Here is a 55,177-nt window from a genome sequence, read left to right as displayed (position 1 = left end):
GAACTTCAACCCGCAGCAGATGAGCGCCTTCATCCTGCAGAAGCTGAAGCGCGACGCCGAGGCCTACCTGGGCGAGAAGGTCGTCGACGCGGTCATCACCGTCCCGGCGTACTTCAACGACTCCGAGCGTCAGGCCACCAAGGAGGCCGGTGAGATCGCGGGCCTCAACGTCCTGCGCATCGTCAACGAGCCGACCGCGGCCGCCCTGGCGTACGGCCTGGACAAGGACGACCAGACGATCCTCGTCTTCGACCTCGGTGGCGGCACCTTCGACGTGTCCCTCCTGGAGATCGGCGACGGCGTCGTCGAGGTGAAGGCCACCAACGGTGACAACCACCTCGGTGGTGACGACTGGGACCAGCGCGTCGTCGACTACCTGGTGACGCAGTTCCAGAACGGTCACGGCGTGGACCTGGCCAAGGACAAGATGGCTCTCCAGCGTCTCCGCGAGGCCGCGGAGAAGGCGAAGATCGAGCTCTCGTCCTCGACCGAGACCTCCATCAACCTGCCGTACATCACGGCCTCCGCCGAGGGCCCGCTGCACCTGGACGAGAAGCTCACCCGAGCCCAGTTCCAGCAGCTGACCTCGGACCTGCTCGACCGCTGCAAGGTGCCGTTCCACAACGTCATCAAGGACGCGGGCATCAACCTCTCCGAGATCGACCACGTCGTTCTCGTCGGTGGCTCGACCCGTATGCCGGCCGTCGCCGAGCTCGTCAAGGAGCTGACCGGTGGCCAGGACGCCAACAAGGGCGTCAACCCGGACGAGGTCGTCGCCATCGGCGCCGCCCTCCAGGCCGGTGTCCTCAAGGGTGAGGTCAAGGACGTCCTGCTCCTCGACGTGACCCCGCTGTCCCTCGGCATCGAGACCAAGGGAGGGATCATGACCAAGCTCATCGAGCGCAACACCACGATCCCGACCAAGCGGTCCGAGATCTTCACGACGGCCGAGGACAACCAGCCGTCCGTGCAGATCCAGGTCTACCAGGGCGAGCGCGAGATCGCGGCGTACAACAAGAAGCTCGGCATGTTCGAGCTGACCGGTCTGCCGCCGGCGCCGCGCGGCGTCCCGCAGATCGAGGTCGCCTTCGACATCGACGCCAACGGCATCATGCACGTGACCGCGAAGGACCTGGGCACGGGCAAGGAGCAGAAGATGACCGTCACCGGCGGCTCCTCGCTGCCGAAGGACGAGGTCGACCGGATGCGCCAGGAGGCCGAGCAGTACGCGGACGAGGACCACCGTCGCCGCGAGGCCGCCGAGTCCCGCAACCAGGGCGAGCAGCTCGTCTACCAGACGGAGAAGTTCCTCAAGGACAACGAGGACAAGGTCCCCGGTGACGTCAAGGCCGAGGTCGAGGCCGCGCTCGTCGAGCTGAAGGAGAAGCTCAAGGGCGAGGACACCGCCGAGATCCGCACCGCCACCGAGAAGGTCGCGGCCGTCTCCCAGAAGCTCGGCCAGGCGCTGTACGCCGACGCCCAGGGCGCCCAGGCCGCCGGTGACGCCGGCCAGGCCCAGGCGCAGGACGACGACGTCGTCGACGCCGAGATCATCGACGACGAGCCCAAGAAGGGCGGTCAGGCGTGACCGAGGAGACCCCGGGCTTCGAGGAGAAGCCCGACGTCCCCTCCGGCGCCACCCCTGACGACGCCGCCGAGGCCGTCGAGACCTCCGCCACGGAGGAGTCGACGGCCCCGGCCGGGGACGCAAGCAACGACAAGTCGGCCGGTACCGTGGGCCTCACCGCCCAGCTGGACCAGGTCCGTACCGCGCTCGACGAGCGCACCGCGGACCTCCAGCGGCTCCAGGCCGAGTACCAGAACTACCGCCGCCGCGTGGAGCGGGACCGGGTCACGGTCAAGGAGATCGCCGTCGCGAGCCTCCTGTCCGAGCTCCTTCCCGTGCTCGACGACGTCGGCCGGGCCCGGGACCACGGCGAGCTCGTGGGCGGGTTCAAGTCGGTGGCCGAATCGCTGGAGACCGTCGTCGCCAAGATGGGTCTGCAGCAGTTCGGCAAGGAGGGCGAGCCCTTCGACCCGACGATCCACGAGGCCCTGATGCACTCGTACGCGCCGGACGTCACCGAGACGACCTGCGTGGCGATCCTGCAGCCGGGGTACCGGATCGGGGAGCGGACCATCCGGCCCGCCCGCGTGGCCGTCGCCGAGCCCCAGCCGGGCGCGCAGGCGAAGGCGGAGGAGTCGGACGACTCCGAGCAGGACAGCGAGTAACAGCCGTACCCGGAAGCGGGAGGAGGGACGTCGATGAGCACGAAGGACTTCGTCGAGAAGGACTACTACAAGGTTCTCGGCGTCCCCAAGGACGCCACCGAGGCCGAGATCAAGAAGGCGTACCGGAAGCTCGCCCGCGAGAACCATCCGGACGCCAACAAGGGCGACACCAAGGCCGAGGAGCGCTTCAAGGAGATCTCCGAGGCCAACGACATCCTCGGTGACGCCAAGAAGCGCAAGGAGTACGACGACGCGCGCGCGCTGTTCGGGAACGGCGGCTTCCGGGCCGGCGGCCCCGGCGGCGGCTCGTTCAACTTCGACCTGGGCGACCTCTTCGGAGGCGCCCAGGGCGGGGCGGGCGGCGGCGGCTTCGGCGGCGGGGGCGGCATCGGGGACGTCTTCGGCGGACTGTTCAACCGCGGGGCGGCCGGGGGCACGCGCACCCAGCCGCGGCGCGGCCAGGACGTCGAGTCCGAGGTGACCCTCAGCTTCACCGAGGCCATCGAGGGCGCGACCGTACCGCTGCGGATGTCCAGCCAGCAGCCGTGCACGGCGTGTTCGGGCACCGGCGACAAGAACGGCACGCCCCGGGTGTGCCCGACCTGCGTCGGCACCGGTCAGGTCTCGCGCGGCAGCGGCGGCGGCTTCTCCCTCACCGACCCCTGCGTCGACTGCAAGGGCCGCGGCCTCATCGCGGAGAACCCCTGCGAGGTCTGCAAGGGCAGCGGGCGCGCCAAGTCGTCCCGCACCATGCAGGTCCGGATCCCTGCCGGCGTCTCCGACGGGCAGAAGATCCGGCTGCGCGGCAAGGGGGCGCCCGGCGAGCGCGGCGGGCAGAACGGCGACCTGTACGTCGTCGTGCACGTCGACGCCCACCCGGTCTTCGGCCGCAAGGACGACAACCTCACCGTCACGGTGCCGGTCTCCTTCGTGGAGGCGGCGCTCGGCGGCGAGGTCAAGGTCCCGACCCTCGGCGGCCCCGCGGTCACCCTCAAGCTGCCCGCGGGCTCGGCGAACGGTCTGACCATGCGCGCCCGGGGCAAGGGCGCGGTCCGCAAGGACGGCACCCGCGGCGACCTCCTCGTGACGGTCGAGGTCGCGGTGCCCAGGGAACTGGACGACAAGGCACGCGAGGCCCTGGAGACCTACCGCGAGGCGACCGCCTCCGAGGACCCCCGGGCGGAGCTGTTCCAGGCCGCGAAGGGAGCGTGACCCGATGGACGGACGCCGACGCAATCCGTACGAACTGACCGACGAGTCGCCGGTGTACGTCATCTCGGTGGCGGCCCAGCTCTCTGGTCTGCACCCGCAGACCCTGCGGCAGTACGACCGGCTCGGCCTGGTCTCCCCGGACCGCACCGCCGGCCGGGGGCGGCGCTACTCGGCCCGTGACATCGAGCTGCTCCGCCAGGTGCAGCAGCTGTCCCAGGACGAGGGCATCAACCTGGCCGGGATCAAGCGCATCATCGAACTGGAGAACCAGGTCGCGGCGTTGCAGAGCCGGATCGCGGAGCTGTCGGCCGCGGTCGACGGCGCGGCGGCGGCGATGCGCCAGCGCGAGGCCCAGGTGCACGCCTCGTACCGGCGCGACCTGGTGCCGTACCAGGACGTGCAGCAGGCGAGTGCCCTGGTGGTGTGGCGCCCCAAGCGCGGCGAGTAGGTCCGCGAGGCATCCGTCGGAGCCCCGTCCACAGCTGTGGACGGGGCTTTCGCGCGTCCCGGGGTCAGGGGAGCAGTTCGGAGACGATCTCGCCGACCGTCTCGTACCAGGGGGAGGCGCCGGTCCCGAACGCGGCGGCCAGGGCGGTGCCGACGGCGATGTCGCGGGGCGTGGCGCCGGGCTCCCAGGTGTCGATGACCCGCCCGTTCCCCGAGCACAGCAGTTCGCCGACCTTCCGGCCGTCCCGGGTGAGGCGGCTGTAGTCGTGCCCGCACGGCACCAGCCGGTAGTGGACGCCGTCGGTGCGGACGTCGACGCGGTACGACCACCGCAGCAGCCGCCCCCGGGCCGGCCGGAGTGCGGCCGGCTCCCCGTCGACGGTGAGCGCGAGGAGGCCGGCCCGTCGGGTCCCGATGGGCGTGTGGGCGTCGGGAGGGCTCCCCGGGGCCCGTACGAGCTCCACGACGGGCAGCCCGTAGCCGGACACCCGGAGCGTCCCGGCGGGCCCGTCCAGGTCGATCTGTGCGTACACGGTGGTCAGTTGTCCCGTTCGAGGATGCCGGACTGGGCGATCAGGTACCCGAGCTGGGCCCGGCTCCCGCTGCCGAGCGCGGCGGCGAGCTTGGCGATGTGGGCGCGGCACGTCCGCACGTTCATCCCGAGGCGGCGCGCGATGGCCTCGTCGACGTGGCCTTCGACGAGGAGCTTGGCGATGGAGCGCTGGACGCCCCCTATGCCGTCCACGGACGGGCTGTAGGGGATCTCCTCCTCCCAGGGCACGCCGTGCAGCCAGAACTGGTCGAAGACGCCGACGAGGTACTGGACGAGGCCTTCGTGGCGGAGTTCGAGGGCGACCTGGCGGTCGCTGCGCGCGGGTACGAAGGCGACCTTGCGGTCGACGATGATCAGCCGGTCGATGATCTCTTCGAGGGTGCGGAGTTCGAGCCCGTAGGGGGCGACCCGTTCCACGTAGGCGAGGGTGGCGGGGTGGTGCCGTGCGGTGTGCTGGTAGAGGGTGCGCATCCGGACGCCGCGGTTGAGGAGGGGCTCCATGCGCCGCAGGGCCGCTTCGAGGGTCTCGGGGCGCCGGCCGCTGCCGGGCTGGATGGTGAGGAGTTCCTCGGTGCACTCGTTGATGACGCGGTCCAGCGTCGCGTTGATGACGCTGAGGCCTTCGAGGACCGTGATGGCCTGTGCGGCGGAGGGGTCGGGTGTGTGGATGGCCAGGAATGGCTCGAAAGCGTCGGCGAGCGCGATGGCGTGCTGCCGACGCGCCTGTATCTCCAGTTCGATGGGGTGAACGAGCTGGTTGAGGGCGATCGAGGGCGACACCGGGTGCAGCCACTGGCTGTCGTCGGGGTCCGGGTGAAGGAGGGAGAGCTCCTTCAGGCAAGGGGCGGCCGCGGCCTCGGAGCGGGCGATTCGACCCGTGCGGAGTGCGTTCGCGTACAGCTCCTTTCCCACGTCGCATAGTTCACCGTGACTGTGGTTATGGCCCGTTCCGTCACATTCAAGACTCATTTGCACCCCCCTCAGGGTCATGAATTACAGGAACATGATGCCCGGGTTGGCTGGTGGACGGGTCAGGAGTAAGTCATCGTCTAACTCGCGGGGGGGAGGTAGTGATCAAAAGAGGTGGAGATCGGCCATGACCAGGATGGTTCGTGCACTTAGCGCCATAGCCGTTGCGGCGGCTGTTCTCGGTGTGCTCGCACTCGACGGCGAGCCCTCATGGGAGACCACCCCGGCGCACTCCGTGGTAGCGGAGCCGGGCGAGCCCTCGTGGGAGAGCACTCCGGCGCACGATGTGCTCGCGTCGCCCGGCGAGCCGTCTTGGGAGATCCTTCCCAAGGGTGCGGGCGCGTGAGTGTCCCGCCCGACGACCCCAGGTTCCGGCGTGAGATGGCCTCGGCCTACCGCTCCGGATGGCACTTCGTCGATCTCGCCACGGCCATCCCCCACCGTGGCGACTCGCTGAAGGTCACTCTCTTCGGAGAGCCGATCGTCGTCGCACGCGAGCAGGACGAGGACGTCCGTGCTTACCGCTGTCTCCGGCGCCCCCGGGGCGCACCGCAGCCGATCCGCTGTGCCATCCGGTACGGCATGATCTTCGTCAATCTCGACCAGCGGGACCACCAGCTGATCGAGCCCGAGACCATCACCGCCACCCCCCGCAGTGCCTGAGCGATTCCCCCGTCGTTGTAGATCGCTCCGGCACTTCCCCCACACAGCGGCGCCATCGCGGACCTGAAACGCGATGGCGCCGCTGTGCTGCGCGCGCCCTTCCCGGGCGCGGCCCCCTCGCCCGGGTGAGGGCGGTCCCGGTGTCTCAGGCGCGGCCCATCGCCCGGGTGAGGGCGATCTCGATGACGACCCGGTCCGGGTTCGGGGCCGGCGTGCGGCCGTACCGCTCGGCGTAGCGGGCGACGGCGTCCGCGACGACCTCGGCCTCCGTGCGGATCCGGGCGACGCCCTCCAGGGTGGCCCAGCGCCCCTTGTCGACCTGGCAGACCGCGACCCGCGCGCCCTCGGCGCCCGCCGCCAGGACGTTGGCGACCTTCCGGCTGTTCTTGTTGGTGATCACGCGCGCGTACCCGCCCTCGGGGTCGTACGTGACGCCGACCGCGACGACGTGCGGAGTGCCGTCCGGGCGCGGGGTGGTCAGGGTGCTCATGTGGTACTCGCGCCAGAAGCCGACGTACGAGTCGGAGGGGTTCCTCGGGTCCGTTGCCATGCCCGGAAACTACCCGGGGCGGGACTCCCCGCAACACCTTGAGCGGGATCGACTCAACTTTGTGTACCCTGGAGAAGTCATAGACGGAGAGGACCCACGAGAACCCAGGAGGAGCACCGCACGTGGACGCCGAACTGACCAACCGGAGCCGGGACGCGATCAACGCGGCGAGCAGCCGCGCCGTGTCCGAGGGGCACGCCGACCTGACCCCCGCGCACCTGCTGCTCGCACTGCTGACCGGTCAGGACAACGAGAACATCACCGACCTGCTCGCCGCCGCCGAGGCCGACCAGGCCGTCGTCCGCGCGGGCGCGGAGCGGCTGCTCGCCGCCCTGCCGAGCATCACGGGGTCCACGGTCGCGCCCCCGCAGCCCAACCGCGAGTTCCTCGCCGTCATCGCCGACGCCGACAAGCGCGCCAAGGAGCTCGGCGACGACTACCTCTCCACCGAGCACCTGCTCATCGGCATCGCCGCCAAGGGCGGCCAGGCCGGTGAGATCCTCGACCGGCAGGGCGCGAGCGCTTCGAAGCTGCTCGGCGCGTTCGAGAACAGCAGGGGAGGACGCCGGGTGACCACACCCGACCCGGAAGGGCAGTACAAGGCGCTGGAGAAGTTCGGCACGGACTTCACGGCCGCCGCGCGCGAGGGCAAGCTCGACCCGGTCATCGGCCGCGACCACGAGATCCGGCGCGTCGTCCAGGTGCTGTCCCGCCGCACCAAGAACAACCCGGTCCTCATCGGTGAGCCCGGCGTCGGCAAGACCGCCGTCGTCGAGGGCCTCGCCCAGCGGATCGTGAAGGGCGACGTGCCCGAGTCGCTGAAGAACAAGCGGCTGGTCTCGCTCGACCTCGGCGCGATGGTCGCGGGCGCCAAGTACCGCGGCGAGTTCGAGGAGCGCCTGAAGACCGTCCTCTCCGAGATCAAGGAGAGCGACGGCCAGATCATCACCTTCATCGACGAGCTGCACACGGTCGTCGGCGCGGGCGCCGGCGGCGACTCCGCCATGGACGCCGGCAACATGCTGAAGCCGATGCTGGCCCGCGGCGAGCTCCGCATGGTCGGCGCCACCACCCTCGACGAGTACCGCGAGCGGATCGAGAAGGACCCCGCCCTGGAGCGCCGCTTCCAGCAGGTCCTGGTCGCCGAGCCGACCGTCGAGGACACCGTCGCGATCCTCCGCGGTCTCAAGGGCCGGTACGAGGCCCACCACAAGGTGCAGATCAACGACTCCGCCCTGGTGGCCGCCGCGACCCTCTCCGACCGGTACATCACCTCCCGCTTCCTCCCCGACAAGGCCATCGACCTCGTCGACGAGGCCGCCTCCCGGCTGCGCATGGAGATCGACTCCTCGCCCGTCGAGATCGACGAGCTCCAGCGCTCCGTGGACCGGCTCCGCATGGAGGAGCTGGCCCTGAAGAACGAGACGGACGCGGCGAGCAAGCAGCGCCTGGAGAAGCTGCGGCGCGACCTCGCCGACCGCGAGGAGGAGCTCCGCGGCCTCACCGCCCGCTGGGAGAAGGAGAAGCAGTCCCTCAACCGGGTCGGCGAGCTCAAGGAACGCCTCGACGAGGCCCGCGGTCGCGCCGAGCGCGCCCAGCGCGACGGCGACTTCGACACCGCCTCCAAGCTGCTGTACGGCGAGATCCCGGCCCTCGAACGGGAACTGGAGGCCGCCAGCGAGGCCGAGGCGCAGCAGGAGGCGTCCAAGGACACCATGGTCAAGGAGGAGGTCGGCCCGGACGACATCGCGGACGTCGTCGGCGCCTGGACCGGCATCCCCGCCGGCCGCCTCCTGGAGGGCGAGACGCAGAAGCTGCTGCGCATGGAGGACGAGCTCGGCAAGCGGCTGATCGGCCAGTCCGAGGCCGTCCGGGCCGTCTCCGACGCCGTGCGCCGCACCCGCGCGGGCATCGCCGACCCCGACCGGCCCACCGGCTCCTTCCTCTTCCTCGGCCCGACCGGCGTCGGCAAGACCGAGCTGGCGAAGGCGCTCGCCGACTTCCTCTTCGACGACGAGCGGGCCATGGTCCGCATCGACATGTCGGAGTACGGCGAGAAGCACTCCGTCGCCCGGCTCGTCGGCGCGCCCCCCGGCTACGTCGGCTACGAGGAGGGCGGCCAGCTCACGGAGGCGGTCCGCCGCCGCCCGTACAGCGTGGTCCTGCTCGACGAGGTGGAGAAGGCGCACCCGGAGGTCTTCGACGTCCTGCTCCAGGTCCTTGACGACGGACGGCTCACCGACGGCCAGGGCCGGACGGTGGACTTCCGCAACACCATCCTGATCCTGACGTCGAACCTCGGCAGCCAGTACCTCGTCGACCCGGTGACCTCGGAGGACGTCAAGAAGCAGCAGGTCCTGGACGTCGTCAGGGCCAGCTTCAAGCCCGAGTTCCTCAACCGGCTCGACGACCTGGTCGTCTTCTCGGCGCTCGACCGGGCCGAGCTCGGCCGGATCGCCCAGCTCCAGATCGACCGGCTCGGCAAGCGGCTCGCCGAGCGCCGGCTCACCCTGGACGTCACCCCGGCGGCCCTGGAGTGGCTCGCCGACGAGGGCAACGACCCCGCGTACGGCGCCCGGCCGCTGCGCCGCCTGATCCAGACGGCGATCGGCGACCGGCTCGCCAAGGAGATCCTCTCCGGCGAGGTCGTCGACGGCGACACGGTCCGCGTGGACCGCTTCGAGGACGGCCTCATCGTCGGCACGGCCCGCTAGGGGTCTCCGACGGGCCTCCGCGTCGAAGGCCGTGAGGGGGACGAGGGCGGTGCCGCCGCCCTCGTCCGCCGTCCCCGCGCGGACGCGAAGCCCCGCGGCGAGCCGGATCCGCCGCCGCGATGTCCGCTTCTCGTCCCCCATGTGCAGGAGATCGTGTCAGCTGGCAGCGGATCTCTGCGCTTCGGGACCGGCGGGGCTTGCCACGCACCGCCCGGCATGGGAGAGGATGGCGAGCATCCGTACGAAGGGAAATACACGGTGAGCATCGACCCGTCCTCGATTCCGAATTTCGGGGGCCAGCCCCAGCCTCAGGCCGCAGGACCGGCGGGCCCCGTCGTCCCCGACCAGGACCTCGTCAAGCAGCTCCTCGAGCAGATGGAGCTGAAGTACGTCGTCGACGACGAGGGTGACCTCGCGGCGCCGTGGGAGGAATTCCGCACGTACTTCATGTTCCGCGGCGAGGACGAGCAGCAGGTCTTCTCGGTCCGGACGTTCTACGACCGTCCGCACTCGGCCGACGACCGCGCCAAGATCCTCGACGCGATCGACGACTGGAACCGCCGCACCCTGTGGCCCAAGGTCTACACCCACCTCCACGAGGAGGAGGACGGCTCGGCCACCCTCCGCCTCATCGGCGAGGCCCAGATGCTGATCGGCACCGGCGTCGCCCTGGAGCACTTCGTGTCCTCCACGGTCAGCTGGGTCCGCGCCTCGATCGAGTTCGACAAGTGGATCGTCGAGCAGTTCGGCCTGGAGTCCCCCGAGGACAAGGCGGAGGGTGACGAGGAGGCCTGATCCTCCCCGCCCCACCGCACGGCCGCGAGAGCCCGGCCCCCTTCCGGGGGCCGGGCTCCCGTGCGTCCGGCGCGCGCCTCAGGCGAGGCGCTTGAGGCGCGAGACCGCTTCTTCGAGGACTTCGGTCTTCTTGCAGAAGGCGAAGCGGACGAAGGGGGCGCCGGCCTCCCGGTGGTCGTAGAAGACGGCGTTGGGGATGGCGACGACGCCGGCGCGGTCGGGCAGGGAGCGGCAGAAGGCGAAGCCGTCGGTGGCGCCGAGCGGGCGGATGTCGGTGGTGACGAAGTAGGTGCCGGAGGGGCGGTAGACCTCGAAGCCGGCCTGGGCGAGGCCCTCGCTCAGCAGGTCCCGCTTGGCCTGGAGGTCGGCGCGCAGCGCGTCGAAGTAGCTGTCGGGGAGGCGGAGGGCCTCGGCGACTGCGTACTGGAACGGGCCGGCGGAGACGTAGGTGAGGAACTGCTTGGCCGAGCGGACGGCGGAGGTCAGTTCGGGGCTCGCGGTGATCCAGCCGACCTTCCAGCCCGTGAACGAGAAGGTCTTCCCGCTCGAACCGATGGTGACCGTGCGTTCCCGCATGCCGGGGAGGGTCGCGATCGGGATGTGCTCGGTACCGTCGAAGACCAGGTGCTCGTACACCTCGTCGGTGACCACGAGCAGGTCCCGCTCGACCGCGAGCTCGGCGACGGCGGTCAGCTCGGCGCGGGTGAGGACGGTGCCGGTGGGGTTGTGCGGGGTGTTGAGCAGGATCAGCCGGGTCCGGTCGGTGACGGCGGCCCGCAGTTCGTCCAGGTCGAGGACGTAGGCGCCCTCGTGGGGACGGAGGGTGACGGGGACACGGGTGCCGCCGGCCATCGCGACGCAGGCCGCGTACGAGTCGTAGTACGGCTCCAGGGCGATCACCTCGTCGCCCGGCTCGACGAGGGCGAGCAGGGCCGCCGCGATGGCCTCGGTCGCGCCCGCGGTGACCAGCACCTCCGTGTCGGGGTCGTACGCGAGGCCGTACCGCTCCCGCTGGTGGTCGGCGACGGCCGTCCGCAGCTCGGGGACGCCGGGGCCGGGCGGGTACTGGTTGCCGCGGCCGTCCCGCAGCGCGCGGACGGCGGCTTCCCGGATCTCCTCCGGGCCGTCGGTGTCGGGGAAGCCCTGACCGAGGTTGATCGACCCGGTCCTGGCGGCGAGCGCGGACATCTCGGCGAAGATCGTCGTCCCGAACTCGGCGAGGCGGCGATTGAGCAGCGGTCGTGTCATGGGAGCCATCCTGGGGGGAAGCTCTGGACTTGCTCAAGTGTGCTTTGGCGGGGGCGCGGCGAGGGGATCGCCCTGGCATGGACATCGCATTCTTCATCCTCGGGATCGCGGCCGTGATCGCGTTCGGAGTGTGGCTCGTCGCGCGCGGGATGAGCGGGGCGGAGCGGGCGCGCGGCGGCCGGAGCGGCGGCGGGGACAGCTGGTGGGCCGGTGCGGGCTCCTCGACCACCTCGTCCTCGCCCTCCTCTTCCTCCTCCTCGTGCTCCTCGTCCTCGTCGTTCTCCTGCTCCTCGTCCTCGTGTTCGAGCTCGTCGTGCTCGTCGTCCTCGTGCTCGTCGTCCTCGTGCAGCTGAAGCTCTCGATTCGCTCAAGTCCGCTTTGACGGGGGGCCGTAGGGGGCATCCCCCTCGCACAGAAGAACGGGGGTAGTACAGATGGAGATCTTCATCGTGATCCTGGGGGCCCTGGTCGTCATCGGCCTGGTCTCCGGCGTCAGGGACCGCGGGCGGGGCCGCCGGCGGCGCCGGGGGCGGAAGGGCGGCTGGGCCGACGGCGGAGGCGGCGGCGGTTGCGGCGGCGGCAGCTCGTGCGGGTCGAGCTGCGGTGGTGGCGGCGGCTGCGGCGGCGGTTGCGGCGGCGGCAGCTGAGCGGGCGCCGGCTCCGGAGGCACGTGACGTTGGCATTCCGTGCCGACATCTCGATCGATTCTGATTGAACAATTGAACTGTGGGGTCCCCGAAGGGGTTGGAAAACACAGCAAGTTGGGTAAAACCGCTGCGAGTCGTCCGGCGTCCGTGGTTCTCTCGCTCCTGACAGAGACAGCCCTCGGACCGTGTGTGGAACCGAGCCGGCGATCCCCCACTCCCGTTGGACCCTCTCGGGGCGCCCCCGGCCCACCCGTCAAACCGTGTTTGCGGAGCCGACCCATGCTCACCACCCTGAAGACCACCTACACCGACACGCGCGCGGCCGATCTGGCCTGGGCGCTGGGGCGCGAGCCGCTGCCCGCCCTCGCGGTGCTCGACCTCGAACTCTCCAGCGCCAAGCTCCAGTTGAGACTGCTCGGCGCCTCTCACCAGGTCCTCCTCGAAGAGGACGGTCACACCTGCTCGGAGACCGTGGCCTGCATGCCCGGCAGCAGCACCCCGCTGCCGCTCGGCGTCTCCAAGCGCATCGGCGAATGGGAGTACGAATTCGCGGCACGCGTCGAGACGCTCCCGCAGGGCTCGTTCGCGGGCCGTGCGCAGGAGTTGCTCGCACTCGTCGCCGACCACCCGAACGGCCTCGCGGGGACCTTCCCCGGGTCGCCGCACGCCTTCACGGCCATGCTGGCGCACCGCCAGGAGGGCCAGGTGCGGTGGCGCACCTGGCACGCCTACCCGCAGGAGGGGCAGTTGGTGGTGACCAGGACCCGTATCGGCGCACGTATGCCTGCAACGCTCTGATACGCCCCTCCCGGGCTCCAGGTGCACTCGTGTGGGTGACAAGGGGTCCGTCAGTCGTGACGTAGCGTTACGGTCATGATCGAGCCGACCGTGACCATGCCACCCAAGCGGGTGCGGCGGCCGCCCCCGCGGCGGCCCGTCCGGCCGCCCGAAGCGGTGCGGTTCCCGGTCCTCGCGGTGGTGTTCGTCTGCGCCGCCTGCGGTCTGGTCTACGAGCTGGAACTGGTCGCACTCGCCTCCTACTTGATCGGCGACTCGGTCACCCAGGCCTCCGTCGTGCTCTCCGTGATGGTCTTCGCGATGGGCGTCGGCTCGCTGCTCGCCAAGCGGTTGCGCTGCCGCGCCGCCGTCGGCTTCGGCTTGGTCGAGGCCGGGCTCGCGCTCGTCGGCGGCTGCTCGGCGATGGTGCTGTACGCGGCCTTCGCCTGGCTCGGCGAGTCGCGGTACGTGCTCGTGGCGTTCTCGCTGGCCATCGGCGTGCTCATCGGCGCCGAGATCCCGCTCCTGATGTCGCTGATACAGCGGGCGGGCCGGTCGGGCCGGGCCGGCCGGCAGGCCCGGCCCCGGGACCAGGACGACGCCGCGGGGACGGTCGCCGACCTCTTCGCCGCCGACTACGTCGGCGCGCTGGTCGGCGGCCTCGCCTTCCCGTTCCTGCTGCTGCCCTGGCTCGGTCAGCTCACCGGCGCGCTCGTCACCGGCGCCGTGAACGCGGTGGCGGGCGGCGGCCTCGTCCTCTGGGTGTTCCGCCGCGACCTCACCCGCCGCTCCCGGGCCCTGCTCGTGGCGGTGAACGTGTGCGTCCTCGCCGTCCTCGCCACCGCGACCGTGCTCGTCGGCGACTTCGAACAGGCCGCGCGCCGGGCCGTGTACGGGGACCGGGTGCGGGTCGCCGTCCACACCGACCTCCAGGAGGTCGTCGTGACCGGCGGCCGCGAGGGGCCGCCCGACCTCTTCCTCGATGGCCGCCTCAGGGTGGCCGGCCAGGACGAGTACCGCTTCCACGAGGCCCTCGTCCACCCCGCGATGAAGGGCACGCACGCGCGGGTGCTGATCGTCGGCGGCGGGGACGGCCTGGCCGCCCGCGAGGTCCTGCGCTACGCGGGGGTCCGCGCCGTCACCGTCGTCGAGATCGACCGCGGCGTCGTCCGCCTCGCCCGTACGGACCCGGCCCTCGCCACGCTCAACGCGCAGGCGTTCCGGGACCCGCGCGTCCGGGTGGTCTACGCGGACGCGTTCGGCTGGCTGAGGGACGCCGCCGATCGTGTGCAGGAACGGTACGACGTGGTGATCTCCGACCTGCCCGACCCCGGCATCACCCCCAGCACCAAGCTGTACTCCGAGGAGTTCTACGGCCTGGTGGCCCGCGTCCTCACCGGCGCCGGACGGTTCGCCGTGCACGCCGGATCGGCCGCCGACCGGCCCCGCACCTACTGGACGGTGGACGCCACCCTGCGCGCCGCGGGCTTCGCGACCCGCCCCTACAGCGCGAGCGGCCGCACCCCCGGTTTCGCCGCCGGACCCGACCGCGCGGACCGCGTCAGCGGCACGGGCCGGGGACCCTGCGACTGGGGCTTCCTCCTCGCCGCGCACGGCGGCCGGCGGCCCGCCCTCGGTCTCGCCCCCGACGCGCCCCGGCTGCGCTCGCTCGCCGCCGACACCCTGGCCGCCGCGGCCCGCCGCGCCGAACGCACCAAGGGCGCCGCGCTGCCCCCGTCCACCCTGGTGCACCCGCGGTACGGCTCCTGAGAGCGGGACGACGGGCCGGCGCGCCGGGCCCCGGGCGGTCGGCGTGCGCGCGCGCCCGGCGGCAAACAGGCGACGCCGCGCCCCGGCCTGAGTAGGCTCGGCTTCCATGGAGCATGAGGTGTTCGTTCCCGTCCCGGCCGAGGCCCTGCGTGCGACGCTCACGGACCCGGCCCGGGTGGTGCGCTGCGTGCCCGGCTTCCAGCGCGACGCCGACGAGTCCGCGGGCCCCCTCACGGGACGGCTCAAGGTCCGGGTCGGCGGCAACACCATCACGTACCGCGGCGCCCTGAGGGTCGTCGAGCGGGACGGCGCCATCACCTACGAGGGCCAGGGCGCCGAGGCCCGCGGCAACGGCTCGGCCGAGCTGTCGCTCACCGTCGTCCTCACTCCGGTGGCCGACGGCACCAGCCTGAGCTTCACCGGAGCCCTCACGGCGGAGGGCCGGCTCGCCGAGGCGACGGACGGGGCGAGGTCCCTGGCCGGCGCCAAGCTGCTCGACAAGTTCGTGGAGGCGCTGGCCGCCCTCGCGGAGGAGCCGGCGGGGACCGAAGCAGCCGCCGTCACCGAAGACGACGCGCACTCCGAAGACGACGCGCACTCCGACGACGACGCCCACGCCGATGCCGATGCCGATGCCGATGCCGACGACGCCGACTCCGACGACGACGGGGTCGACGACGGAGTCGAGGAGCCCGGCCGGAGCGCCCTCCTCGACACACCGGTCCCGCCGCCCTCGCTGGACCCGCTCCTGGACGAGGACTTCGGCGCCACCCCGATCGAGTTCCCCGCCCCGCAGCCCGCCGCGGAGGCCGCCCACGCCCGCCGGACGATGATCGGGCGGAGCGCCGAGGAGGTCGACCACGCCCCGCCGCGCGGCCGTTACGCCCCGGTCCCCGCGCCCGAGGCGGGCAGCGCGGGTGCCACCCTGCGCTGGATCGCGCCCGCCGCGGCCCTCGCGCTCGCCTCGGCGGTCGTCGTCGGAAGGGCGTTGCGGCGCCGTCGTTGAAACGCTCCCATCGGGGCTAGGGTCGGGGCGTGACGATGCAGACGCGACTGACGGCGGGTGCCGCCGAGTTGACCATCAACCCCGAGCGCGGGTGCCGGATCGAGAGCCTGCGCATCGGCGGCACCGAAGTGCTGCGCCAGGGCGACCGGTACGGCAGCTTCCCGATGGCGCCGTGGTGCGGGCGGACCGGGAACGGCCGCTTCCGCAACGGCGCCACCTCGCATCAGCTGCCGGTCAACGCGGCTCCGCACGCCATCCACGGCACCGTCCGCGACGTGGCCTGGAAGGCCGCCAGGACGTCCGCGACCGAGGCGGTGTTCACCTGTGAGCTCGGTGACCCGTGGCCGTACAAGGGCCGCGTCACCCAGGTCTTCGAACTGGCCGAGGACTCCCTCACCCTCCGCTTCGGGGTCGAGACCTACGCCGACTCGTTCCCGGCCCAGGCCGGCTGGCACCCCTGGTTCCTGCGCAACCTCGGCCGGGGCGGCCAGGACGTGGAACTCGGTTTCGCCCCCGCCTGGCAGGAGGAGCGCGGCGACGACCACCTCCCCACCGGCCGCCGGATCGACCCCCTCCCCGGCCCGTGGGACGACTGCTTCGGCATGCCCGGCGGCGTCGACGTGTCCCTGACCTGGCCGGATGAACTGGAGCTGAAGGTCGCGAGCCGCGCCGAGTGGGTCGTGATCTACGACGAGCCGGCCGAGGCGGTCTGCGTCGAGCCGCAGTCCGGCCCGCCGAACGGCCTCAACACCCTCCCGCGCCTCGTCACCCCGATCGACCCCCTGGAGGTCGAGAGCGTCTGGAGCTGGCGTCGGCTTTAAGCTGCTGACCATGACTGACGTACGCGCTGAGCTGCTCCAGCAGATCAAGGACAAGGCCGTGGTCCACGGCAAGGTGACCCTCTCGTCGGGTCTGGAAGCCGACTACTACATCGACCTGCGCCGGATCACGCTGGACGGCGAGGCCGCGCCCATGGTCGGTCAGGTCATGCTCGACCTCACCGCCGACCTGGACTTCGACTGCGTCGGCGGGCTGACGCTCGGCGCCGACCCGGTCGCGACGTCGATGCTGCACGCCTCCGCCGCGCGCGGGCAGCGCCTCGACGCCTTCGTCGTGCGCAAGGCGCAGAAGGCGCACGGCATGCAGCGCCGTATCGAGGGCACGGACGTCAAGGGCCGTCGCTGCCTGGTGGTCGAGGACACCTCGACCACCGGTGGCTCGCCGCTGACCGCGGTCGAGGCCGTCCGCGAGGCGGGCGGCGAGGTCGTCGCCGTGGCCACGATCGTGGACCGCGGCGCCGCCGAGGCGATCGGCGGGGCGGGCCTGACCTACCTCACCGGCTACCAGCTGGCCGATCTCGACCTGGCGTAACCGCCGCGAAGTCGTGACGTAGGGCCCTGACCCCGGTGATGGCGGTCCTGACCTGCGTTTTTATCCAAGGGCGGGGTGTTTCACGTGAAACACCCCGCCCTTGGTCGTGCCGCGCCCGTGGGAGCCCGGACGAGAGTCTGAAAGGATGGGGTCGACGATGACGTCGCCCCCAGGTCAGGGACAGAAACGCACACACCCCGCACATCACAAGGAGCGGACGAATGCCCATCGCAACCCCCGAGGTCTACAACGAGATGCTCGACCGGGCGAAGGCAGGCAAGTTCGCCTACCCGGCCATCAACGTGACCTCGTCCCAGACCCTGCACGCTGCGCTGCGCGGCTTCGCGGAGGCCGAGAGCGACGGCATCATCCAGATCTCGACCGGCGGAGCCGAGTTCCTGGGCGGTCAGCACAAGAAGGACATGGTCACGGGCGCCGTTGCCCTGGCCGAGTTCGCGCACATCGTCGCCGCGAAGTATGACATCACGGTCGCTCTGCACACCGACCACTGCCCGAAGGACAAGCTGGACGGCTACGTCCGTCCGCTGCTCGACATCTCCGCCGAGCGCGTCGCCCGTGGCGACAACCCGCTGTTCCAGTCGCACATGTGGGACGGCTCCGCCGAGACCCTCGCGGACAACCTGGCCATCGGCCAGGAGCTGCTCGCGAAGGCCGTCGCCGCCAAGATCATCCTCGAGGTCGAGATCACCCCGACCGGTGGCGAGGAGGACGGCGTCAGCCACGAGATCAACGACGAGCTGTACACCACCGTCGATGACGCGATCCGCACCGCCGAGGCCCTGGGCCTGGGCGAGAAGGGCCGCTACCTGCTCGCCGCCTCCTTCGGCAACGTGCACGGCGTCTACAAGCCGGGCAACGTCGTGCTCCGCCCCGAGCTCCTCAAGGACCTCCAGGCCGGCGTCGCCGAGAAGTTCGGCAAGTCCTCCCCGTTCGACTTCGTCTTCCACGGCGGTTCGGGCTCGACGGCCGAGGAGATCGCCACCGCGCTGGAGAACGGCGTCGTGAAGATGAACCTCGACACCGACACGCAGTACGCCTTCACCCGCCCGGTCGTGGACCACATGTTCCGCAACTACGACGGTGTCCTGAAGGTCGACGGCGAGGTCGGCACGAAGTCCACCTACGACCCGCGCACCTGGGGCAAGCTCGCCGAGGCCGGCATGGCCACCCGTGTGACCGAGGCGTGCGCCGCGCTGCGCTCGACCGGCACGAAGCTGAAGTAGTCACGGCGGGGCCGACGCCGGCACGTCCGAGCCGTCGTCAGCCCCTCCGAAGCGAAAGCCCGGCGCCCATGGGTGCCGGGCTTTTTCACGTGCGCGTGCCGTCATCGGCGTGGTCTAGTCTTCCTGCACCGTGCCCCCATGATCGAGGGGCCGGAGACCATGTTCTTTGGGGGGTCTCTTCATCGTGCGCAAGCGCACTCTCTCGACCGCGACCGCGCTCGCGGTCCTCATCAGTTCCGCGGCACTCGTCGCGGGCACGGCGGGCCCTGCGGCCGCCGACAGCAGCAAGACCCTGCCCGTGTCGTCCGTGGGCGACATGGTGGTGGACGGTGTCCACCAGAAGATCTTCATCAGCGACCCGTACCTGGGGAAGGTCGTCGCCACCGACTACGCGGGCACGGTGCTGGGCACCGTCACCGGGCTGCCCGGCGTGACCGGGCTGGCGCTCTCCGCCGACTCGGGGAGCCTGTACGCCGCGGTTCCGGGCGCCGACGCGGTCGTCGCCCTGGACACGCAGGCGGTGACCGAGACGGCCCGGTACGCCACCGGCGAGGGCACCGATCCGAAGTACGTGGCCCCCGCGGGCGGCAGGATCTGGTTCGGCTACGGCACCGACTACGACGGCGACATCGGCTCGATCGACACGTCCGGCGAGCAGCCCGTGGTGACCCTGGCCCAGGACGCGGAGATCGACTACTCCGGCGCCCCGCGGCTCGTCGCCTCGCCCACGGACCCGAACGCCATCGCCGCCGTGTCCTCGTACTACCACTGGTTCCGGATCGGCGCGTACGACGTGAGCACGGGCACCGCGGTCCGCACCGCGCGGTCGCCCGAGTCCGAGTCGTCCAGCGGGGGCATGGTCAGCGACCTCGCCTACACCCAGGACGGCAGCCGTCTGATCACGGCCACCGCCGGAAACCGCCACCGGGTGTGGCAGACCTCGGACCTCGCCGAGGTGGGCGCCTACGCCAGCTCGTACCACGGTGCCGCCGTGGCCGTCGCGGCCGACGGCACGGTGGCGGCGGGATCCGTCGCCCCGTACGACCCCGACGTGTTCGTCTACCGGCCGGGCGAGACGACTGCCGTGCGGCAGTACGACTTCCCCAACACCGGGGTCTACAGCGGCGGCGACAGCCTCGCCGCCAGTGCCCTCGCCTGGGAGCCGGGCGGCAGCCGCCTGTTCGCGGTGACCATCGCCAGCAGTGGCGACAGCGTCCGCCTGAACGTCCTGGACGCGCCGACCAAGTCCGTGCCGACGGTCACCGTGACCGTCCCGGCCACCGTGACGGTCCTCAAGGCGATCACCGTGTCCGGCACGGTCTCGTCGACGCTGAAGCTGCCGGCGGGGACGCCGCTCGCGGTGACCCGGTACGACGCCGAGTTCCCGAAGGGCAAGCCGCTCGGGACGAAGCCTCTCGGGACGAACGGCGCGTTCGCGTTCCCCGACACCCCGACCGCGGCGGGCAACGTCACGTACAAGGTGGCGTACGCGGGCGACGCCACGCACATCGGCGCGAGCGGCTCGGCGGTCCTCAAGGTGACCCCGTTCAAGACCGCGCTGACGCTGGACCGGAACCGGCTCACCGTCAACTACGGCACCAACGTGACGTACACGGCGACCCTCGGCTGGTCGTACCGGAACCGCGTCGTGGAGATCTGGTCCGACCCGTACGGCGCGGAGCCCAAGCGGCTGCTCAAGCGCGGCACGGTCAACTCGGCGGGCAAGCTGTCGGTGACGACCAAGATGACCCGGGACACCTGGGTGACCGCGATCTTCGCCGGTGACACCCGGTCCGGCTGGGCCAAGGCCGGGTCGACCGTCTACACGAAGGCGGGTCTGACGACCACGCTGTCCCGCCACTACAAGTGGTCGAAGATCGGCACCATCTGGTACCAGACGTACCACCAGAGCACCGATCCGCTGATCACCGCGTGGAACAACCCGTACCCGGGCCGCAAGACCAAGATGGAGATCCAGATCTGGTACGCGGGCGCCTGGCGCTCCACGGCCGCGGACTACGTCTCGCTGAACAGCGGCGGCATGGCGTACGTCAACCTCGACGCCGACGGAGCGGCCGGCGTCCGCGCGCGGGTCCGCACGGCGTACGTGGACACCGAGTCCGGCGACAACGTGAACACCACGGTCTACGGCGGGTGGAAGTACTTCAACGTCACCCGCTGACCCTCCGGTCGCTCGGCCCCGTCCCCGGTTTCCCCGTATTCCGGTGGGCGGGGCTTCGGCGTTCGCGGGATCATGCAGTCATGGACATCCGGATGAGCTCCGGGACGGGCCGCTGGATCCTGCTCACGACCGTGCTCGGGTCCGGGATGGCGCTGCTCGACTCCACCGTCGTCAACGTCGCCCTGCCGCACATCGGCGAGGACCTGGACGCCGACCTCGGCGCGCTCCAGTGGACCGTGAACGCCTACATGCTGACCCTGGCCGGGCTGATCCTGCTCGGCGGGGCGCTCGGCGACCGCTACGGGCGCCGCCGGGTGTTCGTGATCGGCGTGGTGTGGTTCGCGGTCGCGTCGCTGCTGTGCGGGCTCGCCCCGAACGAAGGGGTGCTGATCGCGGCCCGCGCCTTCCAGGGAGTGGGCGGAGCGCTGCTCACGCCCGGTTCGCTCGCACTGATCCAGGCGAGCTTCCACGAGGACGACCGGGCCAGGGCGGTCGGCCTGTGGTCCGGGTTCGGCGGCGTGGGGGCCGCGATCGGGCCGTTCGTCGGCGGCTGGCTGGTGGACGGGCCGGGCTGGCGCTGGGTGTTCCTGCTGAACGTGCCGCTCGCGGCCGTCTGCGTACCGGTGGCGCTCCGGCACGTGCCGGAGTCGCGGGACGAGACGGCGCACGGCCGGTTCGACGTGCTGGGGGCTTTCCTCGGCGCGGCGGCGCTCGCGCTCGTCACGTACGCGCTGATCGGCGCGGCCTGGTGGGCGGGGGCGGCCGGGGTCGTGGTCGGGACGGTGTTCGTGCTGGTGGAGCGGCGGCGGGGCGAGTCGGCGATGGCACCGCCGTCGATCTTCCGCTCGCGGCTCTTCACCGCCGTCAACCTGGTCACCCTGTGTGTGTACGCGGCCTTCGGCGGGTTCTTCTTCCTGGCCGCGCTCCAGCTCCAGGTGGTGTCCGGCTACTCGGCGCTCGGCGCTGGTACGGCCCTGCTGCCGACGACCGTGCTGATGCTGCTGCTGTCGGCGAAGTCCGGTGAGCTGGGGGAGCGGATCGGCCCCCGGATCCCGCTCACGGTGGGGCCGCTGCTGTGTGCCGCCGGCATGCTGCTGATGCTGCGGGTCGGGGAGGACGCGTCCTACGTGGCGGACGTGCTGCCGGCCCTCGTCGTCCTCGGGCTGGGCATGACGGTCCTGGTCGCGCCGCTGACCGCGACCGTCCTCGCCTCGGTGGACGTGGCCAGGGCGGGCCTCGCCAGCGGCATCAACAACGCGGCGGCCCGCGCGGCCGGGCTGCTCGCGGTGGCCGCGCTGCCGCTGCTGGCCGGGATGGGCCCGGAGGCGTACCTCTCGGCGGAGGAGTTCGGCGAGACCTTCCGGCGGGCCATGCCGATGTGCGCGGCGCTCCTGGTGGCCGGTGCGGTCCTCGCCTGGACGACGATGCGCACCCCGGTCGGGGTGGCCGGGTGCCATCCGGAGTGCCGGGTGCACTGCGGGGTGACGGCGCCGCCGCTCGACCCGGGGAAGCGGGAGCCGGGGAGGCGGGAACCTCGGGATCCGGGGGAGCAGGGGGAGCGGGAGCGGCCGGGGTCGGCGCCCTGAGGCAGACTGGGCCCATGGCCATCCACGAGAACCTGCTGGGGGGACCGGCCCCCACCCACCTGCCCGACGACCCGGGGCCGCGCGAGCTGCTCGCGAACGGTACGGCGCCGGCGGACGTCGCCGCGAAGTACCCGACGTCCTCGCTCGCCTGGGCGCGGCTCGCCGACGACGCCTACGAGCGCGGCTCGGTCGTCGAGTCGTACGCCTACGCCCGTACCGGCTACCACCGCGGCCTGGACGCGCTGCGCCGCAGCGGCTGGAAGGGCCACGGCCCGGTGCCGTGGGAGCACGAGCCGAACCGCGGCTTCCTGCGCGCGCTGCACGCCCTGGCCCGCGCGGCCGGCGACATCGGTGAGAAGGACGAGTTCGAGCGCTGCACCACGTTCCTGCGGGACTCCTCGGAGACGGCCGCCGAGACCCTCGGCTGACGCTGCCCGCCGGTGCCACGCCCTTTCCCCGTCACCGGGGGGAGGGCGTTCGAACGTGTTTCCGTATGACGAAGACGAGATCTACATCGCTGGTCCGATCGTGTCATGATGCGCTTGGGACGGCGTGCGACGAAGCACGCCTCCCGAGGGGACCGGGGCTCCCGTGCCGGACGACGCGCCGCACGGAGGAGCAGACCGCTACCCGGTAGTACGTATCGAGGAGACAGCAATGTCCACCTTCCCCGATGCCGGAGCCGGTTCGGTCGTCGACGACCCGAACCTCGACTTCGCGGGTACCACGCCGTACGAGGACTACGTCCAGGCGGACGTCCTCACCCACCTCCAGCACCTCCGCTCGGACGACCCCGGCGAGATGGTCTTCCTGGTCACCACCCAGGTCATGGAGCTGTGGTTCACGGTCATCGTCCACGAGTGGGAGACCGCGAGCCGCGCGCTGCGCGAGGACCGCGTCCCCGTCGCGATGGACGCGCTCAAGCGCTCCGTGCGCGAGCTGGAGGCGCTCAACCACTCCTGGCGGCCGCTGGCCCAGCTCACCCCCGCCCAGTTCAACGCCTACCGCGCCGCGCTCGGCGAGGGCTCGGGCTTCCAGTCGGCGATGTACCGGCGGATGGAGTTCCTGCTCGGCGACAAGGCCGCCTCCATGCTGGTGCCGCACCGGGGCGCGCCCCGCGTCCACGCCGAACTGGAGAAGGCGCTCCAGGAGCCGAGCCTGTACGACGAGGTCCTCGCGTTCCTGTCCCGCCGCGGCCTGCCCGTGCCGGCCTCGGTCCTCGGCCGCGACCTGTCGCAGCGGTACGAGCCGTCCCCCGAGGTCGAGGCGGTCTGGGCCGGGATCTACGCGGACCCCGACCAGAACGGCGAGCTCGTCCGCCTCGGCGAGGCCCTCAGCGACGTCGCCGAACTCGTCTGGCGCTGGCGCAACGACCACCTGGTCGCGACCCGGCGCGCGATGGGCGCGAAGACCGGCACCGGCGGTTCGGCCGGCGTGGCCTGGCTGGAGAAGCGGGCCCAGAAGAACGTGTTCCCGGAGCTCTGGACGGCCCGCAGCCATGTCTGACCTCCTCAAGGACAGGGCGCGGGAACTCGACGCGGCCGACGGGCTGGGCAAGCACCGCGAGAAGTTCGCCCTCGACGCGGGGACCGTCTACCTCGACGGCAACTCGCTCGGCGCGCTGCCCGCCCACGTCCCGGCCCGGATGGCCGACGTCATCACCCGCGAGTGGGGCGAGCTGCGCATCCGCTCCTGGGACGAGTCCGGCTGGTGGACCGCTCCCGAGCGGATCGGCGACCGGATCGCGCCGATCGTCGGCGCGGCCCCCGGGCAGATCGTGGTCGGCGACTCGACGAGCGTGAACGTCTTCAAGGCCGTCGTCGCCGCGGCCCGGCTGAACGGTGACGACCGGGACGAGATACTCGTCGACGCGACGACCTTTCCCACGGACGGGTACATCGCGGAGTCGGCGGCGCGGATGACGGGTCACGACATCGTGCCGTGCGACCCGGCCGACATGGCGGCGGCGGTGAGCGGCCGCACGGCCGCCGCGCTCGTCAACCACGTCGACTACCGGACGGGCCGGCTCCAGGACCTGCCCGGCATCACGGCCGCGCTCCACGGGGCGGGCGCGCTCGCCGTCTGGGACCTGTGCCACAGTGCGGGCGCGCTGCCCGTCGGCCTCGACGCGCACGGGGTCGACCTGGCCGTCGGCTGCACCTACAAGTACCTGAACGGCGGACCCGGTTCGCCCGCGTACCTGTACGTCGCCGAGCGCCACCAGGCGGGCTTCGACTCGCCGCTGCCCGGCTGGAACTCGCACGCCGACCCGTTCGCGATGACCCCCGGGTACGCGGCGGCCGCGGGAGCGCTGAAGGGCCGGGTCGGCACCCCCGACATCCTCTCGATGCTGGCGCTCGAAGCGGCGCTCGACGTCTGGGACGGGGTCGCGATCGAGGACGTTCGGGCCAAGTCCCTGGCGCTGACGGACTTCTTCCTGGAGTGCGTGCGCGCGTACGCGCCCGCGGGCCGGGTCGAGTCGGCGACGCCCGGGGAGCACGGGGAGCGCGGCAGCCAGGTCGCGCTGCGCTGCGCCGAGGCCCCGGCCGTGATGGCCGAGCTGATCCGGCGCGGTGTGGTCGGCGACCTCCGCCGCCCGGACGTGCTGCGGTTCGGTTTCACGCCGCTGTACGTCGGTTTCGCGGACGCGGAGCGGGCGGCGCGGGTCCTCGCGGAGGTCCTGGCCGACCTCGCCGGCTGAGGCGGGACCGTCCGATGAACGCCTGATCTGCGGGGGCTCCGGTGCTGGTACCGTCCCCGCAGGTCAGGCCAATTCGGCCGCGTACCCGAGAGGTTGGAACAGCATGCCGGACCCCGCCGCGCGCGATGCCGCCGAAGAGGCGTCGGCCTTCTCGCACCCGGCCGTCCCCCCGGACGCCTCCGCCGCGTACGGCGACCACCCGGACCAGGTCGTCGACTTCTACGCTCCGCGCGACGGACGTACCAGGGCCCCGCTCGTCGTCGCCCTGCACGGCGGCGCCTGGCGGGCCCCGTACGACCGGTGGCACCTGACGCCCTTCGCGGACTTCCTGGCCCGCCGCGGCTTCGCCGTGGCGAGCGTCGAGTACCGGCGCGGGCCCGGCCTCCCCCATCAGGGCGGTACGGCCCCGGTCGCCGGTCGCTGGCCCGAGACCTTCGACGACGTGGCCGCCGCCCTCGACGCGGTGCCGGAACTGGCCGCCGCGCACCTGCCGCAGGCCGACACCGGCCGGATCGTCCTCACCGGCCACTCCGCCGGCGGCCACCTCGCCCTCTGGGCCGCCGCCCGGCACGTCCTGCCCGCCGGCTCCCCGTGGCGCCTCCCCGACCCGCCCGCCCTGCGCGGCGTCGTCGCCCTCGCCCCCATCGCCCACTTCGCGCGGGCGGTCGAGCTCGGGGTGTGCGGCGGCGCGGTCACCGAACTCCTCGGCGGCGAGTCCTCGTACGCGGCGCGGGCGGCCTTCGCCGATCCGGCCGTCCTCCTGCCGACCGGCATCGCGACCACCCTCGTCCAGGGCCGCGAGGACGTCGTCGTCCCGCACGCCGTCGCCGAGGCCTACGCGGAGGCGGCGGCCAAGGCCGGCGAGGAGGTCGGCCTCACGCTCCTGGAGGACATCGGCCACTTCCCGCTGATCGACCCGGCCGCCGACGCCTGCGCGGTGGTCGCGGAGGAGATCGCCCAGCTGGCCTTCTAGCGCCCTTCTAGTACTCAGGGGGGACCCGGAAGGATCCGTACGGAGCCGGACGACCCCGCCCCGGGGCCCCCGTACCGTGGTTCGCGTGACCCAGACACAGTCCTCCGAGACGAGCCGCAGCCCCGAGTTCCGCCTGGTGCAGGCGGCGCTCGGCGGGCTGCGCCAGGAACTCCTCGACGACGCCTTCGCCTACCGGCCGCTGCCGCGCATGGACGTGGAGACCGGCCCGGCCCGCTTCCTGCCACGCCGGATACGGGCGTCCGCGGGGCTGTTCCCGCACGCGGTCGTCGCGTTCATGGCGATGATCGTCTTCTTCGTCGGGTACGAGCGGACCTACGGCAGCTTCGGTCCGATCGCGCTCGTGGCGACCCTCGCGCCGGCCGCGATCGTGCTGCTCACCCTGGTCAGGCCGGTCCTCGCCTACTGGACCTCGCTCGGCATCACGCCGTTCGTCGGGGCCGTCGCCGGCTTCGGCACCGGCTTCCCCTGGGCGGCGAACTCGTTCGCCGCCCACCTGGTGGTCCTCGCCGTGGTCGCCGCCCGCACCCGCCCCCGTACGGCGGTGTGGATGTGGATCGGGACGGCGGGCTACGCGCTCTTCGCCGAGGTGTTCATCGGGGCGGGCGGCGGCACCGACGCGATGCCGATGCTGTTCGTCTCGGCGCTGGTCCTGCTCACCGTCACCGTCTTCCAGGTCCGCCGCCAGGCCGACCGCGAGGTCAGCGCACAGCAGACCGTCACCCTGCGGGAGATCTCCAAGCGGACCGTCCTGGAGGAGCGGACGACCATCGCCCGCGAGCTCCACGACGTCGTCGCGCACCACATGTCGGTGGTCGCGATCCAGGCGGAGGCCGCCCCGTACCGGGTCGAGAACCCGCCGCCCGAGCTGGAGCAGGCCTTCCTCACCATCCGCGAGAACGCCGTCGCCGCGCTGACCGAGCTGCGCCGCATCCTCGGAGTCGTACGGGCCGAGGACTACGAGGCGCCCGACGCGCCGCAGCCGACCCTCGGCGACCTGGACGGGCTGATCCGCAACGTCACCGAGGCCGGGCTCGACGTCGAGAAGACCGTGACGGGCGCCGTGCGGGAGCTGCCGCAGGGCGTGGAGCTCTCCGCGTACCGGATCGTCCAGGAGGCCCTGTCGAACGTGCTGCGGCACGCGCCGGGCGCGGCGGCGAAGGTCGAGGTCAGCTATGTCCTGGGCGGCCTGGGGCTCAGGATCGCCAACGGCCCCGCGCGCGGCCTGGTCAAGCCGTCACCGGGAGCCGGGCACGGCATCACCGGCATGCGGGAGCGTGTGACGATGCTGGGCGGGGAGATGACGGCCGAGGCGACCGACGACGGTGGCTACGAGGTGGCGGCCTTCGTCCCCGTGAGCCGCGAGGAGGCCCCGCAGTGATCCGCGTACTGATCGTCGACGACCAGATGATGGTCCGCGAGGGCTTCTCGGTGCTGCTCGGCGCGATGCCGGACATCGAGGTCGTCGGCGAGGCCGTCAACGGCCGGGAGGCCGTCGCCCAGGTCGCCGCCCTCCGTCCGGACGTGGTCCTCATGGACATCCGGATGCCCGAGCTGAACGGCATCGACGCCACCCGGGAGATCGTCGCCGCCGACGCGGACGCGAAGGTGCTCGTGCTGACCACCTTCGACCTGGACGAGTACGTGTACCAGGCACTGCGCGCCGGGGCCTCCGGCTTCCTGCTCAAGGACGCCTCGGCCCGGCAGCTCGCGGACGGGGTGCGGGTGGTCGCGGCCGGGGAGGCGCTGCTCGCACCGACCGTCACCAAGCGGCTGATCACCGAGTTCGCGAAGGCGCCGGGGACCTCGCCGCGCCCCCCGGCGATGGCGCAGATCGGGGAGCTGACCGAGCGGGAGACGGAGGTCCTCGTCCTCATCGCCCAGGGCCTTTCGAACGCCGAGATCGCCGAGCACCTCGTCGTCGCCGAGTCCACGATCAAGACGCACGTCAGCCGCATCCTGGTGAAACTGGGCCTGCGCGACCGGACGCAGGCGGCGGTCTTCGCGTACGAGGCGGGTCTGGTGCGGGTCGGCGGCTGAGCCGCCGCGCGGGGGTAGCGTCCGCTCATGGACGCTGTTGACGCTGTGTACGACCCCTGGTCGCCGGAGTTCGTCGCCGACCCGTATCCCGCCTACGCCGAGCTGCGCGCCGCCGGCCGCGCGCACTGGCACGGGCCGACCCGGCAGTGGCTGGTCCCGCACTACGAGGACGTGTCGGCGCTGCTGCGCGACCGGCGGCTCGGCCGGACGTACACGCACCGCTTCACGCACGAGGAGTTCGGGCGGGAGGCGCCGGACGCCGCCCACGAGCCCTTCCACACGCTCAACGACCACGGGCTGCTCGATCTGGAGGCGGCGGACCACACGCGGATCCGGCGGCTGGTGTCGAAGGCGTTCACGCCGAGGACGGTGGAGGACCTGGCGCCGACCGTACGGCGGCTGGCCGCCGGGCTCGTCGGCGACCTGGTGGCGGCGGGCGGCGGCGATCTGCTCGGCGCGGTCGCCGAACCGCTGCCGGTGGCGGTGATCGCCGAGATGCTGGGGGTGCCCGAGGACGACGAGGAGCGGGGGCGGCTGCGTCCCTGGTCGGCGGCGATCTGCGGGATGTTCGAGCTCAACCCGTCGGAGGAGACGGCCCGGCGGGCGGTCCGGGCGTCGGTCGAGTTCTCGGACTACCTGCGGGAGCTGATCGCGCGGCGGCGGAGGGAGCCGGGGGAGGACCTGATCTCGTCCCTGATCGCGGTGGAGGGGCTGACGGAGCAGGAGATGGTCTCCACGTGCGTCCTGCTCCTCAACGCGGGTCACGAGGCCACGGTGAACACCACGGTCAACGGCTGGTGGACGCTGCTCAGGGAGGGCGTCCGTCCGGATCCCGAAAAGTTGTCCACAGCTGTGGAAGAACTTCTGCGGTACGACACCCCGCTCCAGATGTTCGAGCGCTGGGTCCTCGACGACATCGAGCTCGGCGGCCAGGTCATCCCGCGCGGCTCCGAGGTCGCCCTCCTCTTCGGCTCCGCCAACCGCGACCCCGCCCGCTTCGGCCCGACGGCCGACGTGCTCGACCTCACCCGGGCCGACAACCCCCACATCACCTTCGGCGCCGGCATCCACTACTGCCTCGGCGCCCCGCTCGCCCGTCTCGAACTCACCGCCGTCTTCGGTGAGTTGCTGAGGCAGGCGCCGGGCCTGCGGCTCGCGGCCGAGCCGGTGTGGAAGCCCGGGTACGTCATCCGGGGCTTCGAGGAGCTGCTCGTCGAGGTGTGAGCCCGGGGGCCTCAGACGGCCAGGTCCCGGCGGCGCAGCCCCGCGAGGCCGGCCGCGACCAGCGCCGCCGCCAGCGCCGTCAGGACCAGGACCGGGGTCCAGGCCATGTCCTGACCCGGCAGCTTCGGCAGGTGGCCGAAGGGCGAGAGGTCGAGGACCGCCTGCGGCAGGCCGAGCGCCGGGCCCACCCAGCCGAGGGCCAGACACAGGCCGGCGACGCCCCAGGCGGCGGTCGCGGCCCGCGGGGCGGCGCCCCAGAGCAGGACCGCCAGGCCGGCGAGCACCCACACGGCCGGGAGCTGGAGGAGCGCGGCGCCCAGGACGGGGCCGAGGTCGTGCCCGTACGAGAGGGCGAGGCCGAGTCCGGCCAGCACCAGGATCAGGGCCGAGCCGCCGAAGGCGATCAGCAGGTGCCCCGCGGCCCAGCGGAGCCGGCCCAGGGCGCCCGCGAGCAGCGGCTCCGCCCGGCCCGAGGTCTCCTCGCCGTACGGCCGCAGCACCGAGCCGACCGCGAACAGGGCGGCGATCATCCCGAAGAGGGACACCATGGTGGCGAGGAAGGCGTCGGTGAGCGCGCTCTGCCCGCCCATCCGCTCGAAGATCTCGCGGGCCCGCTCGTTGTCCCCGACGATGTCGGCCGCGCCCTCCACCATCCCGCCGAACACGAGGCCGCCGACGAGGAAGCCGAGCGACCAGCCGAGGAGCGAGCCGCGCTGGAGCCGCCAGGCGAGCGCCCCGGCCGTCGCGAGGCGCCCCGCGGCCGGGCCCGGCCGGGTCGCGAGGAAGCCCGCCCCCACGTCCCTGCGGGCGGCCAGCGCGTACGCCGCCGACGCCTGGAGCAGGACGGCCGCGGCGATCAGGAGCAGCACCCACCAGCGTTCACCGGCGAAGGCGCGGACCTGCTCGGCCCAGCCGACGGGGGAGAGCCAGGTCAGCGCGGAGGAGCCGTCGGAGGTCCCCGCGTCGCCGGCCGCCCGCAGCACGAAGGCCAGGCCGAGCACGGCGGCCGACAGGCCCTTGGCGAGCCGGGCGCTCTCCGTGACCTGGGCGGCGAGCGCGGCGGCGGTCGCGAAGACCATGCCGGTGCCGCCGATCGCCAGACCGAGCGCGAGCGCCCCGGCCGCGCCCTGCCCGGCGAGCCCGGCGGTGACGATGAGGGCGACGGCCGCGTTCAGGCCGAGCGCGGTGAGGAGCGCGGCGGTGAGCGGGGCGCGGCGGCCCACCGCCCCGGCGGACAGCATCTCCTGACGGCCCGTCTCCTCCTCCTCGCGGGTGTGCCGGACCACCGTGACCAGGCTCGCGACGGCGGCGAGGACCGCGCCGAAGGTGCCGAAGCGCCAGGCGACGAGCCCGCCGAGGGAGTCGCCGAAGACCGGTCCGTACAGCGCGCGCATCGAGCTGTTGGCGGTCATGGAGGCGGCGAGCCGGGCCCGCTCGGCGGCCGTGCCGTACAGCCCCTCCAGGGAGCCGGCGCCGCTCGCGACCACGCCGCCGACGACGAGCGCCCAGACCGGGATCATCAGCCGGTCGCGGCGGAGGGCGAGCCGGGTGAGGGCTCCGGTGCCGGCGAGGCTCATGACGCCGCCCCGTCCGTGTAGTGGCGGAGGAACAGCTCCTCCAGCGTGGGCGGCGTCGAGGTCAGGCTCCGTACGCCCGACTCGGTCAGGGAGCGGAGGACGGCGTCGATCTTGTCGGTGTCGACCTGGAACCTCACGCGGCCGCCCCGGCCCCCTTCGACTTCCTGGAGGACGAAGTCGTGGACGCCGGGCAGCAGGGCGAGTCCGTTCGGCGGTCCGGCGAGTTCGGCGGTGACGCTGGTACGGGTCAGGTGCCGCAGCTGCGCGAGCGAACCCGACTCGACGGTCCGGCCCTTGCGGACGATGCTGACCCGGTCGCAGAGCGACTCGACCTCGCTGAGGATGTGGCTCGACAGGAGGACGGTCCGGCCCCGGTCGCGGGCCTCCTCGACGCAGCCGCGGAAGACCTCCTCCATCAGCGGGTCGAGGCCGCTGGTCGGCTCGTCGAGGACGAGCAGGTCGACGTCGGCGGCGAAGGCGGCGACGAGGGCGACCTTCTGCCGGTTGCCCTTGGAGTAGGTGCGGCCCTTCTTGGTGGGGTCGAGATCGAAGCGCTCGACGAGGTCCGCGCGCCGGGCCCGGTCGAGGGGCGCGCCCCGCAGCTGGCCGTACAGGTCGATGACCTCGCCGCCGGAGAGGTTGCGCCAGAGGGTCACGTCGCCGGGGACGTACGCGATCCGCCGGTGCAGCTCGACGGCGTCCGCCCAGGGGTCGCGGCCGAGCACCCGGGCGCCGCCGGAATCGGACCGCAGCAGGCCGAGGAGGATCCGGATGGCGGTGGACTTCCCGGCGCCGTTGGGGCCGAGGAAGCCGTGGACCTCGCCGGTCTCGACGGCGAGGTCGAGGCCGTCGAGCGCCTGGGTGCGCCCGAAGGACTTGTGCAGTCCGACGACGCTGATTGCCTTCGTCATGCTTCAGAACGTACGGTACTTTCACAAAGTTGTGAAGTTAAGGAACCGTATAAAGTCAGGGGATGGGTGAGGGCGAGATGACCACGACCGACGGCGGCGGCGACGACGCCGTCTCCCGCTTCGTCGAGCGCTTCGCGGCCGAGATGACCGCCGCCGGCATGCAGCGCATGGCGAGCCGCGTCTTCGCGGCCCTCCTCGCCTCCGAGACCGCCTCCATGACCTCGGCCGAACTCGCCGCACAGCTCCGGATCAGCCCGGCCGCCGTCTCCGCCGCGATCGGCTACCTCACCCGGGTCGACATGGTCAGCCGCGAACGCGACCCCGGCACCCGCCGCGACCGCTACGTCCTCCACAACGAGCTCTGGTACGAGACCTTCACCCGCCGCGACCAGGTCCTCGTCCGCTGGGAGAAGGTCCTCCACGAGGGCGCCGAGACCCTCGGCCCCGACACCGCCGCCGGCCGCCGCACCGCCGAGACCGCCGAGTTCTTCGCCTTCCTCCACGGCGAGATGACCGGGATCATGGACCGCTGGCGCGACCACCGGGCCGCGCGCGGCACCCCTCAGGGGGCCTGAGCCTCCACGGGCGGGGCGAGCCGGTCGAGCAGCGCCAGGAACTCCTTCCCGTCCTCCTGCCAGTACGGCCCCGCCGGCCACAGCGGGCGCCCGTCGATCCACGGCACGACGAACGCCGCGCCGAACGGCGTGAAGTCCCGCCAGCCGTGCAGCCCCGCCGGGCCGGTGGGCCGCTCCGGCAGCCCTCGCCGCGGGTGCTTCGGCGGACCCGGCGGCACGAGCGGCAGCACTCCCTCGGGCCGGTCGTCCGGGCCCCCGTGCATCGGGAAGAACACCAGGACGGGCGCGCCGCCGTGCGGGTCGTACAGCAGCACGTACCGGCGCGGGACCGGCGTGTGACTCGTCGCCGCCCGGGCCATCAGCCGCGCCACGTGCCGCCCGCCGGTCAGCAGCCGGTAGCCGGAGTACACGAGGCCGATCAGCGGCAGCACGGCCGCGAACCACAACTTCGGCAGGTCCTCCTCCGGCGGCCCGGTCAGCGCGACCGCGCCCACGGCCACGCAGAACCCCAGCGCGACCAGCACCGCCTGCACCCCCGCCAACCGCCGCAGGCTCCGCACCCGCCACCACCGCACCACCCGCACGTCCGCCTCCGGGCGCGGCGCCCTGCCCTGCGGCGTCGCCTGCCGCTCGGCGTGCGCGGCCAGCACGGCGTACGTCGGCCCGGACGCGACCCGCGCCTCGTCGCCGCCCTCCGGCGCGAAGGCGCCCGGACCGTGCCCGGCCTCCGCGTCGTGGCCGACCTCGGCCTCCGGCCCGCAGTAGAGCACCGGATGCGGGTCCTCCCACACGAAGGGACGCGGGCCGACCGGGGCGACGGAGGCGTTCGCGGCGAGGGCGTCCGGGCCCGCGGCGAGGCCGTTCGTGGTGACGGCGTCCGGGCCGGCGAGGGGGCCGGTCGTGGTGACGGAGTCCTGACGGGTAGCGGGGTCGTTCGTGGTGACGGCGTCCGGGCCGGTGAGGGGCTCGGAGGGCCGGGCCTGCGGCTGCTTCGGGACCGGCCGGTACGCCAGGCCCTCCGCCGCCGCGTCCGCCGTGACCCGGCGGCGCACGCGCTCGCCCCGGAGCGGCTTCGCCCAGATCAGCGGCCCGCCGCCGGGCGGTGCGAGGACCCCGCCCACGCGCGGGTCGCCGCACCACCAGAGCACCCCGTCCGGGCCGGGCCGCACCGCCTCGTACCGGTGCCGGGTCGCGATCACCGTCAGCGGCCACGTCTCGGTGCCGTCCGGGGCTCGCAGGACCAGGGTCGTCGCGTGCCCGGTGCGGGCCAGCGCCACCGCGGGATGCGCCGACCAGGTGCCGGCGGCGAGCGTCCGCCGCATCCGTCGCGCCAGGGCGAGCGAGCCGATCCCGGCGCCGAGCGCGAGGATCCCGGCCACGCAGAGCAGGACGACCGTGTCCTCGCGCCACGGTTCCGAGAGCAGTGCTCCGGCACCCGCGGCCAGGGGGAGCAGCGCCGCTCCCGTGAAGATCAGCCCGCCGGCTCTCCGCCGGTACCGCTCCAGTGCCCCCGCCGTCTCCTCGACGTCCAGCGCGCACGTCATCGCACGTTCCCCCCACCCGATGAATGTCAGCTGACGCTAGGCCCCGCCCGGCGCCCGCGCCAAGCCTCGTCGAGGCGGTGGCCGAAACAAGATGACCGGAAAATGTCCTCTGGTGGATGTCGAGCGGTGCCGGGGGGCTCCGACCCCTGGACGAGAGCGGGCCGCAGGGGCGGTCCGCGGCACCGGAAGGCAGGACCCCGTGAGCGGCCGGATCATCCACTTCGTCCACCAGTCCCTCGACGGCTTCATCGCCGGGCCCGCCGGCGAGTTCGACTGGCCGGCCATGGGCCCCGAGCTCTCCGCGTACACCGACGAGCTGATCGCCGGCGACACCGTGTTCCTCTACGGCCGCAAGGTCTGGGACCTGATGTCCGGCTACTGGCCGAACGCCGAGCAGTACTCGCAGGACCCGCACGACCTGGCCTTCGCACCGGTCTGGCGGGAGACCCCCAAGGTCGTCGTCTCCCGGACGCTCGCCGGAACCGACCCGGGTCACCACACCACGGTCGTCTCCGGCGACGTGGCCGCGGAGCTGACCGCGCTCGCCGCGACCGGCAAGAACCTGGTGCTCTTCGGCGGCGCCGAGCTCGCCGCCCACCTCGGCGCGCACGGCGCCGTCGACGAGTACCGCGTCGTCGTCCACCCCGTCGTCCTCGGCGGCGGCACCCCGGCCTTCCGCCCCGCCGAGCACCGGACGGAGCTGGAGACCGTGGAGACCCGGACCTTCGACGGCCGCTCGGTCCTCCTCCGCCACCGCGTCGTACGGAGCGCCTGAGCCGGCCGTCGTCCGGGGCGGCGGATCAGGCCGGCGGCAGGTGGTCCTGGGTCGGCTCCCGGGGCAGCGTCAAGCCCCAGGCGCCCGGGCGGACCGTCCAGGTGCGGCGGCGGACCGGGCCGGTGAGGCGGCCGTCGGCGCGGTAGCGGAAGTCGGGGCCGGAGACGGTGAGGGTGTGGGCGGTGGCGCGGCGCGGCGGGGCGGCGAACGGATGGACGGTCACCTCGGCCGTACCGGCGGCCGAGCGGACCGAGAGGCCCTCGACGGGGTCGTCGACGTCGGCGAGGAGTATCCCGTCCGCCTCGACCCGCAGCCGGTGGGTGCGGACCGCGAGGGCCGTGGGGGCCGGGCGGACCAGCGTACGGACGAGGGAGCGGCAGGTGCCCCAGACGGACGGCGCCGCCGCCGACAGGACGGGGACGGCCGGTACGAGGAGGTCGCCGACCACGACGCCGTCGCTGTCGTCGACCAGCAGGTCCAGGCGGCGTACGGCCCCGTCCAGGACCGCCCGGGCCGCCGCCGGAGTGGCATGCGGCACGCCGAGCGCGTGGGCGACTTCGCGGGCGTCCGGCGGGCCGATCGGGACCAGGGCGAGAGCCGCCCCGGCGAGCTCGCGCTCCCGGTGCAGGAGCGCCACCGTACGCAGCAGCGCACGGTCGTCGCCGAGCACCACGGGGCGCCTGGAACCGCGCCTGGCCAGGGCCCGGCAGAATTCCTCCGGGCCGTCCGGCAGGCAGATCTTCGCCTCCGCGCCCGCACACAGGACATCCTTCGCGATCCGCACGGACTCGCCGTCACATCGGCGGGCGACCGGGTCGACGATGACCAGCAGCTGGTCGTGATCCGACACCTCGGTCCTTCCTCGGGTAGCATCTTTGTGCAAGAGCCCCTTGCGCTATTGCGCCAGGGGCTTCGTCTATTCCGGGGCACACCGGTGAGGCGGCGTACGCCCCCTGACCTTGGACATGCCCCACCCGGAAGGGGTGTACGCCTGTGCCCGCACTTGTGCTGCTCGGTGCTCAGTGGGGTGACGAGGGCAAGGGAAAGGCCACCGACCTCCTCGGTGGTTCCGTTGACTATGTAGTGCGTTACCAGGGCGGCAACAACGCCGGCCACACCGTCGTCGTAGGCGACCAGAAGTACGCGCTGCATCTTCTCCCTTCCGGAATCCTCTCGCCGGGGTGTACCCCGGTGATCGGAAACGGTGTCGTCGTCGACCCGGCGGTCCTGCTCTCCGAGCTGAGCGGACTGAACGACCGCGGCGTCGACACGTCGAAGCTCCTGATCAGCGGCAACGCTCATCTGATCACCCCGTACAACGTCACCCTCGACAAGGTGACGGAACGGTTCCTCGGCAAGCGCAAGATCGGCACCACGGGTCGGGGCATCGGCCCCACCTACGCCGACAAGATCAACCGCGTCGGCATCCGGGTCCAGGACCTGTACGACGAGTCGATCCTGGAGCAGAAGGTCGAGGCGGCGCTGGAGGGCAAGAACCAGCTCCTCGCCAAGCTCTACAACCGGCGCGCCATCCAGGCCGAGCAGATCGTCGAGGAGATGCTCCAGTACGCGGAGCAGATCAAGCCCTTCGTCGCCGACACCACGCTCATCCTCAACAAGGCGCTCGACGACGACAAGGTCGTGCTCTTCGAGGGCGGCCAGGGCACCCTGCTCGACGTCGACCACGGCACGTACCCCTTCGTCACCTCGTCGAACCCGACCGCGGGCGGCGCCTGCACCGGCGCCGGCGTGGGCCCGACGAAGATCAGCCGCGTCATCGGCATCCTCAAGGCCTACACGACCCGTGTCGGCGCCGGCCCGTTCCCGACGGAGCTGTTCGACGCGGACGGCGAGGCCCTGCGCCGCATCGGCGGCGAGCGCGGCGTCACCACCGGCCGTGACCGTCGCTGCGGCTGGTTCGACGCGGTCATCGCCCGCTACGCCACCCGCGTCAACGGCCTCACGGACTTCTTCCTCACCAAGCTCGACGTCCTCACCGGCTGGGAGCAGATCCCCGTCTGCGTCGCCTACGAGATCGACGGCAAGCGCGTCGAGGAGCTGCCCTACTCGCAGACCGACTTCCACCACGCGAAGCCGATCTACGAAATGCTCCCCGGCTGGTCCGAGGACATCACCAAGGCCCAGACCTTCGCCGACCTGCCGAAGAACGCGCAGGCCTACGTGAAGGCCCTGGAGGAGATGTCCGGCGCCCCCATCTCGGCCATCGGCGTCGGCCCCGGCCGCACCGAGACGATCGAGATCAACTCCTTCCTGTAGGAGTCGGCCACACCTCGGCGCACGCCGCCCGCGCTCCTGTCACCAGGCGCAGGCGGCGTGCGCCGCTGTCGTGTTCGCGGACTCGGTCCGGACGGTTCCGGCCACCGGGTCCCCGAGCTCCCGGGCCGGAAGTCGGTCCACCGGCGGATCCTCGCCCAGGTCGTCAGGCGTCCAGCTTGGTGTCGCGGCCGACCTTCTCCCACGCCGTGAGGTCGGACCGGACCTGGTCGAGGTGGGCGTAGATGGTGTCGATGGAGTCGTCGCCGAGGGCGAGGCGGAGGGGGGTCTCGTCGGAGTTCAGGGCGGCGAGGACGGCCGCCGCGGCCTTCGCGGGGTCGCCGGCCTGGGTGCCGCCGCCGGTCTCGACGAAGGCGCGGGTGCCGCCGACGGTGTCGGCGTAGTCGGCGATGGTGTCGCCGCTGACGCTGTGGTTGCCGAAGAGGCCGGTGCGGAAGGCGCCGGGCTCGACGATGAGCACCTTGACGCCCAGCGGGCCGACCTCGGCGGCGAGCGCCTCCGACATGCCCTCAAGGGCGAACTTGGTGGCGCTGTAGGCGCCGAACCCGGCCATCGACATCTGCCCGCCGACGCTGCTGAGCTGCACGATCGCGCCGGAGCGGCGGGCCCGCATGTGGGGCAGGACGGCGCGGGTGAGGGCGGCGGGGCCGAAGACGTGGACGTCGAAGAGGGAGCGGAGTTCGGCGTCGCCCGTCTCCTCGACGGAGCCGACGTGGGTGCGGCCCGCGTTGTTGACGAGGACGTCGACGCGGCCGTGGCGCTCGACGGTGTGCGCGACGACCCGGTCGACCGCCGCCGTGTCGGTCACGTCCAGGGCGACCGCGTCCACCTGGTCGGGGTGCGCGGCGACCAGTTCGTCCAGGGTCTCGGCGCGGCGGGCGGCGGCGACCACGACGTCGCCGGCGGCGATCGCGGCCTCGGCGAAGGCGCGTCCGAAACCGCTGTTGGCGCCGGTGATCAGCCAGACCTTGCTCATGCTGTACTCCCCCTCGTGGGTACTGCCCGGTGGCAGTTCGTCGTCCCGACAAGGTTGGGACGGAGGGGCGTTGTTCGTCCAAGATCCTGCGTGATAACCCAGGGGCATGACGATCACCGACGTCCACGGGCGGGATCTGCGCTACTTCCTCGCGGTCGCCGAGGAGCTGCACTTCACCCGGGCGGCCGAGCGGCTGTACGTCTCGCAGCCCGCGCTCAGCAAGCAGATCCGGGCGCTGGAGCGGCAGCTCGGCGCCGCCCTCTTCGACCGCGGCCGCAAGGGCGTGTCCCTGACCTCCGTGGGTGCGGCCCTGCTGCCGCACGCCCGTGCCGTGCTCGACGCCTGGGAGGAGGGGCACGGGGCGGTACGGCGGGCCCGGGAGGACTCGGAGTGCACCCTGGTCATCGGGATGAGCACCAGCCCGGGGCGGGGCGGGTTGCTGCCGGCGATCCGGTCCCGGTTCACCGGGGCCCGTCCGGAGGCCCGGCTGAGGCTGCGGCAGGTGGGGTGGGAGGACCCGACGGCGGGACTCGCCGACGGGAGCAGCGACGTGGCGTTCCTCTGGCTTCCGCTGGCGGGTGCGGACCGCTTCCGCTGGGTGGTCGTGGCCACGGAGCCGCGGCTCGTCGCGCTCCCGGAGTCCCATCCGCTGGCCGCCCGCGAGGGCCTGGAATTCGGCGAGCTCCTCGACGAGCCCTTCCTCGCCCTCCCCGGCACCGGGCCCGAACTCCGCGACTACTGGCTGGCGGTGGACGCGCGGGGCGGGCGCCCGCCGGTCGTGGGCGCGGAGATCGCCAGCGCGGACGAGACCTACGAGGCGCTGGTCGGCGGCTTAGGGATCTGCCTGGTCGCGGCGGGGAACGCGCCGCTCCTGACCAGGGGCGGTGTCGTCACCCGCCCGGTCCGGGGTGTCACCCCGAGCCGCTTCGCACTGGCCTGGCGTGCCGCCGACCCCCGCCCCCTGGTTCACGACTACGCCCGCGCGACGGCCGAAGTCGTCTCCCGGGAGGCTTGAACTCCCCTTGTGGGGCAGGTGGTTCGGCTGCGTAATGAGGGGCACGCCGTAGCGGCTCCACCTCGGGGGGATGCATGGAAACGAACGAAACGCCGCCGCCGAAGCCGACGCGGACGAACGAAACGCCGCCGCCCAAGCCCGCGCACACGCCACCGCCCAAGCCCGCGCACACGCCGGTGCCCAGGCCGGCGCACTCGCCGCCGCCGTCCGCTCAGCCGCCGCGGAACGGGCTCGTCATCAGCAAGCGGCTGCTCTGGGTGCACGGAGGCGCCTACCCGCTGGAGAACATCGTCCGGGTCTACACCTTCGTGCTGCGCCCCCGCCGGGGAGAGGCCTTCGTCCGGTTCCTGAAGCGGGGCGGGGGCACGCTCGCCGTGCTCATGGTCCTGATGTACTTCGAGGACTCGTCGTCGAGTTCGTGGGACTCGTACAGCTCGGACGGCGGCGATGGTGAGGGCTTCCTCCAGGTCGCGCTGTTCCTGGTCGCGGTCCTGCTCATCTACTTCATCGGCGACATGTGCGCGGTGGTCTTCGCCCTGTCGCACGACGTCCTCGCCATCGAGACGAACGGCCGGTCCACGGCGCTGGTGACCGGCAAGCGCGCCTACCTGAACGGACTCGTCCACTCGATCGCCGAGGCGATCGACAAGCCGGACGCCGAGTTCCAGGCCGCGGTGGGGACGCTCGCGATCACCAACTACGGCAACTACTTCTTCGGGGACGCCGTGAACATGTACGGCGGCAGCGGCAACACGGGGGTGGCGAAGTGACGGGCGGGGACCACTACTACGGCGACGTGGTGCGGATGGAGAACACCACGCACAGCGTCGGCATCGACAAGCGGACGGTCGTGCACGGCGGGCCCGCCGCCGCCGAACTGGAGCGGGCCGTCCAGGAGCTGCTGCCGCTGCTCCAGGAACTGCGCGGGCAGCTGCGGCCCCTCGCGGCCCGGACCGTGGAGGCCGCGGAGGCCGAGATCGGAGGCTCCGCGGATCCGGCGGTGCGGCGGACCGCCCTGGAGCGCGTCGGCGGGATCCTGGAGTCCGTGGGGACGGCCGGCGCGCCCGCGCTCGCCCTGATCCACCAGATCCTGTCGATGCTCGGCGGCTGAGTGGTGCCACCGGTCCTGCCGAGTGGTCAGGAGGACCGGCGGTACTCGTTCGGTTCGCCGTCGAGCATCGGGTAGGCGAGGAGCCGGTCCTTGCCGTTCAGCTTGTCGACGACCAGGAAGCGGGAGAGGCCCTCCTGGCACTCGCGGTCCCAGGCGGTCGCGTCGCGGGTGCTGGGGCCGAGGACCAGCATGTCGCCGACGCCCGCGAGGACGGCGGTGGTGCCGCAGGACCAGTCCTCGGTGGTGGTGACGCCGTCGATCGTGCGCGGGTAGCCGTCGATGACGCTGATCACGGGGGCGCCGACCGGGCCCTGGGTGATCGTCACCTCCGAGGTGTAGCGGTCGTCCTCCTTGCCGTAGACCTCCGGCGCGGGGATGCGCGACCAGTGGCCGAGGAAGCGGGCGGGGACGACCGCGGGGCCGCTGGGGGCCTTGCGGAAGGTGGCCTTCGCGGCGCCCGAGGCCCATTCCAGGACGTCGGGGGAGCGCAGGGTGAGGGTCTGGTGGGCGGCGGGGGTGCAGCGCCCGGCCGGCACGCCGGTGGTCACGTCGGACTCGCCGTAGACGACCTTGTCCTCGTCGGCCGAGACGAGCCGGGACCGGCCCATGCACAGCCGGTTCTCGGTGACCTGGACGTAGACCGCGCTCTTGGAGCCCGCCGCGCCCTGGGCGATCTCGATCCGGGCGGTTTCCCGGGGGAACTCGGGCGAGCCCTGGAGGACGCCCTCCCAGGCGCCGATGAAGGCGCCGGGGACGATCCCGGCGGGGCGGGCGGAGACGTCGCCCGTCTCGCCGGCGGCCCGGTTCTTCTGCGCGTCGCGGCCGGTGTCCGGGTCGGGCCAGTAGGAGTACGTGACGGTGGCCGCGGCCGCCACGACGAGGGCCGCGAGGCCGGCGACCAGGGCGGTGCGGCCCCGGCGCCGGCCGGGGGCCCGGGGGGCCGGGGCGGCGGTGGACGGCAGGGGAGTGGGCGGCGTCGGGTCGCCGGCGGGGAGGGCGGCGCTCCCGGTGCCGGTCTCCGCGAGGGCTCCGCTCTCCGCCTCCGCCTCCAGGAGCCGGGCGGCGTGACGGCCGATGGGGGCGAGGACGTCCGCCGGGAGCCACGGGTCGGCGACCTGGACGGTCTCGGCGATCTCGGCGGCGGACGGCCGGGCCGCCGGGTCCTTGGCGAGGCAGGCCTTGATCAGCCCGGTGAGTTCGGGTGCCACGCCGGTCAGGTCGGGCTCGTCGTGGGCGATGCGGAACATGGTGGCGTGGACGCCGCTGTCGACCGTCCCGAAGGGGGCCCGGCCGGTCGCCGCGTAGACGAGGACCGAACCGAGGCAGAAGACGTCCGAGGCGGGCGTGAGGCGCTCGCCGCGCACCTGCTCGGGCGACATGAAGCCGGGCGACCCGACGACGGCCCCGGTACTGGTCAGGCCGCCGCCGTCGGTGACGGTGTCGACGGCGCGGGCGATGCCGAAGTCGATGACCTGGGGCCCGTCGACGGTCAGCAGCACGTTGGACGGCTTGAGGTCCCGGTGGACGAGTCCGGCGGCGTGGATGTGGACGAGGGCGCGGGCGAGACCCGACGCCAGGGACCGCACGGTCGTGGGCGGCAGCGGGCCGAACTCGTCGCCCACCACCGTCCGCAGCGACGGCCCCGGTACGTAGCCGATGGCCACCCACGGCGACTCGGCGGAGGTGTCCGAGCCGAGGACGGGCGCCGTGCCCGTGCCGCCGACCCGCTCCAGGGCGGCGACCTCGCGGGCGAACCGGAGCCGGAACTCCTCCTGGGCGGCGAGCTGCGCGTGCACCACCTTCACCGCGACCGTCCGCCCGCCGGCCGAACGCGCCAGGAACACCCGGCCCATCCCCCCGACCCCGAGGCGGCCGATCAGTCGGAACGGGCCGATGCCGACCGGGTCTTCCGCGTTCAATGGCTCCACGTCGTCAGAGCATGCCAGACAGGGCGTCAACCGTCCCGTGAAGATCCCGTCGAGGCCCGTCAGCCCTCTCCGCAGACCCGCAGCCCTTTCGGAGTGGAGCAGGGCAGGTGGCCGTGGGTGAGGACGACGTCCTGGCCGCTGCCCCGGCCCAGATAGGTCAGGAAACTGGCGGTCAGGGAGTCGGCCGGCGGCCGGCCCCAGGTGTAGGCGTACTCGATCTCCCGGTACGGGTATCCGGAGGTGCCGATCTCGTCCACGACGGGCCGGCGCCCGTCGACGGCCACCTTGTGGAGGCCCTTCCGGCCGTCGCTCGCGCGGAGTTCGGCGTAGCCGATGGCCCCGGGGAGCGTGGCCACGGTGGACAGCACCTGCTCGGTGGAGTCGAGTTCACAGCGGATCACCTTCGCTTCGGGGTCGTCGCGCGTCACGCAGTCCTGGGAGGAGTTCGCCGGCTCGTTGCGGCCCAGGACCCGACGCTGGAACACCTGCCGGGTGCCGGAGTTGGCGTCCCGGCTGACGAGCAGCACCGGCCGGTCGAGCCCGGGAACGATCTGGCTCCAGTTGGCGATCTCCCCCCGGTAGAGCCCGCGGATCTGCTCCTGGGTGAGGTCGTCGACGGGTATCCCGTCGTTCAGGACGAGGGTGAAGAGCGAGACGGCGATCATGCTCTCCCGCAGCGCCGGGTAGCCGCCCGGCTTGCGCCCGTCCGACAGGGCGACGACGGCCGGTGAACCCTTGGCCTTCTTCGCCCCCGCGGCGGCCAGCTCCCGTATCCCGGCGGTCGAACCGTGCACGTCCACGATCACCGTCGAGCCCTCGCAGTCCCGCTCGTACTTCTCCGCGACCTCCCGGACGGCCGGCGCGAAGGCCGTCGACCCGGTGACGGTCAGGGTGCCCCGGGCGCAGCCGACCGGCGGCGGGGTCTGCTCCCGGACGATGATCGCGGCGAGGGCGACCACACAGGCGGTGAGGACGATGGTGACGGTCCGGGCGGTGGGGCTGAACCGGGCGGCCTTCTCGTCCGGGGTGGTGCTCCTGTTGCGGCGGATCGCACCGCCGTGGAGGCTGCCGTCGACCTTGATGTCCCGGTCGGCCACCCCGCCGGAGAGCTGGACGAGCAGCTTGAAGTACTGGCCCCGTTCGAGCGCCACCTTGGGGACGAGGACCGCGCTGCCGCTCCGGCCCAGCTTGGGGGCGCGCTCCAGGTCCTCCCGGAGGGACACCCAGCCGGCCGGGACCGTGGCGACGACGCCCTGCACGGTCCGGTCGCCGAAGGTGATCCGCAGCCCATGGGGGTCGGTGGAGGAGCCGTAGTCGTCGGAGCTGATGTCGAGGTCCCGGTCGTTCTCGATGCGGAGGAGGACGAGCGTGGACCCGTTGGCGGGTGCGGCCATCCCCACCACCTCGCCCTCCCGGACGGTCATGACCTCGCTGTCCTGGTCGTCCTCCCGGTGGAGCGGCGTGTTGAGCTGGACGCGGTAGCCGAGCCGCTTGCGCTGCGGCGAGAAGCGGTCGAGCCAGACGACGCCGACCGAGACCAGGACACCGAGGAGCGCCGTCCCCAGGGCGATCACGTTCTCCGCGGTTATCCACTCCATGGCCGGGACGGTACGGACGCCTGTGCGAAGGCGGGGGCGGTGTAGCGGGCCGACACATGGACTTCTCCGTTCGTTCAGGTGGACGGGCAGGGGTTGCCGGGGGTGGTGAGCGTGGGTGTAATGGCCACGAGGGGGCCTTCCGTCTGAGGAGTACCCCATGCGTGTCGTCGAAGTGACCGCCTACGGCGGACCCGAGGTCCTCCGGATGGCCCGCAGGCCCGAACCGGAGGCCGGGGACGTTCCCGGACGGGTCCGGGTGCGCCTGAAGGCGGCCGGTGTGAACCAGGCGGACCTGCGGATCCGCGCCGGCCGGTACGCCGACGCCGTCGGCGCGCTCAAGCCTCCCTTCATCCTCGGTACGGACTTCGCGGGCACTCTGCTCGACCCCGTGCCCGGGATGGCGGAGGGGACCCGGGTGGCCGGCTTCGTGCCCTGGTACCAGGAGCTGACCGGCGAGGGCACCTACGCCGAGGTCGTGCGCGTCGCCCCGGACTGGATCGCCCCGATGCCGGACGACCTGGAATTCACCGTGGCCGCCTCCCTTCCGCTGGCCGCGGCCACCGCCCAGCAGGGCCTCGGCCGACTCGCCCTCGCCGAGGGGGCGACGCTGCTCGTGACCGGCGGCAGCGCCGTGGTGGGCCGACTGGCGATCCAGTACGCCTCGGCCGCCGGGCTGCGGGTCGTGGCCGTCGCCCACGAGGGCGACGAGAGCGAACTGAGGCTCCTCGGTGCGGACCACGTCGTCACCCGCGGCGCCCCCGAGGACGTGGTCGCCAAGGTGATCGCCGGTGACCCGTACCGGGTCGACGCCGTCTTCGACGGGGCGCTCGTCGGCGACGCCCTCCTCCCCGTCCTCAAGGACGGCGGCGTCTTCCTCGCCCTCGCCCCCGACCGCGTCCCCATCGGCGAGCGCGGCATCCGCGTCGAGACCGTCCGCGCCACCCCCGACGCCGTCCAGCTGCGCGAGAGCCTCCAGAAGGTGGCCGACGGCGAGCTGATCACCCGGGTGGCCGACGTCATGCCCCTGGCGGAAGCCGCCGAGGCCCACCGCCGAGCCGAGGCGGGCCACCGCCCCGGCCGCGTCATCCTGATGATCTGAGCCGCCCCGACGACCCGAGACACCCGGACAGCGGTGTCGGGTCGGCGGTGCCGGGCTGGGTCTGCCGCTCCGGGCTTGGGTCTGCTGCTCCGGCCTGGGCCCGGAGTTCCGGCCCGGGCCCGCCCCTCGGCCCGGGCCCACAGTTCCAGCCCGGGGCTGCCGCTCCGGCCCGGCCAGGGCGCCCCCGGCCCCGGGTCTGTCGCTCCAGCCCGAGGGCCAACCGCCCCGGCCCGCCGTGAGGCGCGTCAGGACGTCGTCAGGCCCTCCGTGTCCGCCCAGGTCGTGAGTGCGGCCGCTATGGCCTGCGGCTGGTCCTCCGGGGCCTGGTGTCCGGCCGGGCCGCAGGCGGTCGTGGTCAGGGCGGATATGTGCTCGGCGCACCAGGCCGCCGTTGGGGGGTCGATCATGAGGGTCGGTGAGCCGGAGAAGGTCAGCAGGAGCTTCGGGACGTCCGGGGAGGACGCGAGCCAGTTCCCGTACGCCTCGACGCGGGTGACGACCTCCTTCGGGTCCCCGCCCAGCGGCATCGCGCGCGCCCATTCCAGGAGGGGCCGGCGGGACTCCGGCGTGGGGTAGGGCGCCCGGTAGACGTCGTGGTCGGCCTGGGGGAGCCCCGAGAGCACGGTGTGGGCGAAGGAGTCCTCGACGAAGGTGTTCTCCTCCAGGACCATCCGCTCGCCGACCCCCGGCGTGCGGAAGGCCTCCCAGCGCTCCCGGGCCTTCTCGGGGAACTCGTCCCAGCCCATCGGCCGCACGATCGTCTCCATGAAGGCCACCCCGCGCACCCGCTCGGGGTGCCGGGCGGCCCAGTCGAAGGCGAGCGACCCGCCCCAGTCGATCCCCACGAGCACGACTTCGTCGAGCCCCATGGCCTCGATCCAGGCCTCCAGATACCGCGCCTGGTCCGCGTAGTCGAAGGCGATGTCCGGCTTCCCCGAGCGCCCCATCCCGATCAGGTCCGGCGCGAGCAGCCGCCGCCCGCCGCCGACGGCGGGCAGGACGTGGCGCCAGAGGTGGGAGGAGGTCGGGTTGCCGTGCAGGAAGACGAAGGGCGTGCCGGTCCCTTCGCGGGACTCGTGGAACATCGTCGAGTCGAGGACGTCGATCACGGGCATGGCGTTCACTCCCCCAGCGTTCGTATCACTAACATTCGCGGCACTAACGTTCGTGCCACTAATGAAGTTATACCGTTCGGGGCACTAACGCAACGGGTAATCTGCGCGACATGACCGAGCACTCGCCGGAGACCCCGGAGCGCCTCCGCGCCCTCCCCAGCCGCCTCCTCGCCCTCACCGCCGCGCAGGCCGACCGCCTCGTCAGCGCCGGCCTCGCGGCCGAGGACGCCCGCAAGTGGCACTACGCGGCCCTGGTCTCGCTCGACGAGAACGGCGCCGCGAGCCAGGCCGACCTCAGCCGCCGCACGGGCATCTACCGCAGCGACCTCGTCTCGGTCATCAACGAGCTCGTCGACCAGGGCCACGTCGAGCGCACCCCCGACCCGGCCGACCGCCGCCGCAACGTCATCACCCTCACGGCCCGCGGCCGCAAGCACCTCGAACGCCTCGACAAGGTCCTCGCCGAAGCCCAGGACGAGCTGATGGGCCCGCTCACCGTCACCGAACGCGCGCTCCTCGCCAGCCTCTTGGAGCGCCTCCTGAACCGCTGACCCGCCGCGCCGCGGCGCCTCGACCCGCCGACATCACCGACACCGCCGACAGCGGGCACAGCGCCGACACCGCCGACAGCGGGACCACTGCCGACACCGCCGGCAGTGGGGCCACCGCCGACACCGCCGACAGCCGGGACACTGCCGACATCGCCGACCGCGGGGCCACCGCCGACACCTCCGTGCCCCTACCCCCGCACCTCCACCACGTCGGCGACCACGCAGCTGACGTTGTCGGGGCCGCCCGAGTCGTTGGCGAGTGCGACGAGGGCGCGGACCGCCCGCTCGGGCTCCGCGACCCCGGCGAGGATCCGGTGGATCTCCCCGGTCGGCACGACGGCCGAGAGGCCGTCGGAGCAGAGCAGGTACCGGTCTCCGGGTCGGGGGTCGTGGAGGCGCAGGTCGGGGGTGACGTCGGCGCCCGGGCCCAGGGCGCGCACCAGCAGGGACCGTTGCGGGTGGGAGGCGGCCTCCTCCGGGCTGAGGCGTCCGTCGTCGACCATCGACTGCACCAGGGTGTGGTCGTGGGTGATCCGGAGCAGCTCCTCGCCGCGCAGCAGGTAGACGCGGGAGTCGCCGATGTGGACGAGGGCGAGCTGGGACCCGGTCCAGAGCATCGCGGTGAGCGTCGTACCGGCTCCGTCGTCCGGGAAGCCCGCCCCGTCGATGCCCTGGACGGCCTGGACGGCCTGGACGGCCTGGACGCCCTGGGCGGCGTCGAAGGCGACGGGATCGACGGCCTGGACACCGGCGGCGGCCTCAGCGGCGGCGGCCTGGACAGCGGCGACGGCCTGCCTCGCCTCCTCCACGGCGTCTTCGAGGACGTCGAGGAGACTGCCCGCGGGGACCTCCCCGGTGTCGAGGCGCTTGAACACGTCGACGGCGGCCGCGCTCGCGGGTGCCCCTCGGCCGCCGTAGCCGTCGGCGACGGCGAGCAGACGGGAGCCGGCGTAGGCGGTGTCCTGGTTGCTCTCGCGGACGAGGCCCTTGTCGGACAGGGCGGCGTAGCGGATTTCCAGGGGTGCGGCGGTCGGGGACATGGTGGATTCCTTCCGGGACAGGTGGTCGACGAGGAAGGTGGCGAGGTCCCGCCGTGCGGCGGTGTCGGCCTCGACCTGGGCCCAGAACGTCCGGATCTCCTGGGCCGCCGGGCCGTCGTCCAGCGCGCAGACCCGTTGGATGCGGGCCAGGGGCATCCCCAGGCGCCGGAGCCAGGCGACCAGCCGGGCCCGGTCCAGTTGCTCCGGTGCGTAGAGGCGGTAGCCGGTCACCGCGTCGACGCGGGCGGGGGGCAGCAGGCCGAGTTCGTCGTACAGGCGCAGTGCCTTCGGCGACAGCCGGGACGCTTTCGCGAACGCCCCGATGGTCAGCAGCCCCATGCTCGTCCCTCCTCGTGCCGGGCGGATCGCCCGGTCCTGTCGATGCTGGGGCTTCCCCCAAGGTGAAGGTCAATCACCAGCCGTCGGGGCAAACGGAATTCCCTCTGTCACAACTTCTGGTCTAGACCTTGACAGGTCCAGACCAATAGCGCTTCGCTGTCCCCGCCCGGACCCCCACCCGGAAGGACGAGCGCATGACGCGCAAACTGCTCACCCTCTTCGCCGCCCTCTGTACGGCCGTCGGTCTCGCCGTACTCCTCCCCAACGCGGCGGCGGGCGCAGCCCCCGCCTGTGTCGGCGCCTGGAACTCCGGCAGCGTCTACACCGGCGGCATGACCGCCGCGTACAACGGCCACAACTGGTACGCCAAGTGGTGGACCCAGAACGAGCGTCCCGGCTCCGCCGACGTCTGGCGCGACGAGGGCGTCTGCGGCACCGGCGGTGGCGGCACGGACCCGAACCCGTCCGGATTCGTCGTCTCCGAGGCCCAGTTCAACCAGATGTTCCCGAACCGGAACCCCTTCTACACGTACGCCGGCCTCACCGCCGCCCTGAAGTCCTACCCGGCCTTCGCCAACACCGGCAGCGACACGGTGAAGAAGCAGGAGGCCGCGGCCTTCCTCGCCAACGTCTCCCACGAGACGGGCGGCCTCTACTACATCGTCGAGCAGAACACCGCCAACTACCCCCACTACTGCGACACGAGCCAGTCCTACGGCTGCCCCGCCGGCCAGGCCGCCTACTACGGCCGCGGCCCCATCCAGCTCTCCTGGAACTTCAACTACAAGGCCGCCGGTGACGCCCTCGGCATCGACCTGCTCAACAACCCCTGGCGCGTCGAGCGCGAGCCGGCCGTCGCCATGATGACCGGCCTCTGGTACTGGAACACCCAGAGCGGCCCCGGCACCATGACCGGCCACAACGCCATGGTCAACGGCGCCGGCTTCGGCCAGACCATCCGCTCCATCAACGGCTCCCTGGAGTGCGACGGCCGCAACCCGGCCCAGGTCCAGAGCCGCGTCACCAAGTACCAGCAGTTCACCCAGATCCTCGGCGTCCCCACCGGCGCCAACCTGTACTGCTGACACCGCCCGTACGCACACGAGAAGGGGCCGGTCCGCACCGCGCGGACCGGCCCCTTCCCGTACCTCACTCCTGCCAGGCGACGAACGCGGACCAGGCCCCCGGCTCCACCGCGAACGTGGGCCCGTCCTGCACCTTCGAGTCCCGGAGGTGCACGGCGTGGGCGCAGGTGGCCACCTCTACGCAGTTGCCGCCGCTGTCGCTGCTGTACGAGGACTTTTGCCACGCGAAGGCGACTTCGACGCAGTTCCCGCCGCTGCTGTCGCTGTAGCTGGACTTGAACCAGTGCAGGGTCTCGTTCATCTGCGTACTCCCGCCAACTCCTCGATGACGCCCAGCGACCTGCGCGGATCCAGGGCCTGTGCCCGGATCTTCGCATACTGCTGAAGGTGGGCACTCACCTTCGCCCGGTCGGTAATCAGCAGGCTCTCGCGCTGGATCTCCAGGTAGGTGACGCGATCATGGGTCGGGGTTTCGATGACGTTCAGATCGCCTCGGTCGCCCGCGTACTCGCCGCCCAACCCCGCGTCCATCGGCAACACCTGAAGGTTCACGTTCCTTCTCCGGGCGCACTCCGCCAAGTAAGCCAACTGTTCCCTCATGACCTCCTTGTTCCCGAGCGGACGCCTCAGCACCGACTCGTCGAGGATCAGCTCGATCTCGCACACCTGCTTCCGGTCGAACAGCGCCTTCCGTGCCATCCGACCGCCGACCAGCTCCTCCGCCCGCTCCGGCGTCGGCTCCGGATGGCCGCCCCCGATCAACGCGCGCGCGTACGCCTCCGTCTGGAACAGCCCGTGCACGACGTGGTTGGCGTACAACCACAACGCCACCGCCTTCTGCTCGATCGGCGCATACTCGCGGAACTGTTCCGGCAGCTTCTCGAGTCGTACGAGCTCCCGCATCTCCTCGAAGATGCCCGTGCCACCGCCGAGGACGCGTTCGAGGTGGACGAGCATGTCGTCGCTGACCGGGTGGATCAGTCGTTCCATCGCACTGATCGCGGCGCCGGTGAAGCCCATCTGGGCGCCGAGCTGTTCCTGTGTGAGGCCCTTCTTCGTGCGCAATCGCTTTGCGACCGCCGCTGCCATCCTGGCCGCAGGGCCGACTGATTCCTTGTTCTCCGCTCGCGCCATCGCGATCCCCATTCGGACTCAACCGATCTCAACCGGTCTCAACTGCTCCCCGCCGAATTCGACTGCGTAGGGGGTGCGTTGATGCAGGTCAAGGGGTTGCCGACGCGCCCACCGCAGTCGTGGAAAACGCTAGCGTCGGCGCGGGAGCATGTCCTCGTGAATGAAGAGAATCGGGAAGTAAACGTGGATTGGATTCCTGTTTCCGGATTCCAACTCCGTAAGGCGGGAGTGCAATTCGACGCGGTGCGGGTCGACGGCGAGGAAGGGCGTCGGCTGGCCGACTGGATGGAGGCGCTCACGGGCGGGGATCCGGGGCCCGTGGTGATAGAGGCGAACGGGCGGCGCGGGGTGTACTTCCTGGTGCCGCCGGGGACGACGGCGTACAAGGCGTGGCCGCGCGGGGTGACGCGGTTCAACGCCGGGCCCGCGCACGTGAGCTACGTGCCCGTGCCGGCGCTGAAGGGGAGGACGTGGCCGCTGTCGTGGCGCTTCCCGCCGACGGGGTCGGACCGGTTCGTGCATCCGCTGCTGCTCCGCACCACGGTGACCGCGCTGTTCAGTACCGCTTGAGGACCCAGAGGAGGGCGAGGGGCGGGGCGAGGGTGGCGAGGAGGGCGGGCAGCTGGTCGAAGCCCGCCACCTCGAATCCCACGGCCGTCGGCAGGAGGAGGACGAGGCCGGTCAGCAGGATGGCGAGGGCGGGTAGGTGGGTGCCGGGGTCGAAGCGGCGCAGCCGGTGGACGTCGTCCTCGTCCGAGAGGCTCTTGATGGTGCTGCCCGCGACCAGGATCAGGGGCCAGATCCAGAGGCCGAGGAAGACGACGAGGAACCAGCGGGTCGAGGTGCGCATGCCGTCCTCGACCACGGGCGTGGCGGGGTCGCGGGGCGCGAAGTAGACGTCGACCTTCGTGCCGGGCCTGGGAGCCGTGTAGCGGGTGTACATGCCGCGGACGGTGACCTCGCGGGGGCCGGCCTCGTACGGGATCCGGAGGGTGAGGTCGGTGAGGTAGTACGGGTCCCGGTCCTGGTCGCCCTCGTGGAACTCGGGGTCGCCGGCGAGGCGGACGACGGAGACCTCGTACTCGTCGTACCCGGCGCGCTCCAGGCGCTCGGTCTCGCGGCCGTAGTCGGGGCTGACCGTGAAGGCCGTCAGGAAGGCGGCGAAGGTGGCGACGGGGATGCCGAAGGCGAAGAGATACGGCAGGGCCCGGTTCGGCCGCCCGCTCTCGCGGTACGGCTTGCTCAGCGGGTCGCGCGCACGTGCGTCGGCCCGGTGCGAGGCGACCACCCAGCCCGCCGCGAACAGCGCCGACAGCCCGGCGAGGGTCAGTTCGGGTATGAGCGGCGGGTACGGAGAGACCTCGCAGACGGTGGCGACTACGGCGGCTGCCCCGCTGAGGACCATGCCCCAGCCGGTGATCGAGGTGGCGGCGCTGCGCCCTGGCGTGTCCATGGCGCGAAGCGTGGCATACGGGCCGCGGATCGCCGCGGCCCGAACCACCCCGTCCCGCCCCGCCGTTACGCGCTCTACGCGCGCGCGGGCGGCTCCGTGGCGGGCCCCCGGCCCTCGTGGCGGGCGTTGACGGCCTCCAGGGCGGCCGAGAGCCGTTCGAGAACGCGAACCGTCTCGTCGAAGGCCTCCTGGCCGCCCAACTCCCGCTGGAGCTCGGCGGCCAGTTCGGCGTGGCCGGGGTCGATGCGGCGGACGGCGGCGTGCCCGGCGTCCGTGGGGGCGAGGAGCTTGGCCCTGCGGTGGGCGGGGTTCGGCTCGTAGGCGGCCAGGCCCTCCCGTACGAGGAGGTCGGCGACGCGCTGGACGCTCTGGCGGGTGATGCCCATGGCGCGGGCGATCCCGGCGACCGGGAGCGGCTCGCGGAGCACGGCGCCGAGGACCTGCCACCAGGCGGCGGTGAGGCCGGCCGGTTCGGCCAGCCGCTCCGACGCCGCGAGGAACTGGCCGTTGAGCCGGAAGACGCCCAGTGCCGTACGGGAGAGGGCGTCCTGCTGTGCCCGGCTCACGAGTTCAGCTCGTGGAAGGCGGCCGGGTCCGAGTCGTGGAAGAGCCGGAACCAGGCGTCCCGCTTGCCTTCGTACGCGCCGAGCCGGGCGAAGATCTCGCGGGCGAACGCGACCGGCTCCGTCGGGCCCGCGGTGATCAGGTCCCCGGCCGTCACCGCGTCCGTGTCGACGTAGTGCTCGCCGCCCTTGTAGCCCGTTGCGTCGAGGTAGAAGGAGACGGCGCTCGTGTGGGGGCGGTCGTCGAGGAGGCCCTCCTTGGCCAGGCCCGCGGTGGCGCCGCAGATCGCGGCGACCGGGACGCCGGCGTCGAGGAAGGCGCGGGCCTTGGCGGTGAACGGGGCCAGTTCGTCGCCCTCGTCGTACTTCTCGGCGCCCGGGAGGATCAGCAGGGAGCTGTCCTCGGGGCCGAGGTCGGCGAGTGCGAGGTCGGGGACGATCCGGATGCCGGCGATGGTGGTGACGGGCTTTCCGGCGACCGGGCCGACGGTCCTGATCGTGTAGCCGGCGCGGGCGAGCCAGGCCGTGGCGTGGCCCGTCTCCCAGTCGGCGAGGGTGTCGTAGACGGCGAGGTGGACGGTCCTGGTGTCAGTCTCGGTTCCCATGACAGAAGACTGTCACTTCGACAGCGTGCTGTCAATGAGAACGAGAACGAGAACGAGGCGGGAATCGGGGAAGGAGCAAGGTGTCGCGTCCGTCCCGGTCTCGGTGGACAAGATGGCCATGGCCCGCCCCACCTGGGCTTCCTTACCCTCGACCCCATGACCCCTCATGTCGTCGAACCCGATCCCCAGGCCGGCGCGGCCGTCAAGGCCGCCGACCGCGCGCACGTGTTCCACTCCTGGTCCGCCCAGGGCCTGATCGACCCGCTCGCCGTCGCCGGCGCCGAGGGTTCGTACTTCTGGGACTACGACGGAAACCGCTACCTGGACTTCACCAGCGGCCTCGTCTACACGAACATCGGCTACCAGCACCCCAAGGTGGTCGCCGCGATCCAGGAGCAGGCCGGGAAGCTCGCGACCTTCGCGCCCGCCTTCGCCGTGGACGTCCGCTCCGAGGCCGCACGCCTCATCGCCGAGCGCACCCCGGGCGACCTGGACAAGATCTTCTTCACCAACGGCGGCGCCGAGGCCGTCGAGAACGCCGTCCGCATGGCCCGGCTGCACACCGGCCGCACGAAGGTGCTCTCCGCCTACCGCTCGTACCACGGCGCCACCTCCACCGCGATCAACCTGACCGGCGACCCGCGCCGCTGGGCCTCCGACAACGGCTCCGCCGGCGTCGTGCGCTTCTGGGCGCCGTTCCTCTACCGCTCGCCCTTCTACGCCACCACCGAGGCGGAGGAGTGCGCCCGCGCCCTCCAGCACCTCGAGGACACCATCGCCTTCGAGGGCCCGGCGACCATCGCCGCGATCATCCTGGAGACCGTGCCCGGCACCGCCGGCATCATGACCCCGCCGCCCGGCTACCTCGCCGGCGTCCGCGAGATCTGCGACAAGTACGGCATCGTCTTCGTCCTCGACGAGGTCATGGCCGGCTTCGGCCGCACCGGCAAGTGGTTCGCCGCCGAGCACTTCGACGTCGTGCCCGACCTGATGACCTTCGCCAAGGGCGTCAACTCCGGCTACGTGCCCCTCGGCGGCGTCGCCATCAACGCCGAGATCGCCGCCACCTTCGACAAGCGGCCCTACCCGGGCGGACTGACCTACTCCGGTCACCCGCTGGCCTGCGCCGCCGCCGTCGCCACCATCAACGTGATGGAGGACGAGAAGGTCGTCGAGAACGCCGCCCGCATCGGCGAGACCGTCCTCGGCCCCGGCCTGCGCGCGCTCGCCGAGCGCCACCCGTCGGTCGGCGAGGTCCGGGGCATGGGCGTCTTCTGGGCGCTCGACCTGGTCAAGAACCGCGAGACGCGCGAGCCGCTCGTCCCGTACAACGCGGCCGGCGAGGCCAACGCGCCGATGGCCGCCTTCGGCGCCGCGGCCAAGAAGCAGGGCCTGTGGCCCTTCGTGAACATGAACCGCACCCACGCCGTTCCCGCCTGCAACGTCTCCGAGGCGGAGGTCAAGGAAGGCCTGGCGGCGCTGGACGCGGCCCTCTCGGTGGCCGACGAGCACACCGCGTAACCGCAGTACCGGGGAGGTTTCCTCCGTTTGGACTAGGGTGTCCCGAAGCCGGACGGAGGGGGCCGACCCATGCCCGCGAGCGGAGCTGTCACCCGCAACACCTTGCGACAGCAGATCGCGGACGCGCTGCGTGACGAGGTGCTCGCGGGCCGTCTCCAGCCCGGCGAGGAATTCACCGTCAAGCAGATCGCCGAGCAGTACGGCGTGTCCGCGACGCCCGTACGGGAAGCGCTCGTCGACCTCTGCGCGCAGGGGCTCCTCGACTCCGACCAGCACCGCGGCTTCCGCGTCCACCACTACTCGGTCGACGACTACCGGGGCATGGTCGAGGCCCGGATGCTCGTCGTCGACGGCATCTTCCGCCGCCACGCGCCCATGCTCGCGCCGCTCCCGCCGGCCGCCCCGCCCGGCCGCGCCGACGTCCCCGACCACGGCATCGGCGTCGCGCTCGTCTCCGTACGGCGCAGGGGCGAGGCCGCCGCCCGCGCCGCCCGCGCCGGGGACCTCGACATCCTCATCGGCTACGACATCCGCTACTGGCGCGAACTGGGCCGCCTGGTCGCCGCCAACGCCTACATCGCCGACTTCCTGCACAAACTGCGCGTCCAGGCCTGGGTCTTCTCCGTGCCCTACCTGCGCTCCGAGCGGGACCTCCTCGGCTGGCTGTGGGGCGGGCACGTGGAACTCGTCGACGCCATCACGCGCGGCGACGCGGAAGCGGCCGTCGCGGTCGTACGGGACTACAACGCGCACTCGCTGGAATGGGCCGACCGCCTCGAACAGCGGACCCGCTGAACGCCATCGGACCGATAGGTCGGGTTGAGGCCCGGCCTCCCGGGGCAGTTCCTCAGCGGGTGGGCGTCGTCGGTCGCGCCGACTACCCTGGCCGTCCCTGCAACCGACGGAGAGCGAGCCTCCCTTGGCCTGTGACCTGTGGCTGGTCCCCCTCGTCGACGTGCTGTGCCACAGCCCCGACAATCCCTTCGCCGAAGAGATAGCCGTCTTCGACTCGGTGCTCAGCGCGTCCGGTCTGCCCACCGTGCCCGTCTACGCGTACATGCCGGGGCTCTCCGGCGACGTCGCCCCCGTCGCGGGCTTCGACTACGAGGCCCTGCACTTCCTGCGCCGCGCGTACCTCCTCCAGGTGTGCGGGCTGCCGGTCGAGCCGGTCGGCGAGCTCGGCGGGGACTACGAACAGCTCCTGGAGATGTTCGAGGCGACCGCCCAGCAGTCCCACCTGGTCTGGCACTACGACCACGCGGGCGCGTACGTGCCGGTCGACTTCCCGGCGCCGCTCACCACCGACGAACTCCTGGAGGGCGGCGGCCCCCTCGGCTCCTCGTACGGGCTGCTCCGGGAGCTCGAGTTCGTGGCGCCCTCGATCGGCATCGACCCGGCGAACCCGCCCGCGGCCCCGCTGCCGCCGGAGCGCCCGACCTCCCTGG

Annotated in this window: 55 protein-coding genes (2 of these 55 only partly in view); 37 read left to right on the top strand and 18 right to left on the bottom strand. The window is 72.4% G+C overall.

Going from position 1 to position 55,177, the window contains the following annotated elements; translation table 11 throughout:
- The 4 genes in view from dnaK to MRBLMG1_RS11925 are tightly spaced (at most 33 nt apart) and all read left to right on the top strand, a layout consistent with a single transcriptional unit that may run on beyond the window.
- On the top strand, positions 1-1,588 hold the 3' portion of the coding sequence (dnaK, locus tag MRBLMG1_RS11940; protein WP_367823456.1) for a molecular chaperone DnaK. The gene continues 251 nt to the left of window position 1, outside the view; the window shows 1,588 of its 1,839 coding nt (coding positions 252-1,839); its start codon lies beyond the left edge, outside the window; its stop codon occupies positions 1,586-1,588.
- The gene (gene grpE, locus MRBLMG1_RS11935) at positions 1,585-2,232 is read left to right on the top strand and encodes a nucleotide exchange factor GrpE (RefSeq protein ID WP_367823454.1); all 648 of its coding nucleotides are present in this window, start codon (positions 1,585-1,587) and stop codon (positions 2,230-2,232) included. The genes dnaK and grpE overlap by 4 nt, the downstream gene beginning before the upstream one ends.
- A 33-nt stretch (positions 2,233-2,265) precedes the next feature.
- Positions 2,266-3,444: a molecular chaperone DnaJ gene (gene dnaJ / locus MRBLMG1_RS11930; protein WP_367823452.1), complete on the top strand. Its 1,179-nt coding sequence runs from the start codon at positions 2,266-2,268 to the stop codon at positions 3,442-3,444.
- Between the two features lie 4 nt (positions 3,445-3,448).
- Positions 3,449-3,892, top strand: a complete 444-nt coding sequence (locus MRBLMG1_RS11925; RefSeq protein WP_015034631.1) for a heat shock protein transcriptional repressor HspR — start codon at positions 3,449-3,451, stop codon at positions 3,890-3,892.
- Positions 3,893-3,956: 64 nt separating this feature from the next.
- Here the strand turns inward: MRBLMG1_RS11925 and MRBLMG1_RS11920 are convergent, their stop codons facing one another.
- Together MRBLMG1_RS11920 and MRBLMG1_RS11915 are read right to left on the bottom strand one after the other, a co-directional pair.
- Positions 3,957-4,424 (bottom strand): hypothetical protein, encoded by a 468-nt coding sequence (locus MRBLMG1_RS11920; RefSeq protein WP_367823450.1) that lies wholly within the window; start codon positions 4,422-4,424, stop codon positions 3,957-3,959.
- A 5-nt stretch (positions 4,425-4,429) separates the two neighbouring features.
- Complete coding sequence (locus MRBLMG1_RS11915; protein WP_367823449.1) at positions 4,430-5,434, bottom strand: helix-turn-helix transcriptional regulator; 1,005 nt, start codon at positions 5,432-5,434, stop codon at positions 4,430-4,432.
- A 321-nt stretch (positions 5,435-5,755) separates the two neighbouring features.
- Here MRBLMG1_RS11915 and MRBLMG1_RS11910 point away from each other — a divergent pair, with 321 nt between their 5' ends.
- The gene (locus tag MRBLMG1_RS11910) at positions 5,756-6,076 is read left to right on the top strand and encodes a hypothetical protein (RefSeq protein WP_026058376.1); all 321 of its coding nucleotides are present in this window, start codon (positions 5,756-5,758) and stop codon (positions 6,074-6,076) included.
- 145 nt (positions 6,077-6,221) lie between these two features.
- Here the strand turns inward: MRBLMG1_RS11910 and MRBLMG1_RS11905 are convergent, their stop codons facing one another.
- On the bottom strand, positions 6,222-6,626 hold the full coding sequence (locus MRBLMG1_RS11905; protein ID WP_367823447.1) for a pyridoxamine 5'-phosphate oxidase family protein: 405 nt from the start codon (positions 6,624-6,626) through the stop codon (positions 6,222-6,224).
- 122 nt (positions 6,627-6,748) lie between these two features.
- Between MRBLMG1_RS11905 and clpB the strand changes: the two genes are divergently transcribed.
- A complete protein-coding gene (gene clpB, locus MRBLMG1_RS11900; RefSeq protein WP_367823445.1) occupies positions 6,749-9,340 on the top strand; it encodes an ATP-dependent chaperone ClpB in 2,592 nt (863 codons plus the stop codon).
- A gap of 258 nt (positions 9,341-9,598) precedes the next feature.
- Complete coding sequence (locus MRBLMG1_RS11895; protein WP_367823443.1) at positions 9,599-10,135, top strand: YbjN domain-containing protein; 537 nt, start codon at positions 9,599-9,601, stop codon at positions 10,133-10,135.
- Positions 10,136-10,213: 78 nt separating this feature from the next.
- On the opposite strand, the gene MRBLMG1_RS11890 is transcribed toward MRBLMG1_RS11895, so the two are convergent.
- Entirely contained in the window at positions 10,214-11,383 is a 1,170-nt protein-coding gene (locus MRBLMG1_RS11890; RefSeq protein ID WP_367823442.1) for a pyridoxal phosphate-dependent aminotransferase, read from the bottom strand.
- Between the two features lie 130 nt (positions 11,384-11,513).
- Between MRBLMG1_RS11890 and MRBLMG1_RS11885 the strand changes: the two genes are divergently transcribed.
- From MRBLMG1_RS11885 to MRBLMG1_RS11805, 17 genes are all read left to right on the top strand, one after another.
- Positions 11,514-11,765 (top strand): hypothetical protein, encoded by a 252-nt coding sequence (locus MRBLMG1_RS11885; protein ID WP_367823440.1) that lies wholly within the window; start codon positions 11,514-11,516, stop codon positions 11,763-11,765.
- 52 nt (positions 11,766-11,817) lie between these two features.
- Positions 11,818-12,030, top strand: a complete 213-nt coding sequence (locus MRBLMG1_RS11880; RefSeq protein WP_367823438.1) for a hypothetical protein — start codon at positions 11,818-11,820, stop codon at positions 12,028-12,030.
- A 279-nt stretch (positions 12,031-12,309) separates the two neighbouring features.
- The gene (locus MRBLMG1_RS11875; RefSeq protein ID WP_367823436.1) at positions 12,310-12,828 is read left to right on the top strand and encodes a DUF2617 family protein; all 519 of its coding nucleotides are present in this window, start codon (positions 12,310-12,312) and stop codon (positions 12,826-12,828) included.
- Positions 12,829-12,903: 75 nt separating this feature from the next.
- Positions 12,904-14,577 carry a polyamine aminopropyltransferase gene (locus MRBLMG1_RS11870; RefSeq protein WP_367823435.1) on the top strand — a complete coding sequence of 558 codons (1,674 nt, stop codon included), beginning with the start codon at positions 12,904-12,906 and terminating at the stop codon, positions 14,575-14,577.
- A gap of 106 nt (positions 14,578-14,683) precedes the next feature.
- The gene (locus tag MRBLMG1_RS11865; protein ID WP_367823433.1) at positions 14,684-15,583 is read left to right on the top strand and encodes an SRPBCC family protein; all 900 of its coding nucleotides are present in this window, start codon (positions 14,684-14,686) and stop codon (positions 15,581-15,583) included.
- A gap of 35 nt (positions 15,584-15,618) precedes the next feature.
- Complete coding sequence (locus tag MRBLMG1_RS11860) at positions 15,619-16,404, top strand: aldose 1-epimerase (RefSeq protein WP_367823694.1); 786 nt, start codon at positions 15,619-15,621, stop codon at positions 16,402-16,404.
- 10 nt (positions 16,405-16,414) lie between these two features.
- Entirely contained in the window at positions 16,415-16,954 is a 540-nt protein-coding gene (gene pyrE, locus MRBLMG1_RS11855; protein WP_367823431.1) for an orotate phosphoribosyltransferase, read from the top strand.
- A gap of 221 nt (positions 16,955-17,175) precedes the next feature.
- A complete protein-coding gene (fbaA, locus tag MRBLMG1_RS11850; protein ID WP_367823430.1) occupies positions 17,176-18,198 on the top strand; it encodes a class II fructose-bisphosphate aldolase in 1,023 nt (340 codons plus the stop codon).
- A 184-nt stretch (positions 18,199-18,382) separates the two neighbouring features.
- Positions 18,383-20,380 carry a YncE family protein gene (locus tag MRBLMG1_RS11845; RefSeq protein ID WP_367823428.1) on the top strand — a complete coding sequence of 666 codons (1,998 nt, stop codon included), beginning with the start codon at positions 18,383-18,385 and terminating at the stop codon, positions 20,378-20,380.
- Between the two features lie 80 nt (positions 20,381-20,460).
- Entirely contained in the window at positions 20,461-21,966 is a 1,506-nt protein-coding gene (locus tag MRBLMG1_RS11840; protein WP_367823427.1) for an MFS transporter, read from the top strand.
- A gap of 14 nt (positions 21,967-21,980) precedes the next feature.
- Entirely contained in the window at positions 21,981-22,394 is a 414-nt protein-coding gene (locus MRBLMG1_RS11835) for a DUF3151 domain-containing protein (RefSeq protein ID WP_367823425.1), read from the top strand.
- 229 nt (positions 22,395-22,623) lie between these two features.
- Positions 22,624-23,472, top strand: coding sequence for a tryptophan 2,3-dioxygenase (locus MRBLMG1_RS11830; RefSeq protein WP_367823424.1), 849 nt, complete (start codon positions 22,624-22,626; stop codon positions 23,470-23,472).
- Positions 23,465-24,667, top strand: coding sequence for a kynureninase (gene kynU, locus MRBLMG1_RS11825; protein ID WP_367823422.1), 1,203 nt, complete (start codon positions 23,465-23,467; stop codon positions 24,665-24,667). Before MRBLMG1_RS11830 ends, kynU begins: the two co-directional genes overlap by 8 nt.
- Positions 24,668-24,770: 103 nt before the next feature.
- The gene (locus tag MRBLMG1_RS11820; RefSeq protein WP_367823420.1) at positions 24,771-25,640 is read left to right on the top strand and encodes an alpha/beta hydrolase; all 870 of its coding nucleotides are present in this window, start codon (positions 24,771-24,773) and stop codon (positions 25,638-25,640) included.
- A 76-nt stretch (positions 25,641-25,716) separates the two neighbouring features.
- The gene (locus MRBLMG1_RS11815) at positions 25,717-27,039 is read left to right on the top strand and encodes a sensor histidine kinase (protein ID WP_367823418.1); all 1,323 of its coding nucleotides are present in this window, start codon (positions 25,717-25,719) and stop codon (positions 27,037-27,039) included.
- Positions 27,036-27,698: a response regulator gene (locus MRBLMG1_RS11810; protein WP_367823416.1), complete on the top strand. Its 663-nt coding sequence runs from the start codon at positions 27,036-27,038 to the stop codon at positions 27,696-27,698. Before MRBLMG1_RS11815 ends, MRBLMG1_RS11810 begins: the two co-directional genes overlap by 4 nt.
- A gap of 27 nt (positions 27,699-27,725) precedes the next feature.
- Positions 27,726-28,922 carry a cytochrome P450 gene (locus tag MRBLMG1_RS11805; protein ID WP_367823414.1) on the top strand — a complete coding sequence of 399 codons (1,197 nt, stop codon included), beginning with the start codon at positions 27,726-27,728 and terminating at the stop codon, positions 28,920-28,922.
- A gap of 11 nt (positions 28,923-28,933) precedes the next feature.
- On the opposite strand, the gene MRBLMG1_RS11800 is transcribed toward MRBLMG1_RS11805, so the two are convergent.
- Positions 28,934-30,499: an ABC transporter permease gene (locus MRBLMG1_RS11800; RefSeq protein ID WP_367823413.1), complete on the bottom strand. Its 1,566-nt coding sequence runs from the start codon at positions 30,497-30,499 to the stop codon at positions 28,934-28,936.
- Positions 30,496-31,410 carry an ABC transporter ATP-binding protein gene (locus MRBLMG1_RS11795; RefSeq protein ID WP_367823411.1) on the bottom strand — a complete coding sequence of 305 codons (915 nt, stop codon included), beginning with the start codon at positions 31,408-31,410 and terminating at the stop codon, positions 30,496-30,498. Before MRBLMG1_RS11795 ends, MRBLMG1_RS11800 begins: the two co-directional genes overlap by 4 nt.
- A 62-nt stretch (positions 31,411-31,472) precedes the next feature.
- On the opposite strand from MRBLMG1_RS11795, the gene MRBLMG1_RS11790 reads away from it, so the two are divergent.
- Positions 31,473-31,985: a GbsR/MarR family transcriptional regulator gene (locus MRBLMG1_RS11790; protein WP_367823409.1), complete on the top strand. Its 513-nt coding sequence runs from the start codon at positions 31,473-31,475 to the stop codon at positions 31,983-31,985.
- Here MRBLMG1_RS11790 and MRBLMG1_RS11785 read toward each other — a convergent pair.
- Positions 31,973-33,529 (bottom strand): hypothetical protein, encoded by a 1,557-nt coding sequence (locus tag MRBLMG1_RS11785; protein ID WP_367823407.1) that lies wholly within the window; start codon positions 33,527-33,529, stop codon positions 31,973-31,975. The genes MRBLMG1_RS11790 and MRBLMG1_RS11785 overlap by 13 nt on opposite strands.
- A gap of 199 nt (positions 33,530-33,728) precedes the next feature.
- Here MRBLMG1_RS11785 and MRBLMG1_RS11780 point away from each other — a divergent pair, with 199 nt between their 5' ends.
- Positions 33,729-34,304 (top strand): dihydrofolate reductase family protein, encoded by a 576-nt coding sequence (locus tag MRBLMG1_RS11780; RefSeq protein ID WP_367823405.1) that lies wholly within the window; start codon positions 33,729-33,731, stop codon positions 34,302-34,304.
- Between the two features lie 25 nt (positions 34,305-34,329).
- Here the strand turns inward: MRBLMG1_RS11780 and MRBLMG1_RS11775 are convergent, their stop codons facing one another.
- A complete protein-coding gene (locus tag MRBLMG1_RS11775) occupies positions 34,330-35,154 on the bottom strand; it encodes a diacylglycerol kinase (RefSeq protein ID WP_367823404.1) in 825 nt (274 codons plus the stop codon).
- Positions 35,155-35,297: 143 nt separating this feature from the next.
- Between MRBLMG1_RS11775 and MRBLMG1_RS11770 the strand changes: the two genes are divergently transcribed.
- Complete coding sequence (locus MRBLMG1_RS11770; protein ID WP_367823402.1) at positions 35,298-36,581, top strand: adenylosuccinate synthase; 1,284 nt, start codon at positions 35,298-35,300, stop codon at positions 36,579-36,581.
- Between the two features lie 163 nt (positions 36,582-36,744).
- Here the strand turns inward: MRBLMG1_RS11770 and MRBLMG1_RS11765 are convergent, their stop codons facing one another.
- A complete protein-coding gene (locus MRBLMG1_RS11765; protein WP_367823400.1) occupies positions 36,745-37,575 on the bottom strand; it encodes an oxidoreductase in 831 nt (276 codons plus the stop codon).
- A gap of 106 nt (positions 37,576-37,681) precedes the next feature.
- Between MRBLMG1_RS11765 and MRBLMG1_RS11760 the strand changes: the two genes are divergently transcribed.
- The 3 genes from MRBLMG1_RS11760 to MRBLMG1_RS11750 all read left to right on the top strand — a co-directional run bounded on the left by MRBLMG1_RS11760 (position 37,682) and on the right by MRBLMG1_RS11750 (position 39,701).
- Complete coding sequence (locus MRBLMG1_RS11760; protein ID WP_367823398.1) at positions 37,682-38,590, top strand: LysR family transcriptional regulator; 909 nt, start codon at positions 37,682-37,684, stop codon at positions 38,588-38,590.
- Positions 38,591-38,664: 74 nt separating this feature from the next.
- On the top strand, positions 38,665-39,360 hold the full coding sequence (locus MRBLMG1_RS11755) for a DUF6232 family protein (RefSeq protein WP_367823396.1): 696 nt from the start codon (positions 38,665-38,667) through the stop codon (positions 39,358-39,360).
- Positions 39,357-39,701 (top strand): hypothetical protein, encoded by a 345-nt coding sequence (locus MRBLMG1_RS11750; protein WP_367823394.1) that lies wholly within the window; start codon positions 39,357-39,359, stop codon positions 39,699-39,701. The genes MRBLMG1_RS11755 and MRBLMG1_RS11750 overlap by 4 nt, the downstream gene beginning before the upstream one ends.
- Before the next feature lie 26 nt (positions 39,702-39,727).
- Here the strand turns inward: MRBLMG1_RS11750 and MRBLMG1_RS11745 are convergent, their stop codons facing one another.
- Both MRBLMG1_RS11745 and MRBLMG1_RS11740 read right to left on the bottom strand, forming a co-directional pair.
- A complete protein-coding gene (locus MRBLMG1_RS11745) occupies positions 39,728-41,629 on the bottom strand; it encodes a serine/threonine-protein kinase (RefSeq protein WP_367823392.1) in 1,902 nt (633 codons plus the stop codon).
- 59 nt (positions 41,630-41,688) lie between these two features.
- Positions 41,689-43,227, bottom strand: coding sequence for a PstS family phosphate ABC transporter substrate-binding protein (locus MRBLMG1_RS11740; protein ID WP_367823390.1), 1,539 nt, complete (start codon positions 43,225-43,227; stop codon positions 41,689-41,691).
- A 157-nt stretch (positions 43,228-43,384) separates the two neighbouring features.
- On the opposite strand from MRBLMG1_RS11740, the gene MRBLMG1_RS11735 reads away from it, so the two are divergent.
- Positions 43,385-44,326, top strand: a complete 942-nt coding sequence (locus MRBLMG1_RS11735; protein WP_367823388.1) for an NADP-dependent oxidoreductase — start codon at positions 43,385-43,387, stop codon at positions 44,324-44,326.
- A 245-nt stretch (positions 44,327-44,571) separates the two neighbouring features.
- On the opposite strand, the gene MRBLMG1_RS11730 is transcribed toward MRBLMG1_RS11735, so the two are convergent.
- Entirely contained in the window at positions 44,572-45,441 is an 870-nt protein-coding gene (locus MRBLMG1_RS11730; RefSeq protein ID WP_367823386.1) for a haloalkane dehalogenase, read from the bottom strand.
- A 110-nt stretch (positions 45,442-45,551) separates the two neighbouring features.
- Between MRBLMG1_RS11730 and MRBLMG1_RS11725 the strand changes: the two genes are divergently transcribed.
- Positions 45,552-45,992 carry a MarR family winged helix-turn-helix transcriptional regulator gene (locus tag MRBLMG1_RS11725; RefSeq protein ID WP_367823384.1) on the top strand — a complete coding sequence of 147 codons (441 nt, stop codon included), beginning with the start codon at positions 45,552-45,554 and terminating at the stop codon, positions 45,990-45,992.
- A 188-nt stretch (positions 45,993-46,180) separates the two neighbouring features.
- Here the strand turns inward: MRBLMG1_RS11725 and MRBLMG1_RS11720 are convergent, their stop codons facing one another.
- Positions 46,181-47,371 carry a MerR family transcriptional regulator gene (locus tag MRBLMG1_RS11720; protein ID WP_367823382.1) on the bottom strand — a complete coding sequence of 397 codons (1,191 nt, stop codon included), beginning with the start codon at positions 47,369-47,371 and terminating at the stop codon, positions 46,181-46,183.
- A gap of 194 nt (positions 47,372-47,565) precedes the next feature.
- On the opposite strand from MRBLMG1_RS11720, the gene MRBLMG1_RS11715 reads away from it, so the two are divergent.
- Positions 47,566-48,456: a glycoside hydrolase family 19 protein gene (locus MRBLMG1_RS11715; RefSeq protein WP_367823381.1), complete on the top strand. Its 891-nt coding sequence runs from the start codon at positions 47,566-47,568 to the stop codon at positions 48,454-48,456.
- A 64-nt stretch (positions 48,457-48,520) separates the two neighbouring features.
- Here the strand turns inward: MRBLMG1_RS11715 and MRBLMG1_RS11710 are convergent, their stop codons facing one another.
- The gene (locus MRBLMG1_RS11710) at positions 48,521-48,757 is read right to left on the bottom strand and encodes a DUF397 domain-containing protein (RefSeq protein ID WP_367823379.1); all 237 of its coding nucleotides are present in this window, start codon (positions 48,755-48,757) and stop codon (positions 48,521-48,523) included.
- Positions 48,754-49,602, bottom strand: coding sequence for a helix-turn-helix domain-containing protein (locus MRBLMG1_RS11705; protein ID WP_367823377.1), 849 nt, complete (start codon positions 49,600-49,602; stop codon positions 48,754-48,756). Before MRBLMG1_RS11705 ends, MRBLMG1_RS11710 begins: the two co-directional genes overlap by 4 nt.
- Positions 49,603-49,746: 144 nt before the next feature.
- On the opposite strand from MRBLMG1_RS11705, the gene MRBLMG1_RS11700 reads away from it, so the two are divergent.
- Entirely contained in the window at positions 49,747-50,160 is a 414-nt protein-coding gene (locus MRBLMG1_RS11700; RefSeq protein ID WP_367823693.1) for a hypothetical protein, read from the top strand.
- On the opposite strand, the gene MRBLMG1_RS11695 is transcribed toward MRBLMG1_RS11700, so the two are convergent.
- The 3 genes from MRBLMG1_RS11695 to MRBLMG1_RS11685 all read right to left on the bottom strand — a co-directional run bounded on the left by MRBLMG1_RS11695 (position 50,147) and on the right by MRBLMG1_RS11685 (position 52,211).
- Positions 50,147-51,043, bottom strand: a complete 897-nt coding sequence (locus tag MRBLMG1_RS11695) for a hypothetical protein (RefSeq protein WP_367823375.1) — start codon at positions 51,041-51,043, stop codon at positions 50,147-50,149. The two genes, MRBLMG1_RS11700 and MRBLMG1_RS11695, sit on opposite strands and share 14 nt — an antisense overlap.
- Positions 51,044-51,117: 74 nt before the next feature.
- Positions 51,118-51,609 (bottom strand): MarR family winged helix-turn-helix transcriptional regulator, encoded by a 492-nt coding sequence (locus tag MRBLMG1_RS11690; protein WP_367823373.1) that lies wholly within the window; start codon positions 51,607-51,609, stop codon positions 51,118-51,120.
- Positions 51,606-52,211: a DJ-1/PfpI family protein gene (locus MRBLMG1_RS11685; protein ID WP_367823371.1), complete on the bottom strand. Its 606-nt coding sequence runs from the start codon at positions 52,209-52,211 to the stop codon at positions 51,606-51,608. Before MRBLMG1_RS11685 ends, MRBLMG1_RS11690 begins: the two co-directional genes overlap by 4 nt.
- A 156-nt stretch (positions 52,212-52,367) precedes the next feature.
- Between MRBLMG1_RS11685 and MRBLMG1_RS11680 the strand changes: the two genes are divergently transcribed.
- The 3 genes from MRBLMG1_RS11680 to MRBLMG1_RS11670 all read left to right on the top strand — a co-directional run.
- Positions 52,368-53,732: an aspartate aminotransferase family protein gene (locus MRBLMG1_RS11680; RefSeq protein ID WP_367823369.1), complete on the top strand. Its 1,365-nt coding sequence runs from the start codon at positions 52,368-52,370 to the stop codon at positions 53,730-53,732.
- Between the two features lie 69 nt (positions 53,733-53,801).
- Positions 53,802-54,527, top strand: a complete 726-nt coding sequence (locus tag MRBLMG1_RS11675) for a GntR family transcriptional regulator (protein ID WP_367823367.1) — start codon at positions 53,802-53,804, stop codon at positions 54,525-54,527.
- A gap of 124 nt (positions 54,528-54,651) precedes the next feature.
- Positions 54,652-55,177, top strand: the 5' portion of a protein-coding gene (locus MRBLMG1_RS11670) for a hypothetical protein (protein WP_367823366.1). The gene runs 125 nt beyond the window's last position; 526 of the gene's 651 nt are visible here — the first part of the coding sequence; its start codon is at positions 54,652-54,654; its stop codon lies off the right edge, out of view.

This window comes from Streptomyces sp. LMG1-1-1.1, assembly GCF_040815545.1.
Lineage (GTDB): Bacteria > Actinomycetota > Actinomycetes > Streptomycetales > Streptomycetaceae > Streptomyces.
Note: the sequence above shows the minus strand (reverse complement) of the source record. Positions and strands in the feature narration are given on the sequence as shown.

What these genes read in the sequence shown, in the direction of transcription:
- MRBLMG1_RS11725 (WP_367823384.1), top strand. Translation starts at nt 45,552, where the DNA reads ATGACCGAGCACTCGCCGGAGACCCCGGAGCGCCTCCGCGCCCTCCCC.
- MRBLMG1_RS11740 (WP_367823390.1), bottom strand. Translation starts at nt 43,227, where the DNA reads ATGGAGTGGATAACCGCGGAGAACGTGATCGCCCTGGGGACGGCGCTC.
- MRBLMG1_RS11800 (WP_367823413.1), bottom strand. Translation starts at nt 30,499, where the DNA reads ATGAGCCTCGCCGGCACCGGAGCCCTCACCCGGCTCGCCCTCCGCCGC.
- fbaA (WP_367823430.1), top strand. Translation starts at nt 17,176, where the DNA reads ATGCCCATCGCAACCCCCGAGGTCTACAACGAGATGCTCGACCGGGCG.
- MRBLMG1_RS11905 (WP_367823447.1), bottom strand. Translation starts at nt 6,626, where the DNA reads ATGGCAACGGACCCGAGGAACCCCTCCGACTCGTACGTCGGCTTCTGG.
- MRBLMG1_RS11675 (WP_367823367.1), top strand. Translation starts at nt 53,802, where the DNA reads ATGCCCGCGAGCGGAGCTGTCACCCGCAACACCTTGCGACAGCAGATC.
- MRBLMG1_RS11925 (WP_015034631.1), top strand. Translation starts at nt 3,449, where the DNA reads ATGGACGGACGCCGACGCAATCCGTACGAACTGACCGACGAGTCGCCG.
- MRBLMG1_RS11790 (WP_367823409.1), top strand. Translation starts at nt 31,473, where the DNA reads ATGGGTGAGGGCGAGATGACCACGACCGACGGCGGCGGCGACGACGCC.
- MRBLMG1_RS11760 (WP_367823398.1), top strand. Translation starts at nt 37,682, where the DNA reads ATGACGATCACCGACGTCCACGGGCGGGATCTGCGCTACTTCCTCGCG.
- MRBLMG1_RS11680 (WP_367823369.1), top strand. Translation starts at nt 52,368, where the DNA reads ATGACCCCTCATGTCGTCGAACCCGATCCCCAGGCCGGCGCGGCCGTC.
- MRBLMG1_RS11915 (WP_367823449.1), bottom strand. Translation starts at nt 5,434, where the DNA reads ATGACCCTGAGGGGGGTGCAAATGAGTCTTGAATGTGACGGAACGGGC.
- MRBLMG1_RS11735 (WP_367823388.1), top strand. Translation starts at nt 43,385, where the DNA reads ATGCGTGTCGTCGAAGTGACCGCCTACGGCGGACCCGAGGTCCTCCGG.
- MRBLMG1_RS11715 (WP_367823381.1), top strand. Translation starts at nt 47,566, where the DNA reads ATGACGCGCAAACTGCTCACCCTCTTCGCCGCCCTCTGTACGGCCGTC.
- MRBLMG1_RS11695 (WP_367823375.1), bottom strand. Translation starts at nt 51,043, where the DNA reads ATGGACACGCCAGGGCGCAGCGCCGCCACCTCGATCACCGGCTGGGGC.
- MRBLMG1_RS11870 (WP_367823435.1), top strand. Translation starts at nt 12,904, where the DNA reads ATGATCGAGCCGACCGTGACCATGCCACCCAAGCGGGTGCGGCGGCCG.
- MRBLMG1_RS11880 (WP_367823438.1), top strand. Translation starts at nt 11,818, where the DNA reads ATGGAGATCTTCATCGTGATCCTGGGGGCCCTGGTCGTCATCGGCCTG.
- pyrE (WP_367823431.1), top strand. Translation starts at nt 16,415, where the DNA reads ATGACTGACGTACGCGCTGAGCTGCTCCAGCAGATCAAGGACAAGGCC.
- MRBLMG1_RS11730 (WP_367823386.1), bottom strand. Translation starts at nt 45,441, where the DNA reads ATGCCCGTGATCGACGTCCTCGACTCGACGATGTTCCACGAGTCCCGC.
- kynU (WP_367823422.1), top strand. Translation starts at nt 23,465, where the DNA reads ATGTCTGACCTCCTCAAGGACAGGGCGCGGGAACTCGACGCGGCCGAC.
- MRBLMG1_RS11835 (WP_367823425.1), top strand. Translation starts at nt 21,981, where the DNA reads ATGGCCATCCACGAGAACCTGCTGGGGGGACCGGCCCCCACCCACCTG.
- MRBLMG1_RS11705 (WP_367823377.1), bottom strand. Translation starts at nt 49,602, where the DNA reads ATGGGGATCGCGATGGCGCGAGCGGAGAACAAGGAATCAGTCGGCCCT.
- MRBLMG1_RS11890 (WP_367823442.1), bottom strand. Translation starts at nt 11,383, where the DNA reads ATGACACGACCGCTGCTCAATCGCCGCCTCGCCGAGTTCGGGACGACG.
- MRBLMG1_RS11755 (WP_367823396.1), top strand. Translation starts at nt 38,665, where the DNA reads ATGGAAACGAACGAAACGCCGCCGCCGAAGCCGACGCGGACGAACGAA.
- MRBLMG1_RS11805 (WP_367823414.1), top strand. Translation starts at nt 27,726, where the DNA reads ATGGACGCTGTTGACGCTGTGTACGACCCCTGGTCGCCGGAGTTCGTC.
- MRBLMG1_RS11765 (WP_367823400.1), bottom strand. Translation starts at nt 37,575, where the DNA reads ATGAGCAAGGTCTGGCTGATCACCGGCGCCAACAGCGGTTTCGGACGC.
- MRBLMG1_RS11720 (WP_367823382.1), bottom strand. Translation starts at nt 47,371, where the DNA reads ATGGGGCTGCTGACCATCGGGGCGTTCGCGAAAGCGTCCCGGCTGTCG.
- MRBLMG1_RS11865 (WP_367823433.1), top strand. Translation starts at nt 14,684, where the DNA reads ATGGAGCATGAGGTGTTCGTTCCCGTCCCGGCCGAGGCCCTGCGTGCG.
- dnaJ (WP_367823452.1), top strand. Translation starts at nt 2,266, where the DNA reads ATGAGCACGAAGGACTTCGTCGAGAAGGACTACTACAAGGTTCTCGGC.
- MRBLMG1_RS11840 (WP_367823427.1), top strand. Translation starts at nt 20,461, where the DNA reads ATGGACATCCGGATGAGCTCCGGGACGGGCCGCTGGATCCTGCTCACG.
- MRBLMG1_RS11830 (WP_367823424.1), top strand. Translation starts at nt 22,624, where the DNA reads ATGTCCACCTTCCCCGATGCCGGAGCCGGTTCGGTCGTCGACGACCCG.
- MRBLMG1_RS11785 (WP_367823407.1), bottom strand. Translation starts at nt 33,529, where the DNA reads ATGACGTGCGCGCTGGACGTCGAGGAGACGGCGGGGGCACTGGAGCGG.
- MRBLMG1_RS11875 (WP_367823436.1), top strand. Translation starts at nt 12,310, where the DNA reads ATGCTCACCACCCTGAAGACCACCTACACCGACACGCGCGCGGCCGAT.
- MRBLMG1_RS11820 (WP_367823420.1), top strand. Translation starts at nt 24,771, where the DNA reads ATGCCGGACCCCGCCGCGCGCGATGCCGCCGAAGAGGCGTCGGCCTTC.
- MRBLMG1_RS11795 (WP_367823411.1), bottom strand. Translation starts at nt 31,410, where the DNA reads ATGACGAAGGCAATCAGCGTCGTCGGACTGCACAAGTCCTTCGGGCGC.
- MRBLMG1_RS11685 (WP_367823371.1), bottom strand. Translation starts at nt 52,211, where the DNA reads ATGGGAACCGAGACTGACACCAGGACCGTCCACCTCGCCGTCTACGAC.
- MRBLMG1_RS11710 (WP_367823379.1), bottom strand. Translation starts at nt 48,757, where the DNA reads ATGAACGAGACCCTGCACTGGTTCAAGTCCAGCTACAGCGACAGCAGC.
- MRBLMG1_RS11860 (WP_367823694.1), top strand. Translation starts at nt 15,619, where the DNA reads ATGCAGACGCGACTGACGGCGGGTGCCGCCGAGTTGACCATCAACCCC.